Origin of the sequence: Streptomyces aurantiaciflavus (assembly GCF_049808595.1) — a bacterium.
Lineage (GTDB): Bacteria > Actinomycetota > Actinomycetes > Streptomycetales > Streptomycetaceae > Streptomyces.
Map to the genome: position 1 here is coordinate 1 of NZ_JBNCAQ010000027.1, position 55,967 is coordinate 55,967.

Sequence of the window (55,967 nt, forward strand, 5' to 3'; positions counted from 1 at the left end):
GCGGAGGCCAACCAGTGGCCGGAGGACGTCGTCGACTACTTCGGCGACTACGCCTCCGGCGGCGACGAATGCCACATGGCCTTCCACTTCCCGGTCATGCCCCGCATCTTCATGGCCGTCCGCCGGGAATCCCGCTATCCCGTCTCGGAAATCCTCGCCAAAACGCCCGCGATTCCGTCCGGTTGCCAGTGGGGCATCTTCCTTCGCAACCACGACGAGCTCACGCTCGAAATGGTCACCGACGAAGAACGCGACTACATGTACGCGGAATACGCGAAGGACCCGCGGATGCGCGCCAACATCGGCATCCGCCGCCGGCTCGCGCCCCTCCTCGACAACGACCGCAACCAGATCGAGCTGTTCACCGCACTCCTGCTGTCCCTCCCCGGCTCGCCGATCCTCTACTACGGCGACGAGATCGGCATGGGCGACAACATCTGGCTCGGCGACCGCGACGCCGTCCGCACCCCCATGCAGTGGACACCGGACCGCAACGCAGGTTTTTCCTCCTGCGACCCCGGCCGGCTCTACCTGCCGACCATCATGGACCCCGTCTACGGCTACCAGGTCACCAACGTCGAGGCGTCCATGGCCTCGCCCTCCTCGCTGCTGCACTGGACGCGGCGCATGATCGAGATCCGCAAGCAGAACCCCGCTTTCGGACTCGGCTCCTACACCGAGCTGTCCTCGTCCAACCCGGCCGTGCTCGCCTTCCTGCGCGAGGCCCCCTCGTCGCAGGACGGAGAGGACGATCTCGTCCTGTGCGTGCACAACTTCTCGCGCTTCGCCCAGCCCACCGAACTGGACCTGCGCCGCTTCGACGGCCGCCACCCGGTCGAGTTGTTCGGCGGGGTCCGCTTCCCCGCGATCGGCGAACTGCCGTACCTGCTCACCCTCGCAGGACACGGCTTCTACTGGTTCCGGCTCGCCCGAGCCGCATCCCGCGTCGGCCGGCGCCTGTGAGCGTGCGCCGAGGAAAGGACGCGTCACCATGCCGAAGACCGCATCTCTGAGCCCCGGCAGTGCCGTAGGCGTCCGCTCCGGCGGGACGCTCCGGGCGCTGCTGCGCGAGTGGCTGCCGCGGCAGCGCTGGTTCGCGGGCAAGGACCGGCCCCTCAACGACCTGCGTCTGCTGTCGATGACGGAGCTGTATCCGGGTTGTCTGCATCTGCTGGTGCACACCGGCCAGTCGGGCGTGCCCTCGCCGGGCGGCACTCCCCCGCCCGGTGACTGCTACCAACTGCTCCTCGGTCTCCAGGAGCATCTGTCGCCGCGTCTGGGCCGGGCCCTGATCGGCAGGGTGGAGGAGGGACCGCTGGCCGGTCTGGCGGTCCACGACGCGCTGCAGGACCCCCGGTCGGCGCACCTGCTGCTGGAGCGCATGCGGCATCCGGGCCCGCTCGGCCCGCTGTGCTTCGAGTCCGACCCGTCCGCGCGTGTGCCGGCCGGGCTGGCGCCACGTCTGCTGGAGGCCGAGCAGTCGAACACGTCGGTGGTGTACGGCGACGCCTTCATCCTGAAGGTGTTCCGGCGCATCCAGCCCGGGGTGAACCCCGATCTGGAGGTTCCGGTCGCGCTGGCCGGGCAGGGGTGCGGGCGGGTGCCGGCCCCGGTGGCCTGGTTCCGGACGACGCATCCCCAGGACGCGACGCTGGGTGTGCTGCAGCCGTTCCTGCCCGATGCCTCCGACGGCTGGGCGCTGGCGTTGGAGGCCCTCGCCCACGGCGACGACTTCATGCCGGAGGCCCACGCGCTGGGCGGTGCCACGGCGGAGGTGCACCTCGCGCTGGCCGCGGCCTTCCCGGTCGGTCCGCGCGGTGACACCGCGCGGACGGCGAAGGCGATGACCGACCGGCTGGAGGCCGCCGCGCAGGTGACAACGCGCGGACGGCGAAGGCGATGACCGACCGGCTGGAGGCCGCCGCGCACCATGTGGCGGGACTGCGCCCGTACGTCTCGGGCCTCACCACCGCCTTCGGCGCGCTCGCCACCTGCGATTCGGGCCCGCCGGCCCAGCGCATCCACGGCGACCTGCACCTCGGGCAGGTGCTGCGGGCCGGACGCGAGTGGTTCGTCATCGACTTCGAGGGCGAGCCGTCCCGGCCGCTGGCCGAGCGGCGCAGCACGCACTCCCCGGTCCGGGACATCGCCGGCATGCTGCGTTCCTTCGACTACGCCGCACGGCAGCGCCGGCCCTGGCGGCCGGAGTGGGCGCGCCGTTGCCGCGAGGCGTTCTGCGCCGGCTACGCGGCCCGGGCCGGCTGGGACCCCCGCAAGAAGCACGCCCTGCTGCGTGCCTACGAAACCGACCGTGCGGTGTACGAGGTGTTGTACGAGGCCCGGCACCGCCCCAACTGGCTACCCGTACCCATGGCGGCGATCGAGCGACTCGCCGTCCGAGGAGGCTGACCCATGGTTCTGCGCGACATTTCCCTGCCCGGGTCGGCCGGACCTCGCTCGCCCGTGGCAGCCGCGCTCGATCCCTCCGACCGCGGGCGCCTGCTGGCGGGCGCGCACCACGACCCGCACGCCCTGCTGGGCGCGCACCCGGTGCCGGGCGGGATCGTCTTCCGGGCGCTGCGCCCGTTCGCCCGCTCGGTGGCCGTCGTGGTGGACGGCGAACGCGTCCCGCTCGAGTCGGAGGGCGACGGCCTCTTCTCGGCCGTGCTGCCGCTCGACGCGGTTCCCGCGTACACGCTGCTGGTGGCGTACGACGACGATGAGCGGGAAGTGCACGACCCGTATCGTTTCCTGCCCGCTCTGGGCGATCTGGATCTGCATCTGATCCGGGAGGGACGGCACGAGCAGTTGTGGAAGGCGCTCGGTGCGCAGCCGATGACCCACCAGGGCGTGACCGGCACCCGCTTCGCGGTGTGGGCGCCGAACGCCCGAGGGGTGCGCCTCGCCGCGGACTTCACGTACTGGGACGGGACCGCCTTCCCGATGCGCTCCCTCGGCGCGTCGGGGGTGTGGGAGCTGTTCCTGCCCGGGATCGGCGAGGGCACGCGGTACAAGTTCGAGATCACCTCCCGCCACGGCCACCGCTTCCTCAAGGCCGACCCGATGGCGCGGCGCACGGAGGCCCCGCCGAACACCGCGTCGGTCGTGCACGCCTCGCACCACGAGTGGGGCGACGCGGAGTGGATGGCGCACCGGGGTGACGTGCCCGTCCACGAGGCGCCGTTCTCCGTGTACGAGGTCCATCTCCCGTCCTGGCGTCCGGGGCTGACGTATCGCCGGCTCGCCGAGGAGCTCCCGGCGTACGTCAAGGACCTGGGCTTCACGCATGTCGAGCTCATGCCGATCGCCGAGCACCCCTTCGGGGGTTCGTGGGGTTACCAGGTCACCGGGTTCTACGCGCCGACCGCCCGGCTCGGCACGCCCGACGACTTCAAGTACCTGGTGGACTCGCTGCACCGGGCCGGGATCGGCGTGATCATGGACTGGGTGCCCGCGCACTTCCCGAAGGACGACTGGGCGCTGGCGCGGTTCGACGGGGATCCGCTGTACGAACCCGGGAACTCCCAGCGGGCCGAGCACCCGGACTGGGGGACGTTCGAGTTCGACTTCGGCCGTACCGAGGTGCGCAACTTCCTGGTCGCCAACGCCACGTACTGGTGCGAGGAGTTCCACATCGACGGCCTGCGGGTCGACGCGGTCGCCTCGATGCTGTACCTCGACTACTCGCGGGAATCCGGGCAGTGGACGCCGAACGTGTACGGCGGCCGGGAGGACCTGGACGCGATGGCGTTCCTCCAGGAGATGAACGCGACGGTCTACCGGAGGAATCCGGGTGTGGTGACGATCGCGGAGGAGTCGACGGCCTGGGGCGGGGTGACCCGGCCGACCGACAGCGGCGGTCTGGGGTTCGGGCTGAAGTGGAACATGGGCTGGATGCACGACTCGCTGGAGTACATCGGCAAGGAGCCGGTGCATCGCAAGTACCACCACCACGAGATGACCTTCTCGATGATCTACGCCTACAGCGAGAACTACGTCCTGCCCATCTCCCACGACGAGGTCGTCCACGGCAAGCAGGCGCTGGTGTCGAAGATGCCGGGCGACTGGTGGCAGCGGCGTGCCAACCATCGCGCCTATCTCGGGTTCATGTGGGCCCACCCCGGCAAGCAACTCCTGTTCATGGGCCAGGAGTTCGCGCAGGGGGCCGAGTGGTCGGAGGCCCACGGCCCCGAGTGGTGGCTGCTCGACCCCGGCTATGGCGCCGAGGCCGACCACCGGGGCGTACAGGACCTGGTCCGCGACCTCAACAGCCTGTACCGCGCGACGCCGGCCCTGTGGCAGCGGGACACCGACCCCGGCGGCTTCCGCTGGGTGCTGTGCGACGCGGCCGACGACAACGTGCTGGCCTTCCTGAGGTACGACGCAGTCGGCACGCCCCTCCTGGCGGTCAGCAACTTCTCCCCCGTCGTCCGCCACGACTACCGCCTCGGCGTCCCCGAGGAGGTCCCCGTCTGGTGCGAGGCCCTCAACACCGACGCCGCCCGCTACGGCGGCGGCGACGTCGTCCATCTCGACGCGATCAAGCCGGAGAACGGGGAGATCACCCTCACGCTGCCGCCGCTCGCCACGGTCTGGTTGACGCCGTCGTCAGTGTGAAGAAGGCCCGACGGGGCAGTCGGGTGCGTACCACCTGCCAGAGAAAGGCTGCATGCCGTGCGCACCGTCGGAGTGGAGGAGGAACTCCTCCTGGTCGACCCGGAGACGGGAGAACCGCGAGCCCTGTCCGCCGCGGTTCTCGCCCGCGCCACGCGGGAGACGGCCGAACCGGACGTCTTCGAGAAGGAACTGCACAACCAGATGCTGGAGTTCGCCACGCATCCGCAGTCGGGCATGGACGAGCTCGCCGAGGAGATCGTCCGCATACGCGGGGAGGCGGCCCGGCACGCCGGGGAGATCGGCTGCACGGTGGCGGCCCTGGCCACCTCCCCGCTGCCGGTGCGCCCCTCCATCAGCATGAACCGGCGCTACCAGTGGATGGCGGAGCACTACGGCATCGCCACCCGCGAGCAACTGGTGTGCGGCTGCCATGTGCATGTGTCCGTCGAGTCCGACGAGGAGGGCGTCGCGGTCGTCGACCGGGTGCGGCCGTGGCTGTCGGTGCTGTCCGCGCTGAGCGCCAACTCGCCGTTCTGGCAGGGGAAGGAGACGGGGTACGACAGCTATCGCAGCCGGGTGTGGCAGCGCTGGCCCTCGGCCGGTCCGACCGAGCTGTTCGGGTCGGCGGAGCGTTACCACCAGCGGGTCGCGGACATGGTGGCCACGGGCACGATCCTCGACGAGGGCATGGTCTACTTCGACGCCCGGCTGTCCGCGCGCTATCCGACCGTGGAGATCCGGGTCGCGGACGTCTGTCTGCACGCGGAGACCGCCGTGCTCGTCGCCACGCTGGTGCGCGGACTCGTCGAGACCGCCGCGCGGGAGTGGAAGGCGGGCGAGGAGCCGGTGGACCACAGTGTGAGCCTGCTCAGGCTGGCCGACTGGCAGGCCGCCCGCTCGGGGCTGACCGGGGACCTGCTGCACCCGGCGACCATGCGGCCCGCGCCCGCCGAGACGGTGGTACGGGCGCTGCTGGACCACGTCGAGGACGCGCTGGCGGACAGCGGGGACCTGGAGCGGGCCCGCACGTCCTGCGCCGAGCTGCTGCGCAACGGCAACGGGGCGCGGATCCAGCGTGAGGTGTGGGAGCGTACGGGCAGCCTGCGCTCCGTCGTGACCGCCTGCGTCGAGCACACCCAGAGCTGATTCCCCCGTGGGCCCTCCTGCCGGGGCCCGTCCGCGGACCAGGGCCCGGACGATCTCTAGAGCAGGAGGACCAGGGCGTACGCCAGGAAGAAGGCCGCGATCAGCACGGCGAGGACGATGATCAGGGCGAGCGGGCCCTTGGCCCAGCCCTTGGTGGGATTGTGCGTCTCCCGGGGTCCGGCCTCGGGCATGCTGCTCTCCGCGGGCGGGGTCTCGCCCGGGGGAACACCGCCGCCCGGTTCCAGCCCGGTGCTGCGTTCCGGTTCGGGATCGGGGTTGATGTGGGTCATGCCCTCCGAGTCCCCCCGACCCGCCGAGATCATCAACGCGGATTACTTATCCGTTCGTGGCCACAACCGGTCTCACCTGGGCTACATTCGACCACCGTCGATAACAGTCCTCATCGGCGGAGTCACACCCCGTACATGTCAGGAGCAGCGCATGCGCCACGTCGCCCTCGCTCCCCCAGCCACTTCGCCCCTGACCGGTGGGCTCGCCGACAGCGTCTTCGAGGCGGCCGCCCGTACCCCTGCTCTCCCTGTGCTCGCCCGCCGTTCCGCGGGCTCCGACGGGTGGGAGGAGGTGACGGCCGCCGAGCTGCGCGACGAGGTGGTCGATCTGGCCAAGGGCCTGATCGCGTCGGGGATCTCGCCGGGGCACCGGGTGGCGATCATGGCCCGGACCCGTTACGAGTGGTCGGTCCTCAGCTACGCGCTCTGGGCGGTCGGCGCCGAGGTGGTACCGGTCTATCCGACGTCCTCGCGCGAGCAGGTCGAGTGGATCCTGCGGGACTCGGGCTGTGTGGGAGTCGTCGTCGAGGACGAGCAGAGCGTCATGACGGTGGGCTCGGTGTGCGCCGGCCTGACCGCGCTGCGCCATGTGTGGCAGTTGGACGCCGGCGCGCTCGAGGACCTCGCCCGGCACGGTGAGCCGATCCCGGTGACCACGGTGGACTCGCTGCGCCGCATCGTGCTGCCGGACTCCACCGCGGTGATCGCCTACACCTCCGGCACCTCGGGCCGCCCCCTGGGCTGTGCGCTGAGCCACCGAAGCCTGGCCGCTCCCTGCGACACCCTGCTGGCCGGCTGGGGGCACACGGCGGCGCCCCCGGGACAGCAGCCGTCCGTCCTCGCCTTCCTGCCGTTCTCCCATGTGTACGGTCTGATGATCCAGGGCCTGTGCATCCGCGGCGGCATCCTCATGGGCCATGAGCCCGAGCTGAGCGCGACCGCGCTCACGGAGGCCCTGCGCACCTTCCGGCCGACGTATCTGTACGCGGTGCCGTCGGTGTTCGAGAAGATCTACAAGAACTTCCTGCGGGCGGCGCAGGAGGCGGGCCGGGGCGCGGTGTTCGAGCGGGCGGCGGAGACGGCCCGTGACTTCGCGGCGGCCGTCGAACGGCAGCGGCTCGGCCGGGGCTCGGGGCCCGGTTTCGACCTGCGGCTCCAGCACGCCCTGTTCGAGCGCACGGTCTACCGCAGACTGCGCGCGGCGCTGGGCGGCCGGGTGCACCGCGCCACCTCGGGCGGCTCACCGCTCCACCGCGACCTGTCCCTCTTCTACGAGGGCATCGGCATCTACGTCCACGACGGCTACGGTCTGACGGAGACCAGCGGCGGGATCACCATGCAGCCGCTGGGCCGGGAGAAGTCGGGCACCGTCGGCCAGGCGCTGCCGGGCACGGAGATCCGGGTGGCGGACGACGGGGAGATCCTGGTGCGCGGCCCGTCGGTGTTCCAGGGCTACGTCAACGACGACGCCGCCACGCGGGCCGCGTTGCGGGGCGGCTGGCTGGCCACCGGGGACCTGGGGTCTCTGGACTCCGACGGCTTTCTCACGATCACCGGCCGCAAGAAGGACGTCATCATCACCAGCAGCGGCAAGAGCGTGGCGCCGATGGCCCTGGAGCAGCGGCTGCGCATGCATCCGCTGGTCCACCAGGCGGTGGTCGTGGGCGACAACCGGCCCTGTGTGGGCGCGCTGATCACCCTGGACCCGGACTTCCTGGCGCACTGGCGCGGAGGGCTGGCCATCCAGGGCGACACGCCGAGCCGGGAGGCGCGGGAGGAGAACGCGCTGCGGGACGAGATCGGGCGGGCGGTGGCCGCGGCCAACAGCTCCGTGTCCCGCTCGGAGTCCATCCGCTGCTTCCGGATCCTGCCCGAGCCGTTCGACCAGTCCAACGGGCTGCTGACCCCGTCGATGAAGCTGCGCCGCGACTCGATCGTCCGGCACTACGCGGCGGAGATCGACGCCATGTACCAGGCGCGGGCGCGTCTGCCCCGGCAGAGCGCCCATGAGGAGGTGCTGAGCTGGGACGACGCGGACGATGTGTTCCGTTGAGCGATACCGCCCGATCACTTTGCGCGACCGGGTGGCCGCCCGGCGTATCGCGTCCCTCCTGGCGTGTGCCGGACGCGTAGGCTGCGCGGCCCCGGGAACCCTGAAGAGTGGCGACGCGAGAGTAGCCGCACGAGAAAGGACGACGGCCCCGGCCGCGAGGGGGCCGCACTGACGACATGGCAACCGAGCCCCGTGGTAACGACTCACTGGCCTCCTGGGCGATCCCGAGCCGCACCGCCCGTTTCGCGGGCGAACCGCAGGACGTGACGGGTGCGCGCCTGGCCGCGGAGGAGTTCCTTCGCGACCTCTCACGGGCGTCCCCGCCCTCGGAGCCGGAGTACTGGCACGACATCGTGCTGATCGTCACGGAACTGGCCTCCAACGCGGTCCAGTACGCGCCGGGCCCGTTCACGCTGCACCTGCGCCCCACGTTCGACGGGGTGCACGTCACGCTGCACGACACCAATCCCACCCCGCCGGCTCCCCGTCCGTTCCGTCCCAACAGCGGGGGCGGCGGCATAGGCTGGCATCTGGTCCACACGTTGTGCAGTCAGGTCAGCGTCGTGCCGGACGCGGACGGCAAGGACGTGCACGTCTTCCTTCCGTGGTGAGCGTCATCCGTACGGGCCGTCGGCACTGCGCGCGGGTACGGCGGTCCGGACGGGTACGAACGCGCTGATCGTCTTGCCGCCCGACGCCCGTGTATCGATGGAGATGTCCCGGGCCAGCCGGATGATCAGCGGCCAGCCGTAGCCGTGGTGGCCCCCGGGAGGGGCGCCGGAGCCGTAGGCCGCGGAGGGGACGACGTCGCTGTGGTCGTGCACGGTCAGGCGGATCCCGTCGTGCAGCGGCACGGCCTCGAATCCGGCCAGGCCGCCGCCGTGCCGGATGGCGTTGGTGACCATCTCCGAGACGACCAGCAGGAGGTCGATGACGTCCTCCTCGCGCGCCGGTTGGAGCGAAGGGTTCCAGCGGGCGTCCACCATCGCGCGCGCGTACGCCCGTGCGGACGCGGCGGTCGTCACCGGGGCGACCGCCGGTCCCGAGGGCGCGAGTTCCTCTCCTCTCACGACTGGATCCGGCTGGTCAGGCCGTCGTGGTTCCGCGCGGGGTCAGCCGGTGGTAGTGCTCGCCGACGGCCGCGAGATACGCGGGGTCCCTGGTCTCGCTGTCGGTCCGGAAGCGGGGAGCCTCCTTGACCTCGTCCCCGGTGCAGGCCAGGGATATCCTGCGGCCCGCCTCGTCGACGGCCGTGACGACGCCGACCGGGACGACGGCGCTCCTGCCGAACAGCCAGACGCCCGTGTCGACGACCAGGTGCCGCATCCCGTGGTGACCTGCCTCACGTTCGACGTGCCCCAGGGTGCCGTCGGCCGCCACCACGCTGTACCCCGTCAGGTCCTGCCCGTCGACGTGCCCGCTGTCCGGCGCGTAGGACCAGATTCTGTCGATGGTCACGCTGCTCCCTTCTCACGTTCCACAGCACCAGATACCCTCCCGCCGCGGCCGCATTCGGGACGGGCGGGGCCGTTCCGGCCCGTTGCCCGAAGCGGCACGAGTTGTCCGAAACGGCATGAGGGAACGGGCTGCACTCCTCGGGTCGTGGTGCATGGGCGTCGGGTTCGTGGGTATCCGCTGGGCGCGGTGCGAGGGGGAGCGACACGGGGCGGGCCGGCCGGACGCCCGCCGTCGTCCGTGCTCGCGTCGCACCGCAGTCGCCCGCCGGGGTAGGAAGCCCGGACCGTCAGTCTTCGGAGGTACTCGTGTCCATCGCCCAGAACCCGCTGTCCGTGGAGGTCACCCTGCCCCGCGAGGACGTGGCCCTGGTCACGGTCGAGGGCCATCTGGATCTCGACACCGCGACCGAGTTCCAGGCCCATCTGGCGAACCAGCTCCATCACGGCCGGCAGCACTTCGTCCTGGACCTCTCGGCGGTGCCCTTCATGGACTCGTCCGGGATGAACATCATCCTGCGGGTGTACCAGGAGGCCCGGGACCTGCCGGGCAGCGTGCACGTCGTCAATCCGACACCCGCGGTGCGCCGGATCCTGGACCTCACCGGGGTCAGCCTCACGGTTCCGGTGTCCGAGAAGGTGGACGACGCCCTGACGCTGATCGACCGTCAGGAGGCGGCGCCGCAGGACCGGACCCGCTGACGGCCTGCGCCGCGCACGACGCGAATCCGCAGGTGTGCGGCCGACGACCGCCGGATAGTTGCCGTTTGACAACTGTACGCGCGAGGCAACAGAGTGAGCGGGGCGGTCGGACCGGAGGGACGGGTTCACCGAAGACGCGTTGCCCCTCCGGGCACTTGTCGCGGCGGTCGCCGCACGAGCGGGTTGCCGGGCCGGAGCGGGGTGTCGTTCGAGTGCACCGTAATCAGGGTGGTCGCCCGGCAAGGGTCACCCCGCCCTCCCGTCATCCGCGTCGGGAGCGCGGTGGCAGGACGCAGACGAGGAGTGAAGCAGTGCCGGAGCACGAAGCGGCCGCATCGTACGGAACACCGACGGACGAGGTCGGGGCCTTCCTGAGCCGCCGCCGCGAGCAGATCGCCCAACGCTGGGCCGACGAACCCCTCTTCCGCACCGTGTTCACCGTCTCCCGCGACGAGGCGGTGGAAGCGGGCCGGAGCGTGGTCGACGCTCTCGCCCAAGTCGCCGGCTCCGGCCGGGTGGAGGACTCCGACAGCGCCGGATTCACCGTGGTACGTGAGCAGTTGGCGCGCATGACCGCCGCCCGCTCCCGTTCCGGAATGAGCACCGCGCAGGTGTCCGGCGAGGTGGACGCTCTGCGGACGCCCGTCGTGAAGCTGCTCGTCGCCGACCTGCCGGACGCGCCGCCGGAGCATCTCCTGGAGTGCGCCACGACGTTGACCGTGCTCATGGGCACGCTGCGGCTGGTGGTCATGGAGACCGCGCTGACGGAGGTTCAGGCCCTCATCGACCGGCAGCAGATGCAACTTCTGGAGGTCGCCACGCCCGTCATCCGGCTCTGGGACGGCATCGTCGCCGTTCCGCTCATCGGCACGCTCGACAGCGCCCGCAGCCAGGTGGTGATGGAGACGCTGCTGCAGGCGGTCGTCGACCAGCAGGCCCGGTACGCGATCCTGGACATCACCGGTGTGCCGACGGTCGACTCGCTGGTCGCGCAGCACCTGATGAAGACGGTCGCCGCCGTGCGGCTGATGGGCGCGGAGTGTGTGGTCTCGGGCATCCGGCCCGCGATCGCCCAGACCATCGTGCACCTCGGCCTGGACCTGGGCACCGTGATCACCCGGTCCGGCCTCGCCGACGCCCTGGCGTACGCCCTGCACGGGCTGGGCGCCGGCATCGTGCAGGCGACGCCCGGCGGTGCGGATCAGCGGTGAACGACGACTACTCCCGCACCGGCGCGGCACCCGTGCCGGTCCTCAGGCTGGGCGACGTCCTGCTGGTCACGCTGCAGGGGGATCTGCACGACGGCACGGCGGAGCAGCTCCAGCAGGACATCGTGGAGGCCATCGCCCGCAGCCGGGTGACCGGCGTCGTCATCGACATCTCGGGGGTGGAGATCGTCGACTCCTTCCTCGGGCGCGTCCTGGCCGAGATCGCGGCCAACGCCCGGCTGCTCGCCGCGCAGACCGTCGTGTCCGGCATGCGGCCGGCGGTCGCGATCACACTGGTGGAGCTGGGGCTGTCGCTGCCGGGGCTGCGGACCGCGCTGAACACCGAGGCGGCCCTGGAACTCCTCGGACGGCCGGACGCGGCGGACCCGCGCCGGGAGCCGCGGTGAGCGGGACGGCCGCGGGCGTCGAGGCCCGCCTGCCGATCCGCTCCGACATGGACCTGGTGTGGGTACGGCAGCATGTGCGGCAGTCCGCCGCCGCGCTCGGCTTCAGCCTGGTCGAGCAGACGAAGCTGGTCACCGCGGCCAGCGAACTGGCCCGCAACACGCTGGTGTACGGCGGGGGCGGGGAGGTGGAGACCGTGCGCGTCGCCGACGGGCGCGCCCAGGGGCTGCGGCTGACGTTCACGGACGACGGGCCGGGCATCGCCGACCTGGAGCAGGCGCTGAGCGACGGCTACACCTCCGGCGACGGGCTGGGGATGGGCCTGGGCGGGGCGCGGCGGCTGGTGCACGAGTTCGCCATCGACAGCACGCCCGGAGCGGGCACGACGGTCACGGTGACCTCATGGGCGACCCGGCCTCCCCGGCCGCGCGAGGAGTCCTGATGCCGCGCGTGTGGGACGTCCCGGTGCACGACCCGACGCGGGTGCGCGACGCGCGGGTGGCCGCGGAGGAGGCTGCGGCGCTCGTGGGCCTCGACGACTCGCGTACGGCGGCCGCGGCGCTGGTGGCGACGGAGCTGGCCACCAACCTCCTCAAGCACGCCCGCGGTGGCCAGGTCCTCGTGGACACGGTGGCGCCGCCCAGCGGGCGGGGCGGACTGGTCGTACAGATCGCCGCCGTCGACCACGGGCCGGGCATGGCCGACGTCGCGGCGGCGCTCGGCGACGGGTTCTCGACGACGGGCTCGCTGGGGGCCGGGCTGGGGACCTGCCGGCGGGTGGCCGACGACTTCGATCTGCACAGCGTCCTGGGGCGGGGCACGGTCGCGCTGGCCCGTGTCGGCGCCGCCGCGGGGACGTCCGCCGCGGAGCGGGTGCCCGCGCGGGCCGGCGGGGTGAACATCCCCTTCGCCGGCGCCGACTGCTCCGGGGACGCCTGGACCTGGGTGTACGCCGACGACCGGCTGACGCTGATGCTGGCGGACGGGCTGGGCCATGGTCCGGAGGCGGCCCGGGCCTCGACCGCGGCGGTCGAGGAGCTGCACCGCTCGGCCCGCCTCGCGCCCGCCGAGACGCTGCGCCGCCTCCACGACGCGCTGCGCGGCACCCGGGGCGCGGCCGTGGGGCTGGCCCAGCTCGACGTGTGGGCCGGGCGGCTGCGGTTCGCCGGGATCGGGAACGTGGGGGCGCGGCTGCGGGAGGGCGGCTCCTGGCGTCATCTGCTCTCGCGGCCCGGCATCGTCGGCGTGCACCGCCCGGCGACGCTGCCCGAGACAGAGGTGCCCTGGGGAGCGGACCGGCTGCTGATCCTGCACAGCGACGGTCTGCCGAGCCGGTGGGTGCCGCCCTCCGACGCCCGCCTGTTGGCGGCCGACCCGGCCGTCACCGCCGCGGTGACCGTGCGCGACGCCAGCAGCTCCGCGCGCCCGGTGCGTGACGACACCGCCGTGGCCGTCCTGTCCCCGACCCCGCCGGACCGCCCATGATGCGTACCTGGCAGATCAGCACCGTCACCGACGCGGCGCGTGCCCGGATCGCGACCGCGCGGCTCGCCGCCGCGTTCGGCGTCACGCCGGTGGAGCGGGCGCGGCTGGCGGCCGCGCTCAGCGGTCGGCTGCGCCAGTGTCTGACCAAGGGCGGCACCTGGCAGCTCGCCCTGGAGACCACCGGAGGCCGCCTGCACGTCGAGGTCGCCCCCTCCCCCGCCGCCGGTGAGCCGCCGTGGCACGTCACCGTGGACTGCCCCGAGCCGGCGGCCGCCGCCGTCTCCACCGGGGTGACCGACGATCCCGGGGCCCTGGCGGAGGCCCTGCTGGGCGCCGACGAGGACACCGCGGTCGTGCTGGACAGGCTCGCCGAGCAGGAGGAGCTGGTCGCCTTCCACCGGGAGGAGCTGCACCAGACCAACCAGGGCGTCCTGGTGCTGCACGCCGAGCTGGACGCGGCCGGGCGGGCCCAGCGCGAGGCGTTCGCGGCGGAGCGCGCGGCCCGGCAGGAGGCGGAGAGCGCCCGGCGCCGGCTGACGTTCCTGGCCGACGCCAGTGCGGTGCTGACGGCCTCCCTCAACCACGAGGAGATCGTGCGCCGGCTGCCCGAGCTGCTGGTGCCCGAGTACGCCCGCACGGTCGACGTCTGGCTCTTCGACGCCGAGGACGACCGGCACCCGCCGACCACGCAGCCGGCGGCCGCCGTGGTCGCCGCGCGCACCGGACGGCCCCAGTACGCGGGCGACCATCCCGGCGGCCTGCCGGGGGTGGACGACCAGCCGCCGTCGGCGCTGCATCCCACCCGGCCGCTGCTGTGCGTCCCGCTGCCGACGCGGCGCGCGCCGCTGGGTGTGCTGACGCTGACGCCGCCGGGCGAGCGCTGGGACCCGGACGACGCCGTCATGCTGATCGAGCTGACCCGGCGGGCCAGCATCGCGATCGACAACGCGCGGCGTTTCGAGCACAACCGGGACATCGCCAAGACGCTCCAGCGCGCCCTGCTGACCGACCTGCCGACGACTCCGGGGCTGCGGCTGGCGGCCCGCTATCTGCCGGCGACGTACGGGCTGAACATCGGCGGCGACTGGTACGACGCCTTCCGCCAGCCCGACGGCAGCCTGATCACCGTCATCGGCGACGTGACCGGGCACGGGCTGCACGCGGCGGTGATGATGAGCCAGCTGCGGACCGCGCTGCGGGCGTACGCGGTGGACGGCGGCAGTCCGGGCGTGCTGCTGACGCGGCTGCACACCTTCCTGCACCACCTCCAGCCCGATCTGTACGCGACGGCCGTCATCGCCCGCTTCCAGCCCGGTGAGCCGGTGCTGACGTGGGCGGCCGCCGGGCATCCGCCGCCCGTGCTGCGCGAGCCCGACGGGCGGGTGCGGACGCTGGACGCCAAGCCGGGGGCGATGCTGGGCATCCCGCTGCGGCAGGAGATCGTCGACCACACGGTCCCGCTGGTGCCGGGTTCGACGCTGGCGCTGTACACGGACGGGCTGGTCGAGCGACGCGCCCAGGGCATAGACCCGGGCATCGAGCGGCTCGCGGCGGCGCTCGGCGGGTTCCGCACCGAGGAGCTGGACACGGACCTGGACGGCTCGGCGGAGCGCATCCTGGACCCGATGCTGAGCGACTCCGAGCGAGACGACGACGTGTGTCTGCTGCTGTGTCACATCGACAGCCACCCGGTGCCGGGGCCCTGAGGGACGGTCAGTCGTCCGACCGCGCGATGTGCGCCGCCTGCTCGTAGGCGCACAGACCGTGCTCCAGGGCGGTGCGCTGCGCCGTGGACATGCCCTCGAACACGGCCGCCAGCCGTCGTACGCGCCGCTCGGTGACGTCGGCGAGGACGCGCCGGCCGTAGGGGGTCAGGACGAGTTGCACCTCGCGCCGGTTGCGCGGCGGCACGGTCCGCTCCAGCAGTCCGGCCGCCTCCAGCCGGTCGCACAGCCGGCTCGCGGTGGGCAGGCCGACGCCGAGGTGCTCGGCCAGGGCGGTCAGATTGAGCTCCGGGCGGCGCCGGACCGTCCTCAGGGCGAGCAACTGCCGGGCGGGCAGCCGTGGCGTGGTCTCCTCGGCCGCCGCGAGCCAGCCGGCCACCAGGCTCTCCACCGCGTCGGCGACCCGCCGGGCCATCGCCTCCCGGCTCTCCCGCCGGCCGTCGTCGGAGCCCTCCGCTCGCCCCACGTCACGACCCTCCGGCCACCGCACTCGTCATGTTCGTCGGCCTACCCGGAGGTCCGGGGCGTACACGAGCCGTTCGCCGGGTACGACGGGGACCTCAGGAGAAACGTTCGTCTGCATGCGCCGTCCGGCTGGCGGAACCACTTCGGTCGCGGTGGGATCGGTGGGACGGACCAGGTGCGAAGGAGCCCTCGGGCGGGCACGCGCATGACGTCGAGGCAGACCGCCTGGAGCCGCAGAAAGGGATGGACATCGTGACACGACCCAGGATCCTGGTGGTGGGCGCGGGTTTCGCGGGAGTGGGGTGCGTTCGGCGTCTGGAACGCAAACTCGCCCCCGACGAGGCCGACGTCACCCTGGTGACACCGTTCAGCTACCAGCTCTATCTGCCGCTGCTGCCACAGGTCGCCTCCGGCGTTCTGACGCCCCAGTCGATCGCTCTGTCGTTGCGCCGCAGCAAGAAGTACCGCACCCGGATCATCCCCGGCGGCGCGATCGGCGTGGACCTCAGGTCGAAGGTCTGCGTGATCCGCACCATCACCGACCAGATCGTCAACGAGCCGTACGACTACATCGTGCTGGCTCCCGGCAGCATCACACGGACCTTCGACATCCCGGGGCTGACCGAGCACGCCTTCGGGATGAAGACGCTCGCGGAGGCCGCCTACATCCGCGATCACGTCATCACCCAGCTCGACCTCGCCGACGCCAGCCAGGACCCCGCCGAGCGGGCCTCCCGGCTGCAGTTCGTGGTCGTCGGCGGCGGCTACGCGGGCACCGAGACCGCCGCCTGTCTGCAACTGCTCACGCACAACGCGGTCAAGCGCTACCCCCGGCTGGACCCGGGGCTGATCAAGTGGCACCTGATCGACATCGCGCCGAAGCTGATGCCGGAGCTCGGCGACAAGCTCGGGCGCAGCGCGCAGGAGGTGCTGCGCAGGCGCGGGATCGAGATCTCGCTGGGCGTCTCCATCGCCAAGGCCGGGCCGGAGGAGGTCACCTTCACGGACGGGCGGGTCATCCCGACCCACACGCTGATCTGGACCGCGGGCGTCGTCGCGAGCCCGCTGATGGCCACCCTCGGCGCGGAGACGGTCCGCGGGCGCCTGGCCGTCACCTCGGAGATGTGCCTGCCGGGCCACGACGGGGTGTTCGCGCTCGGGGACGCGGCCGCGGTGCCCGACGAGGCCAAGGGCGAGGAAGGGGCGGTCTGCCCGCCGACGGCGCAGCACGCGATGCGGCAGGGCAAGGCCGTCGCCGACAACGTGCTGGCCACGCTGCGGGGTCAGCCGATGAAGCCGTACGTGCACAAGGACCTCGGGCTGGTCGTCGATCTCGGCGGCACCGACGCCGTCTCCAAGCCGCTCGGCGTCGAGCTGCGGGGGCTGCCCGCGCAGGCCGTGGCGCGCGGCTACCACTGGTCGGCGCTGCGCACCAACGTGGCGAAGGCGCGGGTGCTGACGAACTGGACGCTGAACGCGCTGGCGGGCGACGATTTCGTCCGCACCGGCTTCCAGTCGCGCCGGCCCGCCAAGCTGAAGGACTTCGAGTACACCGACAGTTATCTGACCCCGGAGCAGGTGCGGGCACAGGTGGAGGGCGGCGCGGGCACGGATTCCGAAGCCGGGTGAGGCGGGGCGGAGACAGGCGGGAGAGGGTACGGCGGCGTGAAGGCGGCGGCACGGTCGTTCTGGGCGGGAATGCGGGACCGGGTCGCGGCGTCGGATCCGGGGCTGCTGCGGCTGACGGCCGGGCTGCGGACGGTGGGCGCGCTCGCCCTGACGCTGGCCGTCCTCTCCCTGCTGGGCGCGGCCGTGACGCACCTGGTCGCGGGGGCCATCGCGGCGATGGTCGCCACCTTCGCCATCCGGGAGAAACAGCGCGACCGGCAGGCGGTCACCCTCGCACTGGGTCTGCCGGTGGCGCTGGCCTCGCTGTCGCTGGCGGCGCTGCTCAGCTCCCGGCTGATCGCCGGTGACGTCGTCTTCGTCGTCCTCATCTTCTGCGCGGTCTACGGCCGCCGGTTCGGCGACCGGGGCACCGCGTTCGGCCTGATCGGTTTCCAGGTCTACTTCATGGCCCTGTTCGTGGGCGCGACCGCGGCGACGCTGCCCGGGTTCTGCGGGGCGGTCGCCGTCGCGTTCGGGTGCAGCGCGGTGGCGCGCTTCGTGCTGGTGCCGCAGACCCCGGCGGGGGTCTTCGAGCGGCTGCGGCAGGCGTTCCGGGCGCGGCTCGCGCGGTTGCTCGACGCCCAGCTCGTGCTGTTCGACGCCGGCCCGGACGAGGTGGAGAGGGCGCTGGCCCATGTGCGGGAGGGCACCGCCCGGCTGCACGAGACGGCCATGCTGATCCAGAGCCGGCTGGAGGAGGGCACCCCGGACGAGGCGACGGCGCGGCTGGTGCAGCGCCGGATCGCCGACGCGGAGATCGCCGCCGAGCGGCTGGGCCTGCTGCTGCTCACGGCGCGCAGCGCGCGGCGGGCGGACACGCTGACCCTGCACCTGCCCGGCGCACCGGTTCCGGAGGCCGGCCGGCTGCCGGTGCGGGAGGAGGCGACCGACGTCCTGCGCCGCGACCTGCGGGCGCTGCGTCTGCTCGTACGGCATCCCGTCGCCGACGGCACCGGGCTGGCGCAGGTCCGCAACCGGCTCCTCGGGTACCGCGAGGAGGAGAACCTGCCCGGTGCTTCACCGGCCGTGCAGGACGTCTTCCGGGGCGTCGGTGAGGCGGCCCGTGCGGTGCTGGGGCTGCGGGTCGCGCTCGACGGTCCGCAGGACGAGTCCGACGACAGCCCCGAGACGGCCCGCTCCCGCGAGGAGCTGGACGCGGAGGACGCGGCCATCGCGGGGAACGAGACGGAGGCTCAGGAGGCCACGGGCCTGCGCCGGCCCACGACCCGGGCGGCCGTGCAGGTCGCCGTCGGGTCGACGCTGGCGATCGCCGGCGGCGAGCTGCTCTCCACGCACCGCTGGTACTGGGCGGTGCTGACCTGCTGGATCGTGTTCATCAACACCGCGTCCACCGGCGAGATCATGGTCAAGGGCTACGGGCGGCTGCTGGGGACCGTGCTCGGGGTGGTCGCGGGCATCGGGCTCGCGGGACTGGTGGGCCACCACACCTGGACGGCGTTCGCGGTGGTGCTGCTGTGCGTGTTCGCCATGTTCTACACGGCGCCGCTGTCGCACACGCTGATGTCGTTCTTCGTCACCGCGGCGCTGGGGGTGTTGTACACGCTGCTGAACACCTACAGCCCGTCGGTGCTCGTGCTGCGGGTGGAGGAGACGGCCCTGGGGGTGGCCTGCGGGGTCGTGGCGGCGGCGCTGGTGCTGCCGGTGCAGACGGACCGGCGTACGAACGAGCTGCTGACGGCGGTCCTGGACCGGCTGACCGATGTCACCGAGGGAGCCGTGGACCAGCTCAGCGGTGGGCCCCCGGCCGATCTGCTGGACCGGGCGCGGGACCTGGACCAGGCGCTGGCCGATCTGCGGGCGGCCACGCAGCCGCTGACCCATCCGGTCACGCCACTGCGGACCCGGCGGGACACCGCCCGTTACGTGGTCGCGCTGCTGGAGACCTGCGCCTACCACGCGCGCTCGCTGGCGGCCACGGCCGAACTGCTGCCGACCCATCCGTCGATCGCGGCGGATCCGCGGCTGCGCGGGGCCGGGCAGCGCATCCTGCACAACATCGGCGCGATCGCCGGGCACGTCGCGGACGAGCGCAGCGCCGCCGAGGTGCGGACCGGGGCGAGCATCGCCTCGCTGCTGAAGCCCGGCACGCTCGGGGCGCCGCGCTACGACCGGGTCACCGACCGGGTGCTGCGGCATCTGCAACGCCTGGACGAGGCGGTGGTCGGTCTGGCCCGGCCGTTGCGGGTTCCGGTGGAGCAGCCGGGGAAGTGAGGCCGGCCCACGGGGTCAGAAGTCCGTGGGCAGACCGCTCGCGGCGGCGATGCCGCGCAGTTCCTCGGTGTCGCTCTGGCGCCGGCGGATACAGCCGGCGATCTCGGCGAGACGCGTCGGGTCGGAGGCGGTGACCGCGTCGGTGACGACCCGGACCGGGCCGGTTCCGTCGACGTGGATCTCCACCAGCTGGTTGTCCAGCCGACCCGTCACGGCCGTGGCGATGACCAGGGCGGCCTCGTCGCGGACCTCCTGGGGCAGGTCCTCGGTGTCCTGCGGATCCAGCGCGAAGTCGAGGCTCTCGGGTGGTTGTTCGTCGAGGGCGCGCAGGGCGGGCGCGACGACCTTGAGCAACATCTCGAAGTCCTCGCTGTCCATGCGGACGCGGAGGAGGTCGAGGTACATGTCCACGGGTCGTCCGTCCGGCGGGAACTCGGATTCGTTCATTTCCCCCGGGTTCCCCCGCAGGCGGATGTTCAGACCTTGCGCCAGCGGGCCATGGCGAACGAGAACAGCCCGAAGAGCACGAGCCCGGCCGCGACGCAGGCCAGCAGCCCCGGTCCGACGGGGGTGCCGGCGAAGGAACGGAGGGTGTCGTCGAGGCCCTTGGCCTTGTCCGGCTGGTAGTCGACCGCGGCCCGTACGGCGGAGGCGCCGGCGGCGGCGAACACCAGGCCGCGGGCCCCGCCGCCGCCCACGCCGGTGACGTCCACCAGACGGCGGACGCGGGGGGACATCTCCCCCAGCCGCATCTTGTCCCGGTAGGCGCGCATCACGGCGCGCCCGCCGATCCAGATGCCCACGACGACGACGGCGGCGCCCGCCGCGCCGACGACCCACTGGCCGGCGGGCACCTTCAGCAGGCGGGCCGTGACGTCCCGGGACTGCTCGTCGCTGGAGCCGCCCCCGCCGCCCGAGCCCGCGGCGAACGCGAGGACGGAGTAGGCCACGAAGGAGTAGAAGCCGCACCGGACGAGCGCCAGCAGCCGCTTCTTCGCCTTCCGGCCGTCGGGCCCCACCGAGCCGAAGACCACCTCCGACAGGCGCCACAGGGCCATGCCGACCAGGCCGATGCCGAGGGCCCACAGCAGGACGGAGCCGAAGGGCTTGGCGGAGAGTTCCGCCAGGGCGCCCTGGCGGTCGGCCTGCTGTCTCTTGTTCTCGCCGAAGGCGATCTGCAGGGCCAGCACCCCGACGAGCAGATAGATCACCCCCCGCGCGGTCAGCCCCGCCCTGGCGGCCCACCTGGTGCCCGACCCCCGCGCCGCCCGCTCGGCCTCGGCCTTGCCATTGCTCGCCAGGACACCAGCGTTCATCCTCGACCTCCCCGAAAAGTCCTGGAAATGCGGATGCCCCGGCTCGGCCTCGGCACACTCGGGCGAGCGGCGCTGCCTGACGTGGTGGTTCCCCCTGCACTGACGGACTCGGCGCCGTGAGGCGCCACCCCACCGGGCACGGGCCCGCGGGGCGCCGTGAGCCGAGCCGCATGCCCCCACCCCAGTGCACGCGGCCTCCGCGGAAGGGCGCGGTAGGTCCCCCCGGCCGGCTGCGCCGCGCATTCCCGAAACCGGCTCTCCCCCCGGCACACAGGCGCCACACACACGGGCGCCCCACCGCGGTGATCCTCCGCGATGGGGCGCCCGTGGGCCCGTTCAGGCGTACACGTGAGGTCCTTCATCGATGCACGGCCGCGTCCCCGCGTCGGCGTCCGCCGCTGCCGCCAGCCAGCGGTGGGCCACTTCGAGAGCGAGGGTGACGTCGCGCGTTCCGGTGGAGACGCACAGGGTGTAGGCGAGGTCCTGCGCCCGGGCGTTCGACTCGACGGATCCGGTCGCCGTCTCGGCCTCGTACTCGTCCATGAGGGCGCGCAGGACGGCGGGGTGCGGCATCAGCATCGGTGTGCTCCTTGTCCGTGACGAAGTCGGTGACGCGGGGGCGCCGACGGGCGCCGGTCGCGGGGTCAGCTCTGACCTCCCTGTCGGCCGAGGGCCTCTTCCCGCACCTGGGCGCAGCTGCGGCTGATGAGGCGGGAGACGTGCATCTGGGAGATGCCCAGGCGGTCGGCGATGCGGCTCTGGGTCATGTCCTCGAAGAAGCGCATGTAGAGGATGGCCCGCTCGCGTTCCGGCAGGCGCCGCAGGCTCTCCTTGGCGGACTCCCGGTCGACCACGATGTCGTACGAGGCGTCGGGGCCGCCGAGGGTGTCGGCGAGGCTGTAGCCGTCGTCGCCGGCGGGGAGCTCGGCGTCCAGCGACAGGGTGCTGAAGCTCTCCAAGGCCTCCAGTCCGGCGCCGACCTCTTCCTCGGTGAGTCCCGTGTGGGCGGCGATGTCGGCGACCGAGGGCTCCGGCGCACCCGGGTTCTGGGCGAGCTCACGGCGGGCGACGCGCACCTTGTTGCGGAGTTCCTGCACCCGGCGCGGCACGCGCAGCGCCCACATCCGGTCCCGGAAGTGCCGCTTGATCTCGCCGGTGATGGTGGGCACGGCATAGCTCTCGAAGGCGCCGCGGTCGGGGTCGAAGCGGTCGACGGCCTTCACCAGGCCGAGCGCCGCCACCTGGCGGAGGTCCTCGATCGCCTCGCCCCGGTCGCGGAACCGGCCGGCGATGCGGTGGGCCATGGGCAGCCAGGCGGTGACGATCTCGTCGCGCACGGCGTCCCGCTCGGGCCCCTCCTCCAGGGTGATCAGGCGGGCGAAGAGACGTGCGGTGTCGGGAGCGTCGTCGTGGGTCCGGCGCGACTGCGCGGTCGTGGGGGCAGGCGTGGCAGGACGGCTTGTCGACATGTCGATGAGCATGCGGAATCGCTCCTGAACGGTCGTTTCAGGGATTGGCCACGGGAGAGCTGCTGTCGGCCGGGGCGTACGGAGCGCCCCGGAGCAGCGATGCCGCTCCCGCTGGCGCGCCTCCGGTCCGAAGCACGAACCTCCGTCTGCCCTTCACCCGGAGGAACAAACTCCGCCCGCCGGAAAGGGGTTGGGGCGTTCCGGGCAGGCCGTCGCGGTCGGCCGGAACGACGCCATGACAGCCGTCCGGTGGATCGGCCGGAACGGCGCCACGGCAGTTGTCCGGAACCATGCCACGGCACCCCTTCGGAGCGGGAGAACGGTGGCCGTCACGGGGCACGTCGGAACACCGGGCCCGTCAGAACACGGGGACGACGGCCGTGATCCGCTTGCCGCCGGACGGCAGGTCGGACACCCTGACGTCCCGGGCCAGCCGGCAGACGATCGGCCAGCCGCGTCCTCCGGTGCGGCGGCGTCCCTCCTCGTCGAGCGGGTCGCCGGCCACCGGCAGCCGGTCGCTGCGGTCGCTGACGGAGACCCGTACGTCCTGGTCGTCGACGTCGACGTCGAAGTCGGTGACGCCGCCGCCGTGGAGGATGGCGTTGGTCGTGAGTTCCGAGGCCACGAGCAGGGCGTCGGAGAGGGCCTCCTCGTCGTAGGGGCAGCCCATGGCGCCGCAGCGCCCGGCGACGGCGCGCCGGATGGCGGTGCGGACGTCGGACGGCCGGCAGGGCCGCTGTCCTGCGCACCGCACCGGGCGGTCCGGTGCGTCGGCGCGGTCGGTGGAGTGGTTGACACGCATCCTTTCGCTCCCCTGATGCTTTCCCGACTGGTCTGTGGGCCGCTGGGTCGACCGACGGCTTGCCACATGACCGACCGCCCCCTGGGCCCTATGAAGAAACTGAGAACCGCTGTGAGAAACAAGCACGCTGCACAAGCGCTCGAAGCGCTGCGCGCGCCCCGCCGAGGACGACGGACGGATCCGCCGTCGCTTCGCCCGGCTCGGTGGCCGCGCCCGGCCCTCTCCCCGCCGGACGGCGCGACCCCCTCTGTTTCGGCTGGCCCCCGATCGCCCTGCCAAACCTGTCGATCGGGCATCGCCCGGGGGTCATCGAACCGCCCGGCGTGGGTACGCGGAGGACATGGCGGATGTCGTGGACTCGGACGAACTGCTGCGCCGCATCCAGCGCGCCAGGTCCTGCGCGCGTGAGGAGCTGCGGACCTGGCGAGGCCGGGGCGAGGAACTGGGAAGGACCGACCCGGACGCGGCGCGCGACGCGCATGTGCGGGCTCTGGCCTACGAGGCGGTACTCGACGTCCTGGACGAGGTCCTGACGCCGGGCCATCACCCGGCAGAGCCCTGACCAGGTCTTCTGCGCTCGACTCGATTGGCGGGCGGGCTCGGCGGGAACCCGGGTGCTCATGACAGCCGACCACACTCGCGCACCCGTACTGGAAGCCCTCGTCGACTATCACCGCCAGGGGCGGTTGGCGTTCTCGCCGCCCGGGCACAAGCAGGCCCGTGGTGCCGATCCCGAGGTGCGGGAGGTGCTGGGGGACGCGGTCTTCCTCGGTGACGTGCTGGCGTCGGGCGGGCTCGACGACCGGCTGACGCGCGGCCGGGTTCTGGAGCGGGCCGAGGAACTGATGGCGGACGCGGTCCACGCCGACCACACGTTCTTCTCGACGTGCGGGAGCTCCCTGTCGGTCAAGGCCGCGATGCTGTCCGTGGCCGGCCCGCACGAGAAGCTGCTGATCGGGCGGGACGCGCACAAGTCGGTGGTGTCGGGTCTGATCCTCTCCGGGATCGAGCCCGTCTGGGTCGAGCCGCAGTGGGACGCCGACCGGCACCTGGCGCATCCGCCGTCCGCCGAGAAGTTCGAGAAGGCGTTCGAGGTCCACCCCGACGCGAAGGGAGCCCTGGTCACCAGTCCGACGCCGTACGGGGCGAGCGCGGATCTGCGGGCGATCGCCGAGGTCTGCCACCGCCGCTCCGTGCCGCTGATCGTGGACGAGGCGTGGGGGGCGCATCTGCCCTTCCACCCGGATCTGCCGTCCTGGGCGATGGACGCGGGCGCCGACATCTGCGTGACCAGCATCCACAAGATGGGCAGCGGACTGGAACAGGGCTCCGTCTTCCATCTGCAGGGCGACCTCGTCCCGGCGGAGCTGCTGAAGATGCGCGCGGACCTGTTGGGCACCACCAGCCCCTCGGTGCTGCTGTACGCCGGGCTCGACGGCTGGCGGCGGCAGATGCGTCTGCGCGGCGAGGAGCTCATGGGCACGGCTCTCGACCTCGCGGCCGAGGTGCGGGCCGCCGTCGAGCAGATCGACGGGCTGCACGTCAACGACCGCGACGACTTCTGCGGCCCGGGCCGGGCGGACGACCTCGACCCGCTGCCCGTCGTCATCGACCTCGCCGGGCTCGGCATCTCGGGCTTCCAGGCCGCGGACTGGCTGCGCGAGCACCGGGCCATGGACATGCACCTGTCGGACCATCGCCGGGTCGGCGCGCAGATCACCCACGGCGACGACCGTGAGACGACCGGCGAGCTGCTCGCCGCCCTCCAGGACCTCACGGACGCGGCGCCGGACCTGCGGCCCGCCCCTCGGATGGAGGTGCCTGCGCCGTCCGAACTGCGGCTGGCGCAGGGGCTGTTGCCCCGGGACGCGTTCTTCGGGCCGGCCGAGCACGTGCCGGTGTCCGAGGCGGCCGGCCGGGTCGCCGCCGAGATGATCACGCCGTATCCGCCCGGGATTCCCGCCGTTCTGCCCGGTGAGCGGCTGACCGAGCCCGTGCTGCGCTATCTGCGCACCGGTCTGGAGGCGGGCATGAACCTGCCCGATGCGACCGACCCGGAGTTCAGGACGATCAGGGTCGTCACGAGGGACGCGGAGTGAGGCGGTGGGGGGCCGGAACCGGCTGCGGAGTGAAACCGGTCACGTGACCCGCTTCTGGTTGCGCAAAATCGCCGCGAATGGTTTACGGTTCACTCATACGTGGTGACGGGGTCGAACGCACTCCCGCCTCACCACCCTTGACGGCCCTGGCTGGCTTCCCCCGTCCAGCCAGGGCTTTTCTCTGCCCATCGCCGGAAGTTCCGTCCGCCGAGGTGCCCGGGGCGTGCGCAGCGGCTGAAATGGGTGGAAGCGAAACCCGGAATCCCCCTCCGGGTGCACCCCGGACCCATCGCCGGCGAGGAGCCCCGCGCCATGACCAAAGCGACGAAACTGCTGACCGCCCTCCCCCCACCCCAGCGCCAGCGTCTGATGTCCCTCGCACGGGAGGTGTCCTTCCCGGAGGACACCCGGATCTTCGAGGCGGGCGGCAGGGCCGACCGCTTCTGGGTCATCCGCTCCGGCGCCGTCTCGCTCACCCAGCAGGTCACGTCCATACAGCGGGTCACGGTCGCCGGCCTCGGCGCCGGTGACCTGCTCGGCTGGTCCTGGCTGTTCCCGCCCTACCAGTGGGACTTCGGCGCGGAGGCCTTCAGCCCGGTGCGGGCCTACGAGTTCGAGGCGCAGCCGGTGCTCAAGCTCAGCGAGGAGGATCCGGCGCTCGGGCTGTCGCTGGTGCGGATCGTGGCCGAAATCCTCGCTCACCGCCTGGAGATGACCCGGGGCAAGCTCATGGAGCAGTACGGGATCCACCGGCGCGGCGTCATCTAGGGCCTCTTGCCAAAGTGGCGTCGCGCGGCAGGCGCCACTTTCGCAACAGGCCCTGGCCAGGACGTGTCCGGCGGATCAGGTCGCAGGGAACCGGCGGTGACTCGTCGTCTGCGGCGTGATCCGCCGGACAGGCCCCAGGTGCCCCGCGGATCCGCCGCGGACGCGGGTGCTTGCGAGGCCCCGGACGTTCCCGTGACCTGGTCCGGCGCGTCCCGACCGGGCGGGCCCCTGGCCTCAGACGCGGTAGCGGCGCAGGGCCGGCACCGCCGCCGCCAGGCCCAGCATCACGGCGACCACCAGCAGGCCGCCGCCCGCGACGGCCGCCCGTGGGCCGAAGGCGGCGCCCGCGGTGCCGTGCAGGACGTCGGCCAGGCGCGGGCCGCCCGCGACGACCACGGTGAAGACCCCCTGCATACGGCCGCGCATCTCGTCGGTGGCGGCGGAGAGCAGGATCGCGCCGCGGAAGACCATGGAGACCATGTCGGCCACCCCGGCCACGGCGAGGAAGACGACGGCGAGCCAGAGGCTGCCGCTCAGTCCGAAGCCGGCGATCGACGCGCCCCAGGCGACGACCGCGCCGATGACCATCCAGCCGTGCCGCCGGGCCCGGGAGAACGTGCCGGAGAACAGCCCGCCCAGCACCGCGCCGATGGGGATCGCCGCGAACAGCAGGCCGAGGGCGCGGCCCTCGCCGTAGGGCGCGTAGGTCTCAGCGGCGAGCTGCGGGAACAGGGCGCGGGGCATGCCGAAGACCATGGCGATGACATCGGCGAGGAAGGACAGCAGCAGCACCTTGTGCCGGGATATGTAGCGGAAGCCCTCCGCGATCTCCCGGACCCCGGCGCGCCGGGCGGTCGAGGCGGCGAGCGGCGGCAGCGCGGGCAGGCGGACGACGGCCCACAGCGTGACGCACAGGGCGAGGGCGTCGATGAGGTAGAGGTCGGACAGGCCGATGACGGGGATCAGGGCACCCGCCAGCAGGGGTCCGGCGACCAGGCCGGTCTGCATGACGGTGGAGCCGAGGGCGTTGGCGGCGGCCAGCTCCTGCGCCGGGACCAGGCGGGCGATGGAGGCGTTGCGGGCGGGCGAGTTGAGGCCGAAGAACGCCTGCTGCACCGCGAGCAGCACCATCAGCACCGGCACCGAGTCCAGCCCCGAGACGGCCTGGAGCCAGAACAGCACCGAGGTGACGGCGATGCCGGTGTTGGTGATCAGCAGCAGCCTGCGCCGGTCCATCGTGTCGGCGACCGCGCCGCCCCACAGGGCGAACAGCACCATCGGCAGCAGACCGGCGAGGCTGGCGTAGCCGACCCAGGCGGAGGAGCCGGTGATGTCGTAGATCTGCTTGGGGACGGCGACGGCGGTGAGCTGGCTGCCGACGGCCGTGACGATCGTCGAGGACCACAGGCGGCGGTAGGCGGGCCGGCGCAGCGGGCGGGTGTCCATCGCCCAACGGCGCCAGCCGCGTCGGGGGCGGTCCCGCGGGTCCGGGTCGGTCCCGGTCCCGGTCCCGGTCTCGGGTGGGGTGCTGCTCTCGCTCGTGTCCACAGGCTTCCTGATTGCTGGTTACAACCTTTTGTCGGTGGATCACTATCGCAGCATTTCCTGTGGTGTCGCGGCCCTCATGGACGGGCGATCTCAGCTTTCGGACACTCGGGTTCTTCTCAGGCTCCCGCGACGAGGGTGACGCCGAGGGCGATCATCGTGACGGCGACCAGTCCGTCCAGGACGCGCCAGGCGGCCGGCCGGGCCAGGAAGCGGCTGAGCAGCCGGGCGCCGAAGCCGAGCGCCGCGAACCAGCAGAGGCTGGCGAGCGCGGCGCCGAGGCCGAAGGTCCAGCGCAGCGGTCCACGGTCGGCGGCGACGGTGCCGAGCAGGAAGACGGTGTCGAGGTAGACGTGCGGGTTCAGCCACGTCATGGCCAGACAGGTGAGCACCGCCCGCCGCCGTGAGCCCGTGGCATCGCCGTCCGTCGTCAGGGCCCCGCCCGGTGTGAGCACCCGGCGGGCGGCGAGGGCGCCGTAACAGAGCAGGAAGGCGCCGCCGATCCAGGCGACGGCGGTCAGCGCTCCCGGCCAGGCCACCACCAGCGCTCCCACCCCGGCCACGCCGAGCGCGATGAGCAGGGCGTCGGACAGGGCGCAGATCCCGACGACGGCGAGGACGGCGTCGCGGCGGATGCCCTGACGCAGGACGAAGGCGTTCTGGGCGCCGATGGCGACGATGAGCGAGAGGCCGGTGCCGAATCCGGCGGCAGCGGCGGCGAGAGCGGGCGTCATGGCGTCCACGCTAGAGAGCGGATCACTACAGATACAGCTAAAGATTCTTACGTATCATTAGCCCTCGTGATGACGGACCTCTCCCTGGACCTTCCGCTCGACCAGGTGCGCACGCTGCTCGCGGTGATCGACGAGGGCACCTTCGACGCGGCGGCCGCCGCCCTGCACGTGACGCCGTCGGCGGTGAGCCAGCGGGTGAAGGCGCTGGAGCAGCGCACCGGCCGGGTCCTGCTGCTGCGCACGAAGCCGGTGCGGCCCACGGAGTCCGGCGAGATCGTCGTCCGGTTCGCCCGGCAGCTGGCCCGGCTGGAGCGCGACACGCGGTCCGAGCTGGGCATGAGCGGCGCAGGAGAGCCGACACGCGTGACCGTCGCCGTGAACGCGGACTCCCTCGCCACCTGGTTCCTGCCGGCCCTGACCCGCGTACCGCAGGAGCCGCCGCTCTGTTTCGAGCTGCACCGCGAGGACGAGACACGCACGGCTCAGCTGCTGCGGGAGGGCCTGGTGATGGCCGCGGTGACCTCCTCGGCCGACCCGGTGACCGGGTGCTCCGTGCGGCAGCTCGGCCGGATGCGCTACCTCGCCGCGGCCGCCCCCGGCTTCACCGCCCGGCACCTGGAGGGCAGCCCGCTGCATGAAGCCCTGGCCCAGGCGCCCGTGGTGACCTTCGACCGGAGCGACGATCTCCAGGACGCGTTCGTGCGCCGGCTGCGGCGCGGCGCGGGCGGCGCGAGCGCCGTACGACACGCCGTGCCGACCTCGGAGGGTTTCCTCGACGCCGTGGTGGCCGGGCTCGGCTGGGGCATGGTGCCCGAGGTGGAGGCAGGTCCGCTGCTGGCGGCCGGACGCCTGACCTCCCTCGCGCCCGATCGGCCGCTGGACGTCCCGTTGTACTGGCAGCAGTGGAAGCTCGACTCACCGGCGCTGGCGGCACTGGCGGACGCGGTCGTCGAGACCGCCAGGGAGGCCCTGCGCAGCTGACGTCCCGGCACAGCCCGACTAGGCGGCCTCCAGCGCCGCGAGCCGGGCCGCCGCGCTGTCCAGCAGCATCTCCAGGGCCGTCGGATAGGCGCTGGTGACCATGCGGGTCGACAGCAGGGGGGCCGCCTCGGCGATCCGCGGGTGGGTGGTGGCGGGCAGACGGGCGTAGGTCGAGCGCCAGACGGCGTCGTCGGCCCGCTGCGAGGCGCGCGGCAGCGCCAGCGCCGCCGCGTCCAGGGCGGCGAAGGCCAGCGTCTGGTCGATGAAGGCGTGGTAGATCCGCACGGTGTCCGGCAGCGGGAAACCGGCCCTGCGCAGGACGTCCAGGACGGCCTCGTCGGCGGCCAGTTCGTTCGCCCGGCCGGTGACGCGGCTCGCGGTGAGCTGGGCGGCCTGCGGGTGGGCGACGTACGCCTCGTGGATGCGCAGCCCGACGGCGTGCAGGTCCGCCCGCCACTGCCCCGTCGGCTCCCAGCCGCGCAGGGCCTGCCCGATCAGCGCGTCGCCGATGGCGAGGGTGAGGTCGTCCATGCCCCGGAAGTACCGGTAGAGGGTGCTGGGGTCGCAGTCGAGGGCCAGGCCGAGACGGCGGGCGGTGAGCCCTGCGCTGCCGTGCTCACGCAGCAGGCGCAGCGCGGCCTCGACGATGAGCCGCTCGGACAGGACGGTGCCGCTCCTGGTGGGCCGCCGACGACGCCGCTTCTCCTCGGGCACGACCTGTTTCGGCACGACATCTCCCATTATGTCCCGGTTCTTATGCCAACGCCATTGACCTTAAGCGGGCGGACGGCGTTGGATCCAGGGCAGCGCGCTGACCGACAGACCTCTTCATCGACTTATCGACCTGTGTCGACCTGTGTCGACCTTTCGACAGTCGACCTACCGGCAGGGAGTTCCCGTCATGCGTGTACTGCTCGTGGGGGCCGGCGGTGTGGGCACCGCCATCACCCGGATCGCGGCCCGGCGTCCGTTCTTCGAGGCGATGGTCGTCGCCGACTACGACCCGGACCGCGCCGCCGCCGCGGTCGCGGCCCTCGACGGCGACGAGCGGTTCCTCGCCGAGCGCGTCGACGCGAGCGACGAGGCGGCGGTGACCCGCCTGCTCGCCGACCACCGCTGCGACGTCCTGCTCAACGCCACCGACCCGCGCTTCGTGCTGCCCCTCTTCCAGGCGGCCCGCACGGCCGGCGCCACCTACGTCGACATGGCGATGTCGCTCTCGCGCCCCCACCCGGAGCGCCCGTACGAGGAGTGCGGGATCAAGCTCGGCGACGCGCAGTTCACGCAGGCCGCCGACTGGGAGAACGCGGGCGCGCTGGCCGTCGTCGGCATGGGGGTGGAGCCCGGCCTGTCGGACGTCTTCGCGCGGTACGCGGCCGACGAACTCTTCGACGAGATCGAGGAGATCGGCGTCCGCGACGGCGCGAACCTCACCGTCGAAGGCCATGACTTCGCGCCCTCCTTCAACATCTGGACCACGATCGAGGAGTGCCTGAACCCGCCGGTGATCTACGAGGCCGACCGCGGCTGGTTCACCACCGAGCCGTTCAGCGAGCCGGAGGTGTTCGACTTCCCTGAGGGCATCGGCCCCGTCGAGTGCGTGAACGTGGAGCACGAGGAGGTGCTGCTCGTGCCCCGCTGGGTCGACGCACGCCGGGTCACCTTCAAGTACGGCCTGGGCCGGGAGTTCGTCGAGACGCTGAAGACGCTGCACCGGCTGGAACTGGACCGCACCGCCCCCGTGACGGTGCCGAGCGCGGCGGGCCCGGTGCCGGTCTCGCCCCGGGACGTCGTCGCCGCCTGTCTGCCCGACCCGGCGTCGCTGGGCGAGCGTATGCACGGCAAGACGTGCGCCGGGACGTGGGTGCGGGGCGTGAAGGACGGCGCGCCCCGCGAGGTGTACCTGTACCACGTGGTCGACAACCAGTGGTCGATGGCCGAGTACGGCAGCCAGGCCGTGGTGTGGCAGACGGCCGTCAACCCGGTCGTCGCCCTCGAACTGCTCGCCAACGGCGCGTGGTCCGGCGTGGGCGTGCTGGGCCCGGAGGCGTTCCCGGCCCGCCCCTTCCTCGACCTGCTGACGGCGTACGGCTCGCCGTGGGGCATGCGGGAGCAGTGAACGACCCCGCCGGTGCTGTGAACGTCTTCCGGGCCCGGCGTTGTTTCACTCCCGCCCCGCCGGTGACCCGATCGGGAGCAACCGACCTATCCGGAAAAGCACATACGACTTCGATCGCAGGTGACTTCGATGGACGACTGGCGACAGCATGCCGCGTGCCGCCACGAGGACCCGGACCTCTTCTTCCCGATCGGCACCTCGGGGCCGGCACTGCTGCAGACGGAACAGGCGAAGGCGGTCTGCCGACGCTGCCCGGTGCGGGAACCGTGCCTGGAGTGGGCGATGGAGACGGATCAGACCCTCGGGGTCTGGGGCGGGACGAGCGAGACGGAACGACGCGCCCTCAAGCGGCGCATCAAGGCGCGACGCAGTTCCTGACCCCGGCCGGGTCCGCGCCGGTGGGCGCCTGGGGGGCCGGCCCTCACCGGCCCCTCCGGCGCAGCGGCCCCCACTCGGCCTCCTGCCGCGCCACCTCGGCGCGCGCCTCCTCGATCGCGTCGGGGTCGATCCAGCACAGCGGCCGCACATCGGCCACGAGTGGCTCGTTGTCGGGGCCCCGGCCCGTCTCCCGGCCCGTCAGGATCCAGGGGCGGACACCGGGGCCCTTGTCGTGCGGCAGGTGCGCGTAGTCGTAGAGCCTGCGGGCCACCCACAGGGTGCGGGAGCGGTCCTCCCACCAGTCCTCGACGTCGAGGGGGTTGGCGGACAGGCCGGGCATCGGGACGCCGGTGAGTTCGTCCGTGCTGGAGACCGACCCGAGGTCGGCCTCCGGGCCGCGCGACCAACGGACGAACAGGCCCGCTCGCCGTTCGACCAGGTCGGCCAGTTCGGCCAGGGCGTGTACGACCGGCAGGTCGTCCGAGCACATGGCGTGACCTCCCTCTTCGTCGTCCGGCCAACGGGGTACCCGCGCCGCCCGAACGGAATCAGCCCCTCCCTGCTCACCCGTCCTGCGGGGGTGTGGCGGCGGGCAGCCGCAGGGTGAAGACGCTGCCGGCGCCCGGGGTGCTCGTCGCCTCGGCGGTGCCGCCGTGGGCGGTCGTCAGATGGCGGACGATCGGCAGGCCGAGGCCGCTGCCTCCGGTGCGCCGGCTGCGGGACTTCTCGGCGCGCCAGAACCGCTCGAAGACGTGCGGCAGATCCTCGGCCGCGATACCGGTACCGGTGTCGGCGACCTCCAGGACGACCTGCTCGCCGTCGCTCCGCGCGGTGAGGGTGACCGTGCCCTCGGGCGGGGTGTGGCGCACGGCGTTGGTGACGAGGTTGCCGAGCGCCTGCCGCAGCCGCACCGGGTCGGCGTCCAGCCACGGCGTGCCGTCGCTCGCGGTGCGCAGGGTGACGCCGGCGGTGTCCGCGGCGACCCGGTGGGCGGCGGCGACCTGGGCGAGCAGCTCGTCGGCGGCCACGGGCTCACGATGCAGCCGCAGCGTGCCGGCGTCGGCGGCCGCGAGGTCGCGCAGGTCGTCGATGACGCGCTGGAGGACGAGGGCCTCCTCGTGCAGAGCGGCGAGCAGCTCCGGATCGGGCTCGACGAGTCCGTCGCGGGTGACCTCCAGCCAGCCGCGGATGTTGGTGAGCGGGCTGCGCAGTTCGTGGGCGACATCGCTGACCAGGGCCTTGCGCTGGACTTCCAGTCGTTCGCGGCGCTCGGCGAGGTCGTTGAAGGCCTCCGCCAGGATGCCGGTCTCGTCCCGGGTCGTGACGGGTACGCGTGCATGCCGGTCGGGGGGCTGCTGGGCGGCCTCGGTGAGAGCGCGCAGGGGCCGTACGAGACGGGTGGCGACGACGGCGGTCACGGCGACGGTGACGGCGAGCACCAGCCCGGCCGCTCCGACGACCTTCGTCTTGTTGGCCGGGGACAGGTTCCAGCGGGGTGCCGCGCCGTTGTCCCCGCCGCCGAGGAACAGTTCGGCGACGGGGGCGACGTAGGGGTCGAGCTGGGCGCGACGGGCGTCGTCGTAGCAGTTCTGGGCCGCGCGTATCGTCTTGCCCTCGCCCTTCATGAAAAATCCTGGCATGCGTCCTGTGCCCTGGAGGTCCACGCCGGTGTAGCCGTTGCCGAGGGACGCGGGGACGTCGGGGTCCAGCCCCGCCCGGGTCAGGCAGCCGCGCGCGAGTTGCTTCAGGCCGCCCAGCGCCTTCTCCTCCGTGGCCGTCAGGGTGTTGAGCAGTCCGTCGGCGCAGGGCTCGGGCACGTAGTCGGCGTCGAGGCCGCCGTCGGTGGAGCGCAGGACCGTACGGCCGCTCGGTGTCAGGTCGAGGGTAGTGTCGACGCCGTGGCGGGAGAAGCAGCTCTGCCGTTTGCGGGCCAGGGCGGCCACCCTCGTGCGTTCCTCCGCCGTGAGCCGGTAGGGGCCCACGACGCGCGGGTCCGTGCCGCTGAGCTGGGCGCCGCGCTCGCTGAAGGTGTCGGTGCGCAGCGGGTCGACGGTGGCGGCGGCGCGGGGCGGCAGGGAGGTGCCGCGTGGCGCGGAGTCGGCGAGGAGGGTGCGGTCGGCGGTGGTCAGGGCGATGCGCCGGCCGGTCCGCGCGGACAGCTCGCGGACGGTGGTCCGGACGCCCCTCCAGTCGGGGTGGGTGGCCGCGTATCCGCTGAGCCGGGCCAGGATGTCCATGTCGTCGGCGAGGGCCTGACCCTGCTCCTCCCGCAGCGCGCGGGTGGTGGTGGTCACCGCCAGCCAGGCCGTCGCGGCCACCGAGCACACGGCGATCAGTACGGACGCGATCAGCAGCCGGACCAGCAGGCGCTTGCGCAGGGGTATGCGGACCGGCTTCACGCGCGTGAGCCGCTGAGCTTGTAGCCGACGCCGAAGACGGTCAGCAGCCGCACGGGTCTGCGCGGGTCGGCCTCGATCTTCCGACGCAGGTTCATGATGTGCACGTCGATGGCCCGTTCGGTGGAGGAGCGGTCGAAGCCGCGGGTGCACTGCAGCAACTGCCGTCGGGAGAAGACCCGTTCGGGCTCGCCGACCAGGGCGAGCAGGATCTGGAACTCGGCGGGTGTGCACTCCACGGGCTCCCCGTCGCACCGCACCTCGTGCCGCTCGGGATCGACGGCGAGCCCCGCGGCCCGTACGACGGGATCCTCCCGCCGGCCGCCCGCGGCGCGCCCGCTGCGCCGCAAAACCGTGCGGATCCGGGCCATCAGCTCACGCGGGCTGTACGGCTTGGTCATGTAGTCGTCGGCGCCCAGCTCCAGGCCGAGCAGCACGTCCTCCTCGGCCGCGCGGGCGGTCAGCATCAGCACCGGGATGTCGTCGCCCTGGCGCAGCACCCGGCACACCCCGAAACCGTCGATGACCGGCAGCATGAGGTCCAGCACGACGAGGTCGGGCCTCTCCCGCCGCACCGCGTCCAGCGCGGCGGAGCCGTCGTGGACGACGAGGGCGGTGTGGCCCTCGGCGAGCAGCGAGCGGCGGATGAGTTCCGCCTGCATCGCGTCGTCCTCGGCGACCAGTACATGTGCGCACACGCGGCGGTTTCCCCTTCGGTCGGCGGACGCGGTCCGGCTGCTTCGGTCCGCCGGATGCGGCCGGCGGATTCGGCCGGCGGATTCGGCCGGCGGATTCGTTCAGCGGGCCAGGGAGGCATGGTCGCCCATGACGACAACCGGGTGGAGGGCGGGGTCGAGGGCGAGGAGCAGTTCCTTCATGTGCCGCTCCGCGATGCTCACGCAGCCGTGGGTGGGCCCGCCGTGATCCACGTGGATCCAGATGCCCCCACCGCGCTTCGCTCCCAGCGGACGGGTCCAGTCCAGCGGCGAAGTGCCCGGCTCGCGGTTGTAGTTGATGGCGACCACGTAGTCGAAGGACCCGGCGAGCGGCTCGCCCTCGAACCCGGTGCCGGGCGAGTCGAAACCTCCGGACGACTGGTCGTACGGCAGCCGGGTGCCGGGGTCGCGCAGTCGTCCGCCGGCGTCGGTGAGGCCGTAGACGCCGATGGGTGAGCGCAGGTCGCCGGCCATGTGGTGGTCGGTCCAGCCGCGCAGGGCGTTGTGGGCGGGCCAGACGGTTCCCGCCTGCCAGCCGGTCCCGGTGCGCCGGTACAGGACGACCTGGGAGAGCGGGGAGTCGCGGCCCCGGCCCGTCACCACGACCACCTGGCGCGCCGTGGCCGGTACGGCGGCCGCCGTCCTCGGCCCGAGGCCGGGTATCTGCTTCAGGTCCGACTGCGCGGACATCGCGGGTGCGGGCAGGCCGGGTGCCGACGGGGTGGCGGTGGACGCGGGGCCGGGCGGGGTGGTGGCTCTCTGGCCGGACGAGGCCGCCGCGCCGCCGCCGCATCCGGTGAGCAGGAGGGACGCGGCGAGCAGCGCGGCACGGGCGCGGTGCGTGATCATGTGTCGACCATGGCCGAAAGGTGTGAGGAACTGGTCAGGTTCTACGGTTGGTTGGGCTTGCCCCGAGCGTACAGCCAGGTCTGGAACACTCCGCTGAGCTCCTTCCCCGACAGTCGCTCCGCCAGGCTTTCGAACCGGGCGGTGGTCGCGTTGCCGTGGCGGTGCTCCAGGGCCCAGGCGCGCAGGATGCGGAAGAAGACGCCGTCGCCGACGGCGGTGCGCAGGGCCTGCAGGGTCATGGCGCCGCGGGCGTAGACGGGGGTGTCGAAGATGTGCGCGCCGCTGCCGGGGTCGCCGGGCGGGAACGCCCACACGGGGTCGCTCGCCGGGAGGGCGTACAGCGCGTCGAAGGCCTGCCGGGCGGTGTCGCCGCCGTGCTGCTCGGCGTAGAGCCACTCCGCGTAGACGGCGAAGCCCTCGTTGAGCCAGATGTCCTTCCAGGAGGTGAGGGAGACGGAGTCGCCGAACCACTGGTGGGCGCTCTCGTGGACGAGGGTGCTCAGGTCGGGTGCGCGGTCGTACACGGGCCGGGTCTGGGTCTCGAGCGCGTAGCCGACCTGCGGGGCGTGGTCGACGATCGACCCGGCGGCGCGGAAGGGGTAGCGGCCGAACAGCCGGCTCTCCCACTCCAGGACGGACGGGAGCTGCTTGAGGACGGGTGCGGCGGCGGTCGCCTCGCGGGGGTCGACGGCGTTGTAGACCTTGATGCCGTCGCGGGTCGTGGACTGCTCGACCTGGAACTTGCCGATGGTGGCCGTGGCGAGGTAGGCGGCCATGGGTTCCGTCTGGCGCCAGCGGAAGGTGGTCCTGCCGTGCGCGGTGCTCCGCCCGAGGAGGACGCCGTTCGCGACCGCCGTGCGTCCTTCGGGGACGGTGATGGTGAAGTCGTAGGAGGACTTGTCGGTGGGGTGGTTGTTGGCGGGGAACCAGGTCATGGCGCCCTGCGGCTCGGCGGCGACGAACGCGCCGTCGTCGGTGGGGATCCAGCCGTCCAGGGAGCCGTCGGGGTCGGTGACCGGGCCGGGGGTGCCGGAGTAGGTGACGGTGATCCGGAACCGCTCGCCCTTGCGCAGGGCGCGGCGCGGGGTGACGACGAGTTCCTGGCCCTCGCGCCGGTGCGCGGCCCGGGCACGGTCGACGGTCAGGCCGGTGACCTTCAGCCCGTGCAGGTCGAGATCGAACCGGTTGAGGCGCTGGGTGGCTCGGGCGGTGAGCACGGCCTGGCCGTCGAGGTGACGGGTGCTCGGGTCGTAACGGAGGGTCAGGTCGTAGTGGTCGACGTGGTAGCCGCCGTTGCCGGCGAGCGGGAAGTAGGGGTCGCCGACGCCGGAGGCACCCACCGGGCCGGCCGCGAGAGCGGGGTCGGCGCCGGTGAGCAGCGCCGCCACGGCGACGGGGACGGTCGCGAGGAGGGCGGGGCGTCTGTGGGGATGTGTCACGTGCGCTCCTTGGGGGGTGGCGTGTGAGCAAACGTGCCCAGGCTAGGCGCTCGCCGGGGCGGATTGACCCTCCATCAGGTCAAGTTCCGCCGCGTCGCCCACCGTACGGAGCCGTCGTCGGCAGTACGCTCCCGGCACCACCCGCCGCCTTCAGGAAGGCCCGCCCGTGAGCGTCCGCGTGCGCCGCGTCTACGAACCGCCCGAGCCCGACGACGGTGTCCGCGTCCTGGTCGACCGGCTGTGGCCGCGCGGCCTCGCCAAGGACGCGGCGCGGGTCGACGAGTGGCCCAAGGACCTGACCCCGTCGACCGAGCTGCGCCGCTGGTACCACGCGGGCGAGGGCTCGTACGAGGAGTTCGCCCGCCGGTACGAGGCGGAGCTGGCAGCCCCGGAGGCGGCCGAACTCCTCGATCACGTCCGTGAGTTGGCGGACCGGGGGCAGGTGACCCTGCTGACGGCCGCGAAGGAGCCGGAGCGCAGTCACGCCGCCGTCCTGGTCGGCCTGCTGGGCTGAGACCCGGCCCGCCCGGGGTCACCCCGCCTGCTGGGCGGCCGCCCGTCCCGCCGCGCGCCCGGAGAACAGGCAGCCGCCGAGGAAGGTGCCCTCGAGAGCGTTGTAGCCGTGGACGCCGCCACCGCCGAACCCGGCGACCTCGCCCGCCGCGTACAGACCCTCGATCGGCCGGCCGTCGGCGCCGAGGGCGCGCGAGTCGAGGTCGGTCTGGATGCCGCCGAGGGTCTTGCGGGTGAGGACGTGCAGCTTGACGGCGATCAGCGGGCCGGCCTCGGGGTCGAGGATGCGGTGCGGGGTGGCGACGCGGCCGAGGCGGTCGCCGATGTAGCGGCGGGCGTTGCGCATGCCCTGCACCTGGGCGTCCTTGGCGTAGGGGTTGGCGATCTGGAGGTCACGGGCCCGGATCTGGCGGCGCAGGTCCCCCGCGTCGAGGAGCGGCTTGTCGGTCAGGGCGTTCATCTTCTCGACGAGCCGGTCGAGGGTGTCGGCGACGACGAAGTCCGCGCCGTGGTCGAGGAAGGCCTGCACCGGCGCGGGGGCGCCCTTGCCGAGGAGGCGGTCGCGCAGGACGGCCTTGCGGTCCTTGGCGGTGATGTCGGGGTTCTGCTCGGAACCGGAGAGCGCGAACTCCTTCTCGACGATCTTCCGGGTGAGGACGAACCAGGAGTGGTCGTGTGCGGCGATGTCCTCGGTGGTGCGCAGGTGCCTGAGCGTGCTGAGGGTGTCGTAGCCCGGAAGGCAGGGGCCGGGCAGGCGGCGGCCCAGGGCGTCGAACCACATCGAGGAGGGGCCGGGCAGGATGCGGATGCCGTGGCCGGGCCAGATGGAGTCCCAGTTCTGGATGCCCTCGGTGTAGTGCCACATGCGGTCGCGGTTGACCAGCCGGACGCCGGCGCCGGCGCTGATGTCGAGCATCCGGCCGTCGACGTAGGCCGGGACACCGGTGACCATCTCCGCGGGCGGGGTGCCGAGGCGCTCGGGCCAGTACCGGCGGACCATCTCGTGGTTGGCGCCGATACCGCCGCTGGTGACGACGACGGCCTGGGCGGTCAGTTCGAAGTCGCCGACGCGGTCGCGGTTGGAGGCGACGCCGCGCGGGGAGTCGTCGGGCGCGAGGACCGTGCCGCGCACTCCTCGGGCCGCGCCTTCCTCGATGACCAGTTCGTCGACCCGGTGGCGGTGGTAGAAGGTCAGCAGCCCGTCCCGGGCGGCCTGCTTGGCGTAGCGGGCGAAGGGTTCGACGACGCCGGTACCCGTGCCCCAGGCGACGTGGAAGCGGGGAACGGAGTTGCCGTGCCCGTCGGCGCGCAGGTCGCCGCGCTCGGCCCAGCCGACGGTCGGCACGAAGGAGATCCCGTGCCCGGTGAGCCAGGTGCGCTTCTCCCCCGCCGCCCACTCCACGTAGGCGCGCGCCCAGCGCACCGCCCAGGAGTCCTCGTCGTCGGTGCGGTCGAACTGCGCGCTGCCCTGCCAGTCGCTCCAGGCGAGGTCGAGGGAGTCCTTGACGCCCAGGCGCCGCTGCTCGGGCGAGTCGACGAGGAACAGCCCGCCGAAGGACCAGAACGCCTGGCCGCCGAGGTTGGCGGCGTTCTCCTGGTCGACCAGGGCGACCCGCCTGCCCCTGCTGGTGAGTTCGTGCGCCGCGACCAGGCCGGCGAGGCCCGCTCCGACGACGATGACGTCCGCGTCCATGGCGACTGTTGCCCTTTCTCCTGAAGGTGTTTCAGCTGTGCGTCCGGGGGTCGCTGCCGTCGGTCAGCAGCGCGGTGAGCAGTTGCTTGAGCCAGGCGCGGGCGCCGTTCACGTCCTTGTCCAGCAGCAGTTGGGTGGTGACCCCGTCGTACGCGGCGACCACCGCGCGGGCGGCGGCGTCGGCGTCGGCGAGCACGGCGGGCAGGGGGGTGTGGCCGCGGGCGCGGGCGAGCCGGTCGGCGATCGCCGCGCGCAGGCGGGAGCGGTGCTCCAGCAGGGACTGCGCCACGGCCGGGTCGCGGGCGGCGTGCACGAGGAAGTCCGTCTTCACCAGCAGCCAGTCCAGGTCGAGGAGCAGCACCTCGGTGACCCGGTCCACGGAGGCGGGCACGTCGAGGTCCGGCCCGTCGCCGGCGAGCGCGTCGGCGACCTGTCGGGCGATCAGGTCCGCGCGCTGCCGGTAGAGCGCGAAGAACAGCTCGTCCAGGCTGTCGAAGTTGGAGTAGAAGGCGCCCCGGCTGTAGCCGGCGGCCTCGCAGACCTCCTCGATGGAGACCCGCCCGAAGCCCTTCGCGGCGAACACCTGGAAGGCGGCGTCGAGCAGGTTGGCCCGCGTGCGCACACGGCGCCTGGTGACGCGCCTGGCCGTCTGCTCCGTCGCCATACCGGACCTCCGTTCGATACGTGAATGTATCCGATACACCGATGTATCGAAAGTCTCTTCGCCCGAACCCGGCGCGAGCGATCTCTTGGGAACACACATTCGATTCGGGAGTTACGCTGGAGCCATGACCAGGAACCTGCAGGGCTCCCTCTTCGACCAGACCGACGAGCTGCGCCTCGGTCCCCTCGACGGGCTCCGCCGGACCGAGCTGGGCTCGGGCGCCTGGATCGACGTGCTGCCGGGGTGGCTCTCCGGCTCGGCCCTGCTGTTCGAACAGCTGGCGGCCGAGGTGCCATGGCGGGCGGAGCGTCGCAGGATGTACGACCACACGGTCGACGTCCCCCGGCTGCTCGCGTTCTACGGGCCGGGCGAGAAGCTGCCCCACCCGCTGCTGGACGAGGCCCGCGACACCCTGAGCGCGCACTACGCCGACGAACTGGGCGAGCCCTTCGTCACCGCCGGCCTGTGCTTCTACCGCGACGGACGGGACAGTGTGGCCTGGCACGGCGACCGGATCGGCCGGGGCGCCCACGAGGACACCATGGTCGCCATCCTCTCGGTGGGCGCGCCCCGCGATCTGCTCCTGCGTCCGGCCCACGGCGGCGGCAGCAGCGTGCGGCGCCCGCTGGGGCACGGCGACCTGATCGTGATGGGCGGCTCCTGCCAGCGGACCTGGGAGCACTGCATCCCCAAGTCGACGCGTGCCGCCGGTCCGCGCATCAGCATCCAGTTCCGCCCGCGGGGCGTGCAGTAGAGGCGGACGAAAGAGGGTCTGCATTCCGCGTTTACCCACCCCGCGGGGGTACGTACGGTGCGCCCATGACGAACCCACCGGAGCAGGCCTCGTCCGTGCCCGGGACCGCACCCCGGCGCACCGAACTCGACGTGCTGCGCGCCCTGGTCGTGGTGGGCCTGGTCTTCTTCCACGCCGCGCTGGTGTTCTCCCCCGACGACGACTTCTACGTCAAGAACGCCGACACGACCGAGGCCGTGACCGTCGTCGCCGGTCTCGGCGTGGTCTGGGCGATGCCGATGCTGTTCCTGGTCGCGGGGCTCGGCGCACGGCACTCGGTCCGCCGGCGCGGTCCCGGCGGCTTCGCCCGCGAGCGTCTGCTGCGCCTGGGCGTCCCGCTGGTCTTCGCCACGGTCGTCCTCTGCCCGCTCCCGCAGTGGCTGCGGCAGCGCGCCGCGGACCCCGGCCACGACGAGTCCTACCGGCGCTTCTGGACCCGCTTCCTCCACGTCCACCCGGACCTCGCGGACTTCCCCTTCGTCCTCGACGGGGAGCACTTCGAGACCGGCCATCTGTGGTTCGTGGTGCTGCTGCTCGTCTTCTGCCTGCTGGTCGCGGCCGTGGCCGGCCCGGTGGCGAGGGCCGGCGAACGCGCCGCCTCCGCCCTCGCGGACCGCCCGGCCCTCCTGCTGCTGCCCGCGCTCCCGCTCGCCCTGCTGAATGTCGTACTCGGCATGGAGGAGGGCTTCGCCGGCTGGAACCGCTGGACGTACCTGCTGTTCTTCCTCTACGGCTACGCCCTCGCCGACGACGAGCGCAGCCGCGCCTGCATGCGCCGCCTGGCCGTGCCGGTCGGCGTCGCCGGTCTGGTCCTCTTCGTGGCGACCGCGCCCGGGTTCTCGGCGGCGGACGACCCGTTCACCGACCGGACGCCCCTCGCGCTGCTCACCCGCGCCCTGTTCAGCGCGGCGGGCTGGTGCTGGGTCGTGGCGATCCTGGGCCTGCTGGACAGGCGTCGCGCCCGGCGGCGTCCGGCGCCGGTCACCCGCGGGCGCCGCGGCCGTGTCCTCGGGTATCTCGTCGTGGCCGCGCTGCCGTTGTACGTGCTCCACCAGCCGGTCGTCGTCGCGTTCGCCTACGGCGTGGTCGGCTGGAGCGCGCCGATCGCCGTCAAGTACGCGGCGATCGTGACCGCCTCACTGGCGGTGACGCTCCTGGTGTACGAGCTCCTGGTGCGCCGGACGCCGGTGACGAGGTTCCTGTTCGGCATGCGTACCGCCCCGCCGTCGGCGCCCCCGTCCTGATCTGCTTTGCTGTCCCCCGTCGGGCACGGACCTCACCCCCACGGGACAACAATGCGGGCAGACGTACGGCAGGTGGCGGACGGCACCTATCTGGTGCACGGCAGCAACACCAACTGGGTGATCCTCACCGAGGGGGACGCCGTCACCCTCATCGACACCGGGTACCCGGGAGACCGGCAGCTGGTGCTGGACTCCCTCGCGGCGGTGGGCAGTTCACCCGAGGCGGTCGCGGCGGTGCTGATCACCCACGCCCACAACGACCATCTGGGCTCCGCCGAGCACCTGCGCGCGACGTACGGCACGCCGGTCTATCTCCACCCGGCCGAAGTCCCCCACGCGCGGCGGGAGTTCCTCCAGCAGGTCACCGTCGGCCAGGTGCTGGCGAACCTCTGGCGTCCGGGCGTCCTGCCGTGGATGGTGCACGTGCTGCGGTCCGGCGGCACCGAGCAGCACCCGGTCACCGCGCCGGAGCCCTTCCCGGCCGCCACCGGCCCGCTGGACCTGCCCGGCCGACCCGTGCCCGTGCACACCCCCGGCCACACGGACGGCCACGCCGTCTTCCATCTCCCGCAGGCCGGGATCGTCGTCTCCGGCGACGCGCTGGTCAGCGGCCACCCGACCTCCCGGGTGCGGGGGCCGCAGCTGTTGCCCGACATGTTCCACCACGAGCGCGCCCGCGCGGTGGCGTCCCTGGAGACGATCGAGGAGCTGGAGGCGGACGTCCTGCTGCCCGGCCACGGGCCGGTGCACCACGGCTCCGTGCGGGAGGCGGCGCAACAGGCACGGGAACGGGCCGTCTAAGGTCAGGCCATGGCTTTGCAGATCAGCGCCACCAACCCGGAGCACCCGGCCCTCCTGCTGGAGCTGCCCTGGCACGTCCCCCTGGAGCAGTGGCCCGAGGAGGTCCTCGTGCCGCTGCCCCGGGGCATCTCCCGGCACGTGGTGCGCTACGCCCAGGCCGGCGACGAGGTCATCGCCGTCAAGGAGCTCGCCGAGCGCCCGGCGCTGCGCGAGTACGAGCTGCTGCGCGACCTCGACCGGATCGGCATCCCGGCCGTCGACCCGCTGGCCGTGGTCACCGGGCGCATCGACAGCGCGGGCGAGCCGCTGGAGTCCGTGCTGGTCACCCGGCATCTGGGCGGCTCGATGCCGTACCGGTCGATGTTCGAGACGACCATGCGGCCGGCCACCATGCACCGGCTGATGGACGCCCTCGCCGTGCTCCTGGTACGGCTGCACCTGGCCGGTTTCGCCTGGGGCGACTGCTCGCTGTCCAACACGCTGTTCCGGCGCGACGCGGGCGCCTACGCCGCCTATCTCGTCGACGCCGAGACCGGCGACCTGCACGCGCAGCTGAGCAACGGGCAGCGCGACTACGACCTCGAACTCGCCCGGGTGAACATCAGCGGCGAGCTGCTCGACCTGGAGGCGTCGGGAGCGCTGCACCCCTCGGTGGACCCCATCGAGTTCGGCATGGAGATCTGCGCCCGCTACCAGAGCCTGTGGCAGGAGCTGACCCGCACCTCCGTCTACCCCGCGGGCAAGTACCACTACATCGAGCGCCGGATCCGCCGACTCAACGACCTGGGTTTCGACGTGGCCGAGATGCAGATCGAGCACTCCTCCAACGGCGACACGGTCACCTTCGTGCCGAAGGTCGTCGACGCCGGCCACCACCAGCGGCAGCTGCTGCGCCTGACCGGCCTGGACACCGAGGAGAACCAGGCCAGACGGCTGCTGAACGACCTGGAGAGCTGGATGGCGACCCAGGACGACTACGCGCCGGGCGACCCGCTCGCCGCCCGCCCGGAGGTCCTCGCCCATCGCTGGGTGCGCGACGTGTTCCGGCCGACCGTGCGGGCGGTGCCCGTCGAGCTGCGCGGCTCCATGGACCCGGCGGAGATCTACCACGAGCTCCTCGAACACCGCTGGTACCTGTCGGAGCGGGCGCAGCACGACATCGGGCTGGACACGGCCGTCGAGGACTACATCGAGAAGATCCTGCCCAAGGCGCGCGAGACGCTGGAGCCGACCCTGCCGGAGTGAGTCACTCCTGCGGGACGACGGCGACCGGGCAGTCGGCGTGGTGCAGCACGCCGTGCGCCACCGAGCCGATCCGGGCGCCGACCGCGGTGCGGTGGGCCCGGCGGCCGACGACCATCAGCTGGGCCCGCCCGGACACCGACAGCAGCACCTGCCCGGCGCTGCCGATCTCCACGTGCTCGACGACCGGCACGTCCGGGAAACGCTCCCGCCACGGCTCGAGGGCCGCGGCCAGCGCCTGCCGCTCGTGCGGCTCCAGGCCACCGGCGTCGTCGAGGAGCTTGAGCGAGGCGGGGCTGTAGGAGAACACCGGCGGCAGCGTCCAGGCGCGGACGGCGCGGACGGTGGCGCCGCGGGCGGCCGCCGTCTCGAACGCGAACCGCAGTGCGGGGGCGCTGTCCTCGGGGGCGCCGTGCTGGCCGACGACGATCTCGTGTCCGGCCACCTCGGTGCTGGGCTTGTCGGCGGCGCGGACCAGGACGACCGGGCGCGCGGCCTCGGCGATCACCTGCTGTCCGACGGAGCCCAGCAGGAACCCGACGATCGCGCCGTGCCCGCGGGAGCCGAGGACCAGGAACTCGGCGTCCGCGGCGGCGGCGACCAGCGTCTCCACGGCCGGGCCCTGCAGGACGTCGGTGGTCACCGTCAGCCCGGGGTGCTGCTCGGCGACGGTCGCGACGGCCTCCTCGACCGCCTCCCGGGCCCACCGCTCCTGCGCGTCCCGGTCCGCCACGTCGGCCGGCGCGGCCGACTGGAACTCCCAGGCGTGCACCACCCGCAGCGCGAGGTCCCGCCGGACGGCCTCCCGGGCCGCCCAGGCGAGCGCCGCGAGGCTCTCGTCCGTCCCGTCGACCCCTGCCGTGATCGGGCCCGTCATTCCCGCTGCCTCCCTGAATAGCGTCGATCGTCGGACCCAGTCTTCACTACGCTGCCCGGTATGACCTTGGAATGGGAACAGGTGATCGTCGATGCGGCCGATCCGGTCGCGCTGGGCCGCTGGTGGGCCGAGGCCCTCGGCTGGGTGACGGTGAACGACGCGCCCGGCGAGTACGAGATCCGTCCGGCGCCGGACCGGATCCCGGGCCTGCTCTTCGTGCCGGTGCCTGAGTCCAAGACGGTCAAGAACCGGCTCCACCTGGGCTTCCGCCCGGACGACCAGCGCGCCGAGGTCGACCGGCTGCTGGCCCTCGGCGCCCGGCACGCCGACGCGGGGCAGGGCGAGCAGACGTGGGTGACGCCGGCCGATCCCGAGGGCAACGAGTTCTGTGTGCTGAGCTCGCGCAAGGGCTGACGCCCGGCCGCCCATGTGCCTGTGCGTGCCCCGGCATGTGCCCTGAGCGCACTGCCCCCCGCTTCCCGGCGCGAACCGGGCCGATCGAACATACGATGGGCGGAGCCGGCGCGGGCTTCGCCGTGCCGCGAGTCCGACCGCTCGGGGTGGAAAACGTATGGCACAGGCCGCCGAAACAGCGCGGACCGTCATCCTGACCGTGGACGACGACCCGGGGGTCTCCCGGGCCGTCGCCCGCGACCTGCGGCGCCGCTACGGCGCCTCGTACCGGATCGTGCGCGCCGAGTCCGGCGAGTCCGCGCTGGAGGCGTTGCGCGAGCTCAAGCTGCGCGGCGACCTGGTGGCCGTGATCCTCGCCGACTACCGCATGCCGCAGATGAACGGCATCGAGTTCCTCGAACAGGCCCTGGACGTGTACCCGGGCGCGCGGCGGGTGCTGCTCACCGCGTACGCCGACACCAACGCGGCCATCGACGCGATCAACGTCGTCGACCTCGACCACTACCTGCTCAAGCCGTGGGACCCGCCCGAGGAGAAGCTCTACCCCGTCCTGGACGACCTCCTCGCGGCCTGGCACGCCAGCGACTACCGGCCGGTCCCCAGCACGAAGGTGGTCGGGCACCGCTGGTCGGCGCGCTCCTCGGAGGTGCGGGAGTTCCTCGCCCGCAACCAGGTGCCGTACCGCTGGTACTCCGCCGACGAGCCCGAGGGGCGCCGGCTGCTGGCGGCGGCCGGGGCGGACGCGCAGCGGCTGCCGCTGGTGATCACCCCGGAGGGGACACCGCTGGTCGAACCGGACGCGCCCGAACTGGCCGCCCGCGTCGGACTGGCGACGACACCGACGGCCGACTTCTACGACCTGGTGGTGATCGGCGGCGGCCCGGCCGGACTCGGCGCGGCCGTGTACGGCGCCTCCGAGGGGCTGCGCACGGTGCTGGTGGAGCGGTCGGCGACCGGCGGGCAGGCCGGGCAGAGCTCCCGGATCGAGAACTACCTCGGCTTCCCGGACGGCGTGTCCGGCGCGCAGCTCACCGACCGGGCCCGGCGGCAGGCCACCAAGTTCGGCGCCGAGATCCTCTCCGCGCGCGAGGTCACGGGACTGGAGATCAGCGGCGCCGCGCGCGTCGTACGGTTCTCCGACGGCTCGGTGATCGCCGCGCACAGCGTGATCCTGGCGACCGGGGTGTCGTACCGCCAGCTCCAGGCGCCCGGCACCGGCGAACTGACCGGCTGCGGGGTGTTCTACGGGTCGGCGCTGACCGAGGCGCCCTCCTGCCAGGGCCACGACGTGTACATCGTCGGCGGCGCCAACTCCGCGGGGCAGGCGGCGATGTACCTGGCGCGGGGCGCGAAGTCGGTGACGCTGCTGGTGCGCGGGCCGGACCTGTCGGCGTCGATGTCGCACTACCTGATCCAGCAGATCAACGAGGCGCCCAACATCTTCGTGCGCCCCACGACGGTCGTCGAGGCCGCGCACGGCGACGGCCATCTGGAGCAGCTGACGCTGCGCGACACACAGACCGGGGACACCGAACTCGTCGACGCGCAGTGGCTGTTCGTCTTCATCGGCGCGGCGCCGCTGACCGACTGGCTCGACGGAACGGTGCTGCGGGACGACAGGGGGTTTATCCTCGCCGGTCCCGACCTCACCCCCGACGGGCGGTCGCCCGCGGGCTGGGAGCTGGACCGGCCGCCGTACCACCTCGAGACCAACATCCCCGGCGTGTTCGTGGCGGGCGACGCGCGCGCGGAGTCCGCCAAGCGGGTCGCGTCCGCCGTCGGAGAGGGAGCCATGGCCGTGATGCTCGTCCACCGGTATCTGGAGCAGTCGTGAGCGGGCAGCTGATGCCGTGCAGCCCGGGCGAGATCGGCTCGCTGTTCCTGTTCGAGAAGCTCTCCCCCGAGCAGCTCGGGCGGTTGTGCAGCGACGGGCGGGTGGAGCGGTTCGAGGCCGGGCCCGTGTACACCGAGGGTGATCCGGCGACCTGCTTCTACGTGATGCTCGAGGGCACGGTCGTGCTGTACCGCCGGGTCGGCGGCGACGACGTCGAGGTGAGCCGCACCTCGCAGCGCGGGGTGTACGCGGGGGCCATGCAGGCGTACCTCGGGGACCGGGTGCCGCAGGTCTACACGAACTCGATGCGGGTGACGGAACCGACGCGCTTCTTCGTGCTGCCCGCGCAGTCGTTCTCGGACATCATGCAGGAGTGGTTCCCGATGGCGGCCCATCTGCTGGAGGGGCTCTTCTTCGGTGCCAAGAACGCCCAGCGGGCCATCGGGCAGCGGGAACGGCTGCTCGCCCTGGGCTCGCTGTCGGCGGGGCTCACCCATGAGCTCAACAACCCCGCGGCGGCGGCCGTGCGGGCCACCGCGACCCTGCGGGAGCGGGTGGCGAAGATGCGGCACAAGCTCGCCGTCATAGCCCAGGGCCCCTACTCGCCCGAGGCCCTGGCCGAGCTCATCGAGATCCAGGAGCGCACGGCCGAACGTGTCGCCAAGGCACCGGCGTTGAGCCCGCTGGAGGCCTCGGACCGGGAGGACGAGCTCACCGACTGGCTCGACGACCACGACATCCCGGAGGGCTGGCGGATCGCGCCGACCTTCGTGCAGGCCGGGCTCGACGTGGACTGGCTGGAGCAGGTCGCGGCGGCCGTGGACGAGGACATCCTGCCGGGGGCGATCGGGTGGCTCAACTACACGGTCGAGACCGAGCTGTTGATGGACGAGATCGGCGACTCCACCAACCGGATATCGCACCTCGTCGACGCGGCGAAGCAGTACTCGCAGCTCGACCGCGCCCCCTACCGGGTCGTCGACGTGCACGAACTCATCGACAGCACCCTGCTGATGCTGTCCGGGAAGATCGGGCAGCGCATCAAGGTCGTCAAGGACTACGACCGCACGCTCCCGCCGGTCCCGGCCTACCCGGCGGAGCTCAACCAGGTGTGGACGAACCTCGTCGACAACGCGGTCTTCGCCATCAACAGCGCCGGCGAGGAGGGCACGTTGACGGTCCGGACGGCGCGGGAGGGCGACCGGCTGCTGGTGGAGTTCCGCGACAGCGGCCCCGGCATCCCCGCTGACGTCCGCAGCCGTATCTTCGACCCCTTCTTCACCACCAAGCCGGTGGGCGAGGGCACCGGGCTGGGCCTGGACATCTCCTGGCGGATCGTGGTCAACAAGCACCACGGCAGCCTCCAGGTCGAGTCGGTGCCCGGCGACACCCGCTTCCAGGTCCTCCTGCCGCTGACCGCCCCCGAATCCGAGACCGCACCCGAATCCGAGACCGCACCGCAGCCCGAGACCGCCGAGGAGCCCGTATGACCGCCGCCAACGGAATCGACCCGAACGTCCCGCCCAGCGGCACCGGCTGCGTCGACTGCGAGGCGGCCGGCGGCTGGTGGTTCCACCTGCGCCGCTGCGCGGCCTGCGGCCACATCGGCTGCTGCGACTCCTCCCCCGCCCAGCACGCCACCGCCCACTGGAAGGCCACCGGGCATCCCCTGGTGCGCAGCTTCGAGCCGGGCGAGGAGTGGTTCTGGGACTACGACAACGACGAGCTGTACGAGTCCGGGCCCGAGCTGGCGCCGCCGGTCAGCCATCCGGCGGACCAGCCCGCGCCGGGTCCGGCGGGACGCGTGCCGGCGGACTGGACGCGGTCGCTGCACAACTGAGGGACCCACCTTTCGGCGGGGTGCGCCCGGGCTCCCCTCGCGGGCGCACCCCCGGTCCTCCCCGCGTCAGCGCCCGCCGGCCGGCGTGTTCGCGGCGGTCACGTTGACGGCGGCCCAGGCCCGGTCGACCGTCCGGTACTCCGTGCCGGCGGCTCCGTAGAGGTCCTTCGCCGCCTTCAGCGTCGCCACGCGCGCGTCGTGGAAGTCGGTCGAGGAGACCATGTAGCGGGTCAGGGCCCGGTAGAAGATCGCGGTGGCCTTGGCGCGGCCGATGCCCTTGACCGGAGCGCCGTCGTAGGTCGCCGAGTCGTAGGCGACCCCGCGGATCGTCTTGCGGCCGCTGCCCTCGGCGAGCAGGTAGTACGCGTGCGAGGAGACGCCGGAGCCGGCGTGCACCTCGGCGTCGTACGTGGCCGGTGACCAGTAGTCGATGGCGCCTTCGAGCTTGTCGAGGGAGGGCTTGTCCAGGCGGCGCAGGAACTTCTGGTCGAGGCCGAGCTTCTCGCCGATCAGGTAGTTCGGCGGGTTCTTGGGGTTGTCGGTGGCGAACTCGACGCCGGCTCCGAAGATGTCGGCGAGCGACTCGTTGAGGGAGCCGGGCTCGCCGTACTGGTTGCCCCGCGTGTCCACGTACGTCGGCTCCAGGCGGGCGGTCGCGTCGACGACGCCGTGGGTGAGCTCGTGGCCGGTGACGTCGAGGACGACGAGCGGCTTCTTGATCGTCCGGCCGTCGCCGTCGCCGTACAGCATGCAGCCGCAGGCCGGGTCCCAGAAGGCGTTGGCGATCCTGGTGCCGAAGTGGACCATGGCGCGGGCGCCCTTGCCGTTGTTCGCGACGCCCTTGCGGCCGAAGGACTTCTTGTAGAAGTCGAGGGTCTTGGTGATGCCGTACTGGGCGTCGACGGCGGCGCTGGCGCGGCTGGAGACGGCGCCGTTGCCCCACTGGTTGGTGGTGCTGGTGAACGCCTTGCCGCGGGCGAAGTTCTCCAGCTCCTGGTTCTTCGCGTCGCGTGTCTCGGTGCCCCAGTGGGTGGGGTCCTTGAGCAGGTAGGCGGCGCGCGCGGTGCGGGTCGTGGTGAGCGGGACCTTGCCGGCGAAGAGGGAGGTGCCGGTTCCGGTGGCCGTGGACGGGTAGCGGGCGGCTGCGCCGGCCGAGGAGGCCGCGGTCAGGCCGGCGGACCGCGGGGCGGTGCCGGTGGCCGGGTCGAGCGTCTCGCCGCGCTCGCGCAGGGCGTCGGTCAGGTGCGGTGAGAGGAACTCGTCGCTGTCGGGCACGTTGCTGCGGACCGTGCCGGTGAGGGCGTCGACGACGACCGTGCGGGAGCCGCCGGCCTCGGTGGTGTCGCTGCCGGTCACGCGGACCCGGTAGGCGAGGGCGCTCGCGCCGCCGCGGGCGTCCACGACGAGTTCGGCGCTCTCCGCCTCGCCCTTCGCGACGGCGGCGGCCTTCTCCTCGGCCTGGTGGGCCGTCAGCTTCGCCCGGGTGACCGCCGGGGTGACGGTGTGGTCGGCGGCCCGGGTGACACCCGCGTAGCCGAGCCGCTCGGTGAGGTGGACGACGAGGTCACCGCCGAGGACGGGCATTCCCTGGTGGGTCCGGACGAAGCGGACGTGCCGTCCGCCCTCCGGGTCGATCATCACGTCCTGGGCCTGCAGGCCGTCGCCCCGGGCGACGCCGGTCGCCGAGGCGTGGGCGAAGGCGGCGGCGCGGGCCGCCCGTACCACGGAGACCGCCTGGGAGGCGGTCGTGGCGGTGGCGGGGGCCTCCCCCGCGGGCCGGGCCGCGAGGGCGGTGCCCGTCAGGCCCGTGGCGGCCGTGGTCACGGCGACGGCGACCGCCAGGCTGCGTATGTGTGCTCTCCGCACTGGTGAGGATTCCTTCTGCGTTCAGGCGGTCGGGGCCTGCCCAACCGCCTTGGGACATGGCGCCGTTGGCGCCAAGGGGGCTGGTCGGCCCCCCGGAGCGCCACCCTTACGGACGAGGCATGTCCATGTAAAGCGGAAATCATCGCTTTTGACCGCTTCCGCCGCGATACTTTGGCCGACCTCTCCGCACAGTGATCAGCGAGTGGCCATCTGTGCGTCGGCTGGGGAGATGTGACGGAACGGAAGAAGGTTGCCTCGCGTGAATGTGACTGATCTCGCATCAGCAAACGACCGGCGGAGACAGCGAAGGACGAGCTCACGGGCGGTGCGCGGGAGTGCGGCGCTCGGGGTGGCGCTGCTGTCCCTGCTGACGGTTCCGGCCCATGCCGCGACCCCGGAACCGCGCCCCGCCACGGCCGCCGCCGCACCGGCGAAGGCCGACCTCGCCGGCCTGCGGAGCGGTCTGCGCACGGCACTGCGCCAGGGCGCGCCCGGCGCGATGGCGCGCCTCGACGACCAGGGCACGGTCCACCAGCTGGCCGTGGGAGTCGCCGACCGGCGGACGGGCCGGGCCATCGGCACCGCCGACCGCTTCCGCATCGGCAGCGTCACCAAGACCTTCTCGGCCGTGGTCCTGCTGCAACTCGCCGACGAGGGCAGGCTCAGCCTGGACGCGCCGGTCGACCGGTACCTGCCGGGGCTCCTGCCCGACGACCGGATCACCGTCCGGCATCTGCTCAGCCACCGCAGCGGCCTGTACGACTACACCAACGACCTGTTCGCGAGCAGCGTCGCCGGCTTCGAGGCCGTCCGCACCAAGGTGTTCACCTACCGTCAGCTGGTGGACCGCTCACTGCGCCACGCGCGCACCACCGCCCCCGGCGGCGCCTACTCCTACTCCAACACCAACTTCGTCGTCGCGGGCATGCTCATCGAGAAGCTCACCGGCCATCCGGTGGGCACCGAGTACCAGAACCGGATCATCGAGCCGCTGAAGCTGCGCGACACCTTCTACGTCCACCCGGCCACCCAGATCCCCGGCCGTCACACCCGCGGCTATCTCACCCCCGACGCCCCCGCCACGGCCCTGGTCGACGCGACGAGCCAGACCGTGTCCTGGGCCCAGAGCGCGGGCGCGCTCATCTCCAGCACCCGGGACATCAACACCTTCCTCTCCTCACTGCAGCGGGGCCGGCTGACATCCCCCGCGGGGCTGAAGCAGATGCGCCGGTGGGTCCCGGCGGGCACCAAGCAGGCGTACGGGCTGGGGCTGCGGCGGCGCGACCTCTCCTGCGGGGTGTCCGTGTACGGGCACACGGGTGCCGTACAGGGCTACTACACGTACGCGTTCACGTCGGACGACGGGCGGCGCACTCTGACCGCGCTCGCGAACGCCTCCAACAACGCGCGCGTGCACAACGCGATGCTCCGCACGCTGGAGTCCGCGTTCTGCGGGACGGCGGCGGGGGCCCGCAGGGGTGTGGTGCTGCCCTACGAGCGGGCGGAGGACATCGCCGCCGCGGGCCCCCGTACCTGACCTCACGACCGACGGACGGACGGACCAGTGGACAAGCCGGCGGACGGACCGGCGGGGGCCGACAGCGGCCGGGAACCCGCCCGCTCTGCCGGCCGTTCTCCGGACAGGCACCGGGCCCCCTGGGGCCCGGACGACGACAGCAGGGCGGCAGGATGAGCGAGTTGGTCCCCGGGGGCAACGTGCCCCTCCCGGGCGGCGCCCTGGCCGTCCGGGTGCCCGGCCCCTTCGACGTCAGCGCGCTGGTCACGGACGACAGCGGCAAGGTCCGGGGCGACGGCGACTTCGTGTTCTACAACCAGCCGACGGCCCCCGGAGCCCGGCTCCGGGGCGACACGCTCACGCTGGACCCTGCCGGTCTGCGGGCCGGCGCCACCCGCGTCACGGTGGTGGTCAGCGCCGCCGAGCCGGGCACCCCGCTGGCCCGCCTGCCCGCCCCCACCCTCCATGTCACCGACCCGCGCGGCCGCCCGCTCGCCCGGTTCGCGCCCCCACCGGCACGGCAGGAGACGGTCCTGCTGCTCGCGGAGGTCTACCGGCGGGGCGGAGGATGGAAGCTGCGGGCGCTCGGACAGGGGTACGCGGACGGACTGGCGGGGCTGGCACGGGACTTCGGGGTGGACGTCGTGGAGGACGAGCCCGCGCCGATGCCCCGGCCCGCTCCCGCACAGCCGTCCGTCACACGCCCCGCCCCCACCCTCCGGGTACAGCCCTCCGTTCCCACTCCCTCCCCCACCCTCCTCGCACAGCCCTCCGGCCCGACCGCCGCCCCCGATGCGGACGGCTTCCTCGCGCTGGTCAACCCCGCGCGTGCCTCGGCCGGTTCCCCTCCCGTCTCCCTCGACGCCCGCCTGGTCTCCGCGGCCCGGTCGCATGCGGCCGCCATGGCCGCGGCCGGGCGGCTCGGCGGCGAGGGAGCGGACGGCGTCTCGGTCCACCAGCGGGTCACGGCCGCCGGATACCAGTACCTCGCCGTGGGCGAGCACCTGGTCTCCGGGCCGCGCACGTCCGCCGATCTCGTCGCCTACTGCCTGCGCGCCGACCGGCCCCGGCGCACCCTCCAGGACCCGGTGTTCACCCACGTCGGCCTCGCGCAGGCCAGGCAGGGACACACCGGCGACACGTACTGGACCGCCCTGTGGGCGAGCCCGCTCACACCGGGCGGGCTCGCCCGGACGGAGGCGGAGGTCGTCGACCTCACCAACCGCGAGCGGGCGCGGGCCGGACTGCGCCCGCTCGCCGTCGACCCGCTGCTCGCCACGGCCGCGCGGGGGCACAGCGCGGACATGGTGGCGCGCTGTTTCTACTCCCACACCTCGCCCGAAGGCGGCCAGCCGTGGGACCGGGCCGCGGCGGCGGGGTCCGGTCGGCGGACGATCGGCGAGAACATCGCCTGCGGGCAGCGCTCCCCCGCGGAGGTGGTGGAGGGCTGGATGAACAGCCCCGGTCACCGCGCGAACATCCTCAGACCCGCCTTCACCCACATCGGCGTCGGCTTCGCGGGCGGCGGCCCGGCGGGCACGTACTGGACGCAGCTCTTCGGCGCCTGACGCCCCGGCGGCCCCCCTGAGGTGGTCCGCGCCTCGTCGGCAACCCGCGGGGCCGCGACCGGTGGTCCGCGGCGGCCGTGCGACGACGACGGACATGTCGTCCCGGGCCGAGCAATTCGGGCCGCGGTGCGAAAGGAAAATCTTCGAGACGGCCTCCGGCGGGAAATGGACCGCCCCCGACGGAGGGATCGCCCGAAGCCACCTCAGGGCCGTTTACCGCTGGTTACACCGCCGGACGGCTCCCGGTAATTTGTTTTCCTCGCACATATGCCCGGCGTTCTTGAATGAAAGACAGGAATCGCGACGGAGTTGCCGTTCCCTTGAACGGATCCCCTCTCGGCGGTCGTACCCATGGGAAAGGTGAGCAGCCGGGGGTTCAGCGAGGGATGACCATGGTCAAGGCGAACGTCTCCACGCACGAGTTGGTCGCCGGGCGGTACCGGCTCCTCGATGTCGTCCATCAGGAGACGAACCGGGTCAGCTGGTACGGGGAGGACGTCGAGGACGCGCGGCCGTGTCTGGTCACCCGCATCGGGCTGCCCGTCGGCCAGAGCGCGGAGGAGGCGGCGCAGGCCGCGCAGGCCGCCGACCGCGTGGTGCGCATGTCCGAGACGATGACGCAGGTGTGCCCCGGCCGGGTCGCCACGGTGCTCGACGCCATGGCCGAGGAGGGTTTCCTGTGGACCGTCACGGAGTGGATCGACGGGCTGCCGCTCGGTCAGCTCCTCGATCAGAAGGGCGGATTCAGGCCTCCCCGGGCGGCGGCGATCGGGCTGGAGCTGCTCGACGTGCTGGAGGCGGCGCACGGCGAGGGCATCACGCACGGGGAGCTGAGTCCCGGCCAGGTGTTCGTGCGGGCCCGCGGCCCGGTCGTCGTCACCGGCTTCGGACTCGCGGGCGCGACGCTCGCTCCGCGCCTGGCGGCCCCCGCGTACGCCTCCCCCGAGCAGGCCCGCAACGAGCGGATCGGGCCGGCGGCCGACCTGTGGGCGCTGGGCGCGATCCTCTACACGATGGTCGAGGGGCGGCCCCCGTACCGGGACCGGGACCGGCCGGAGACGACGCTGAAGGGCGTGGACCGGCTGCCGTTGCGGACGCCGCTGCGGGCCGGTCCGCTGGGCCCGACGGTGCAGGGACTGTTGCGCAAGGACTCGCGGGAGCGGCTCACCCGGCCGGTGGTGCGGCAGGCACTCGCCCGCGTCCTGGACGAGGACCCGCACGCGATGAGCACGCCCCCGCTGCGGCGGGCGTTCGCGATCACCCGGCTGGTCGGTCCGCCGTGGAGCGGCCGGGCGATGGCGGCCGGGACGGCGCTGGCCGTCGTCACGGTGGCGGTCGCCGCGCTCGCCACGACCGGCCAACTGCCCGGCACCGAGGAGACGGCGTCCGGCGGCGCGCAGGCCCGTCCCTCCGCCTCCCCGACCCCGGCCCCGACCGGCGACGACGTCGGCGACAGAGTCACGGACTCGCCGGACCCGACGCCCACCGCCACCGTCACCCCGTCGTCCCCCGCCGCGCCGCCGAGCCCCCCGGCCACCTCGCCCTCCCCCTCCCCCTCGCCCTCCACCGACGCCCTGCCGGCCGGTTTCCGCGTCTACCGCGCGCCGGAGGGCTTCTCCGTCGCCCTGCCCGACGGCTGGAAGCGGCTGGACACCTCGCGCAGTTCCGACCTCGCCTACCGCGTCACCTTCGGTGCGTCCGGCGACCCGCGCACGCTCGCGGTCACCTACAGCGAACGGGTCGGTCCCGACCCGGTGGCCGTCTGGCGCGAGACCGTCGAACCGGGCCTGCGCCAGGAGTACGGCTTCCGGCGCATCGGTGACATCGAGGCGACGACGTACCAGGGGTACAAGGCGGCCGACATGGAGTGGCTCGTCGACGTCGACGGCACGCGGGTGCGCACGTTCGGCCGCGGCTTCCTCCTCGGCGGACACCGGGGCTTCTCGCTGCGCTGGTCGACACCCGCCGCGGACTGGGAGAAGGCCGCGAACCAGCAGGCCCTGACCACGTTCCTGAAGACCTTCCGGCCCGGCTCAGACTGA

The 55,967-nt window shown here is 72.8% G+C and carries 53 protein-coding genes and 1 pseudogene (1 of these 54 running past the window's edge); 32 read left to right on the forward strand and 22 right to left on the reverse strand.

The annotated features are described in order from the left end of the window. The 4 genes and pseudogenes from ACPT94_RS28560 to ACPT94_RS28575 form a co-directional block, all read left to right on the forward strand. The coding region (locus ACPT94_RS28560; RefSeq protein ID WP_425247163.1) for an alpha-glucosidase C-terminal domain-containing protein at positions 1 to 963 on the forward strand (963 nt) is incomplete at its 5' end. Between the two features lie 28 nt (positions 964 to 991). Further along, positions 992 to 2,409, forward strand: a pseudogene (locus ACPT94_RS28565) (maltokinase N-terminal cap-like domain-containing protein). Positions 2,410 to 2,412: 3 nt separating this feature from the next. Further along, entirely contained in the window at positions 2,413 to 4,617 is a 2,205-nt protein-coding gene (gene glgB, locus ACPT94_RS28570) for a 1,4-alpha-glucan branching enzyme (protein WP_425247164.1), read from the forward strand. Between the two features lie 57 nt (positions 4,618 to 4,674). Continuing rightward, complete coding sequence (locus ACPT94_RS28575) at positions 4,675 to 5,763, forward strand: glutamate--cysteine ligase 2 (protein ID WP_360339073.1); 1,089 nt, start codon at positions 4,675 to 4,677, stop codon at positions 5,761 to 5,763. A gap of 56 nt (positions 5,764 to 5,819) precedes the next feature. Here ACPT94_RS28575 and ACPT94_RS28580 read toward each other — a convergent pair whose 3' ends face one another. Then, a complete protein-coding gene (locus tag ACPT94_RS28580; RefSeq protein WP_425247165.1) occupies positions 5,820 to 6,053 on the reverse strand; it encodes a DUF6480 family protein in 234 nt (77 codons plus the stop codon). A 151-nt stretch (positions 6,054 to 6,204) separates the two neighbouring features. Between ACPT94_RS28580 and ACPT94_RS28585 the strand changes: the two genes are divergently transcribed. Further along, the gene (locus ACPT94_RS28585; protein ID WP_425247166.1) at positions 6,205 to 8,106 is read left to right on the forward strand and encodes an AMP-dependent synthetase/ligase; all 1,902 of its coding nucleotides are present in this window, start codon (positions 6,205 to 6,207) and stop codon (positions 8,104 to 8,106) included. Between the two features lie 176 nt (positions 8,107 to 8,282). Next, positions 8,283 to 8,717: an ATP-binding protein gene (locus ACPT94_RS28590; RefSeq protein WP_360339082.1), complete on the forward strand. Its 435-nt coding sequence runs from the start codon at positions 8,283 to 8,285 to the stop codon at positions 8,715 to 8,717. 3 nt (positions 8,718 to 8,720) lie between these two features. Here ACPT94_RS28590 and ACPT94_RS28595 read toward each other — a convergent pair whose 3' ends face one another. After that, positions 8,721 to 9,176 (reverse strand): ATP-binding protein, encoded by a 456-nt coding sequence (locus ACPT94_RS28595; protein WP_425247167.1) that lies wholly within the window; start codon positions 9,174 to 9,176, stop codon positions 8,721 to 8,723. A gap of 16 nt (positions 9,177 to 9,192) precedes the next feature. Further along, entirely contained in the window at positions 9,193 to 9,564 is a 372-nt protein-coding gene (locus ACPT94_RS28600; protein ID WP_360339088.1) for a PRC-barrel domain containing protein, read from the reverse strand. 305 nt (positions 9,565 to 9,869) lie between these two features. Between ACPT94_RS28600 and ACPT94_RS28605 the strand changes: the two genes are divergently transcribed. From ACPT94_RS28605 to ACPT94_RS28630, 6 genes are all read left to right on the forward strand, one after another. Continuing rightward, positions 9,870 to 10,262, forward strand: a complete 393-nt coding sequence (locus ACPT94_RS28605; RefSeq protein WP_360339091.1) for an STAS domain-containing protein — start codon at positions 9,870 to 9,872, stop codon at positions 10,260 to 10,262. A gap of 311 nt (positions 10,263 to 10,573) precedes the next feature. Then, entirely contained in the window at positions 10,574 to 11,473 is a 900-nt protein-coding gene (locus ACPT94_RS28610) for an STAS domain-containing protein (RefSeq protein WP_425247168.1), read from the forward strand. Continuing rightward, positions 11,470 to 11,877, forward strand: a complete 408-nt coding sequence (locus ACPT94_RS28615; protein WP_425247169.1) for an STAS domain-containing protein — start codon at positions 11,470 to 11,472, stop codon at positions 11,875 to 11,877. The genes ACPT94_RS28610 and ACPT94_RS28615 overlap by 4 nt, the downstream gene beginning before the upstream one ends. A 47-nt stretch (positions 11,878 to 11,924) precedes the next feature. Further along, entirely contained in the window at positions 11,925 to 12,317 is a 393-nt protein-coding gene (locus tag ACPT94_RS28620; RefSeq protein WP_360339478.1) for an anti-sigma regulatory factor, read from the forward strand. Next, a complete protein-coding gene (locus ACPT94_RS28625; RefSeq protein WP_425247204.1) occupies positions 12,317 to 13,360 on the forward strand; it encodes an anti-sigma regulatory factor in 1,044 nt (347 codons plus the stop codon). The genes ACPT94_RS28620 and ACPT94_RS28625 overlap by 1 nt, the downstream gene beginning before the upstream one ends. Further along, entirely contained in the window at positions 13,357 to 15,066 is a 1,710-nt protein-coding gene (locus tag ACPT94_RS28630; RefSeq protein ID WP_425247170.1) for a PP2C family protein-serine/threonine phosphatase, read from the forward strand. Before ACPT94_RS28625 ends, ACPT94_RS28630 begins: the two co-directional genes overlap by 4 nt. Before the next feature lie 7 nt (positions 15,067 to 15,073). Here the strand turns inward: ACPT94_RS28630 and ACPT94_RS28635 are convergent, their stop codons facing one another. Beyond that, positions 15,074 to 15,550, reverse strand: a complete 477-nt coding sequence (locus tag ACPT94_RS28635) for a MarR family transcriptional regulator (protein WP_425247171.1) — start codon at positions 15,548 to 15,550, stop codon at positions 15,074 to 15,076. A 242-nt stretch (positions 15,551 to 15,792) separates the two neighbouring features. Between ACPT94_RS28635 and ACPT94_RS28640 the strand changes: the two genes are divergently transcribed. Both ACPT94_RS28640 and ACPT94_RS28645 read left to right on the forward strand, forming a co-directional pair. After that, positions 15,793 to 17,178 carry an NAD(P)/FAD-dependent oxidoreductase gene (locus tag ACPT94_RS28640; RefSeq protein ID WP_360339109.1) on the forward strand — a complete coding sequence of 462 codons (1,386 nt, stop codon included), beginning with the start codon at positions 15,793 to 15,795 and terminating at the stop codon, positions 17,176 to 17,178. Positions 17,179 to 17,247: 69 nt separating this feature from the next. Then, on the forward strand, positions 17,248 to 19,449 hold the full coding sequence (locus ACPT94_RS28645; protein WP_425247205.1) for an FUSC family protein: 2,202 nt from the start codon (positions 17,248 to 17,250) through the stop codon (positions 19,447 to 19,449). Between the two features lie 15 nt (positions 19,450 to 19,464). Here ACPT94_RS28645 and ACPT94_RS28650 read toward each other — a convergent pair whose 3' ends face one another. From ACPT94_RS28650 to ACPT94_RS28670, 5 genes are all read right to left on the reverse strand, one after another. Beyond that, positions 19,465 to 19,896: a hypothetical protein gene (locus ACPT94_RS28650; RefSeq protein ID WP_360339112.1), complete on the reverse strand. Its 432-nt coding sequence runs from the start codon at positions 19,894 to 19,896 to the stop codon at positions 19,465 to 19,467. Between the two features lie 29 nt (positions 19,897 to 19,925). Next, positions 19,926 to 20,765 (reverse strand): DUF1206 domain-containing protein, encoded by an 840-nt coding sequence (locus ACPT94_RS28655; RefSeq protein ID WP_425247172.1) that lies wholly within the window; start codon positions 20,763 to 20,765, stop codon positions 19,926 to 19,928. 336 nt (positions 20,766 to 21,101) lie between these two features. Further along, positions 21,102 to 21,344 (reverse strand): DUF5133 domain-containing protein, encoded by a 243-nt coding sequence (locus tag ACPT94_RS28660; RefSeq protein ID WP_360339118.1) that lies wholly within the window; start codon positions 21,342 to 21,344, stop codon positions 21,102 to 21,104. 65 nt (positions 21,345 to 21,409) lie between these two features. Beyond that, positions 21,410 to 22,246 (reverse strand): SigB/SigF/SigG family RNA polymerase sigma factor, encoded by an 837-nt coding sequence (locus ACPT94_RS28665; RefSeq protein ID WP_360339121.1) that lies wholly within the window; start codon positions 22,244 to 22,246, stop codon positions 21,410 to 21,412. A gap of 346 nt (positions 22,247 to 22,592) precedes the next feature. Continuing rightward, a complete protein-coding gene (locus ACPT94_RS28670) occupies positions 22,593 to 23,036 on the reverse strand; it encodes an ATP-binding protein (RefSeq protein WP_360339124.1) in 444 nt (147 codons plus the stop codon). A 340-nt stretch (positions 23,037 to 23,376) separates the two neighbouring features. On the opposite strand from ACPT94_RS28670, the gene ACPT94_RS28675 reads away from it, so the two are divergent. The 3 genes from ACPT94_RS28675 to ACPT94_RS28685 all read left to right on the forward strand — a co-directional run bounded on the left by ACPT94_RS28675 (position 23,377) and on the right by ACPT94_RS28685 (position 25,903). Then, positions 23,377 to 23,598 carry a hypothetical protein gene (locus tag ACPT94_RS28675; RefSeq protein WP_360339127.1) on the forward strand — a complete coding sequence of 74 codons (222 nt, stop codon included), beginning with the start codon at positions 23,377 to 23,379 and terminating at the stop codon, positions 23,596 to 23,598. Positions 23,599 to 23,656: 58 nt separating this feature from the next. After that, complete coding sequence (locus tag ACPT94_RS28680; protein WP_425247173.1) at positions 23,657 to 25,135, forward strand: aminotransferase class I/II-fold pyridoxal phosphate-dependent enzyme; 1,479 nt, start codon at positions 23,657 to 23,659, stop codon at positions 25,133 to 25,135. 312 nt (positions 25,136 to 25,447) lie between these two features. Beyond that, a complete protein-coding gene (locus ACPT94_RS28685) occupies positions 25,448 to 25,903 on the forward strand; it encodes a cyclic nucleotide-binding domain-containing protein (protein ID WP_360339135.1) in 456 nt (151 codons plus the stop codon). 234 nt (positions 25,904 to 26,137) lie between these two features. On the opposite strand, the gene ACPT94_RS28690 is transcribed toward ACPT94_RS28685, so the two are convergent. Further along, positions 26,138 to 27,451, reverse strand: a complete 1,314-nt coding sequence (locus ACPT94_RS28690; protein ID WP_360339140.1) for an MFS transporter — start codon at positions 27,449 to 27,451, stop codon at positions 26,138 to 26,140. Between the two features lie 116 nt (positions 27,452 to 27,567). Next, complete coding sequence (locus ACPT94_RS28695) at positions 27,568 to 28,182, reverse strand: LysE/ArgO family amino acid transporter (protein ID WP_425247174.1); 615 nt, start codon at positions 28,180 to 28,182, stop codon at positions 27,568 to 27,570. Positions 28,183 to 28,251: 69 nt separating this feature from the next. On the opposite strand from ACPT94_RS28695, the gene ACPT94_RS28700 reads away from it, so the two are divergent. Beyond that, entirely contained in the window at positions 28,252 to 29,163 is a 912-nt protein-coding gene (locus ACPT94_RS28700; protein ID WP_425247206.1) for a LysR family transcriptional regulator ArgP, read from the forward strand. 18 nt (positions 29,164 to 29,181) lie between these two features. On the opposite strand, the gene ACPT94_RS28705 is transcribed toward ACPT94_RS28700, so the two are convergent. Further along, complete coding sequence (locus ACPT94_RS28705) at positions 29,182 to 29,892, reverse strand: TetR/AcrR family transcriptional regulator (RefSeq protein ID WP_360339149.1); 711 nt, start codon at positions 29,890 to 29,892, stop codon at positions 29,182 to 29,184. 172 nt (positions 29,893 to 30,064) lie between these two features. Between ACPT94_RS28705 and ACPT94_RS28710 the strand changes: the two genes are divergently transcribed. Both ACPT94_RS28710 and ACPT94_RS28715 read left to right on the forward strand, forming a co-directional pair. Next, complete coding sequence (locus ACPT94_RS28710) at positions 30,065 to 31,282, forward strand: saccharopine dehydrogenase family protein (protein ID WP_360339152.1); 1,218 nt, start codon at positions 30,065 to 30,067, stop codon at positions 31,280 to 31,282. A 129-nt stretch (positions 31,283 to 31,411) separates the two neighbouring features. Beyond that, complete coding sequence (locus ACPT94_RS28715) at positions 31,412 to 31,660, forward strand: WhiB family transcriptional regulator (RefSeq protein WP_360339155.1); 249 nt, start codon at positions 31,412 to 31,414, stop codon at positions 31,658 to 31,660. Positions 31,661 to 31,703: 43 nt separating this feature from the next. On the opposite strand, the gene ACPT94_RS28720 is transcribed toward ACPT94_RS28715, so the two are convergent. The 5 genes from ACPT94_RS28720 to ACPT94_RS28740 form a co-directional block, all read right to left on the reverse strand. Then, positions 31,704 to 32,150, reverse strand: a complete 447-nt coding sequence (locus tag ACPT94_RS28720; RefSeq protein WP_360339158.1) for a DUF6098 family protein — start codon at positions 32,148 to 32,150, stop codon at positions 31,704 to 31,706. Positions 32,151 to 32,223: 73 nt separating this feature from the next. Further along, positions 32,224 to 34,059 carry a sensor histidine kinase gene (locus ACPT94_RS28725; protein ID WP_425247175.1) on the reverse strand — a complete coding sequence of 612 codons (1,836 nt, stop codon included), beginning with the start codon at positions 34,057 to 34,059 and terminating at the stop codon, positions 32,224 to 32,226. Beyond that, a complete protein-coding gene (locus ACPT94_RS28730; protein ID WP_360339164.1) occupies positions 34,056 to 34,754 on the reverse strand; it encodes a response regulator transcription factor in 699 nt (232 codons plus the stop codon). Before ACPT94_RS28730 ends, ACPT94_RS28725 begins: the two co-directional genes overlap by 4 nt. Before the next feature lie 99 nt (positions 34,755 to 34,853). After that, a complete protein-coding gene (locus ACPT94_RS28735) occupies positions 34,854 to 35,621 on the reverse strand; it encodes a L,D-transpeptidase family protein (RefSeq protein ID WP_425247176.1) in 768 nt (255 codons plus the stop codon). Between the two features lie 41 nt (positions 35,622 to 35,662). Beyond that, positions 35,663 to 37,060 carry a M1 family metallopeptidase gene (locus ACPT94_RS28740; RefSeq protein ID WP_425247177.1) on the reverse strand — a complete coding sequence of 466 codons (1,398 nt, stop codon included), beginning with the start codon at positions 37,058 to 37,060 and terminating at the stop codon, positions 35,663 to 35,665. A gap of 166 nt (positions 37,061 to 37,226) precedes the next feature. Between ACPT94_RS28740 and ACPT94_RS28745 the strand changes: the two genes are divergently transcribed. After that, positions 37,227 to 37,574, forward strand: a complete 348-nt coding sequence (locus ACPT94_RS28745) for a DUF488 domain-containing protein (protein ID WP_425247178.1) — start codon at positions 37,227 to 37,229, stop codon at positions 37,572 to 37,574. A gap of 18 nt (positions 37,575 to 37,592) precedes the next feature. Here the strand turns inward: ACPT94_RS28745 and ACPT94_RS28750 are convergent, their stop codons facing one another. Next, on the reverse strand, positions 37,593 to 39,266 hold the full coding sequence (locus ACPT94_RS28750) for an FAD-binding dehydrogenase (protein WP_425247179.1): 1,674 nt from the start codon (positions 39,264 to 39,266) through the stop codon (positions 37,593 to 37,595). Positions 39,267 to 39,297: 31 nt separating this feature from the next. Beyond that, positions 39,298 to 39,930: a TetR/AcrR family transcriptional regulator gene (locus ACPT94_RS28755; RefSeq protein WP_425247180.1), complete on the reverse strand. Its 633-nt coding sequence runs from the start codon at positions 39,928 to 39,930 to the stop codon at positions 39,298 to 39,300. Between the two features lie 124 nt (positions 39,931 to 40,054). On the opposite strand from ACPT94_RS28755, the gene ACPT94_RS28760 reads away from it, so the two are divergent. The 4 genes from ACPT94_RS28760 (at position 40,055) to ACPT94_RS28775 (ending at position 44,013) form a co-directional block, all read left to right on the forward strand. Continuing rightward, entirely contained in the window at positions 40,055 to 40,684 is a 630-nt protein-coding gene (locus ACPT94_RS28760; protein WP_425247181.1) for an alpha-ketoglutarate-dependent dioxygenase AlkB, read from the forward strand. Between the two features lie 65 nt (positions 40,685 to 40,749). After that, positions 40,750 to 41,967, forward strand: a complete 1,218-nt coding sequence (locus ACPT94_RS28765; RefSeq protein ID WP_425247182.1) for an acyltransferase family protein — start codon at positions 40,750 to 40,752, stop codon at positions 41,965 to 41,967. Between the two features lie 51 nt (positions 41,968 to 42,018). Beyond that, positions 42,019 to 42,768, forward strand: a complete 750-nt coding sequence (locus ACPT94_RS28770) for an MBL fold metallo-hydrolase (RefSeq protein ID WP_425247183.1) — start codon at positions 42,019 to 42,021, stop codon at positions 42,766 to 42,768. Positions 42,769 to 42,777: 9 nt separating this feature from the next. Then, complete coding sequence (locus tag ACPT94_RS28775) at positions 42,778 to 44,013, forward strand: DUF4032 domain-containing protein (protein WP_360339191.1); 1,236 nt, start codon at positions 42,778 to 42,780, stop codon at positions 44,011 to 44,013. Between the two features lies 1 nt (position 44,014). Here the strand turns inward: ACPT94_RS28775 and ACPT94_RS28780 are convergent, their stop codons facing one another. Then, positions 44,015 to 44,887: a universal stress protein gene (locus ACPT94_RS28780; RefSeq protein ID WP_425247184.1), complete on the reverse strand. Its 873-nt coding sequence runs from the start codon at positions 44,885 to 44,887 to the stop codon at positions 44,015 to 44,017. Positions 44,888 to 44,947: 60 nt separating this feature from the next. Between ACPT94_RS28780 and ACPT94_RS28785 the strand changes: the two genes are divergently transcribed. From ACPT94_RS28785 to ACPT94_RS28800, 4 genes are all read left to right on the forward strand, one after another. Further along, the gene (locus tag ACPT94_RS28785; RefSeq protein ID WP_425247185.1) at positions 44,948 to 45,301 is read left to right on the forward strand and encodes a VOC family protein; all 354 of its coding nucleotides are present in this window, start codon (positions 44,948 to 44,950) and stop codon (positions 45,299 to 45,301) included. A 157-nt stretch (positions 45,302 to 45,458) separates the two neighbouring features. Then, positions 45,459 to 47,135 (forward strand): NAD(P)/FAD-dependent oxidoreductase, encoded by a 1,677-nt coding sequence (locus tag ACPT94_RS28790; protein WP_425247186.1) that lies wholly within the window; start codon positions 45,459 to 45,461, stop codon positions 47,133 to 47,135. An 11-nt stretch (positions 47,136 to 47,146) separates the two neighbouring features. Further along, entirely contained in the window at positions 47,147 to 48,625 is a 1,479-nt protein-coding gene (locus tag ACPT94_RS28795) for an ATP-binding protein (protein ID WP_425247207.1), read from the forward strand. Then, entirely contained in the window at positions 48,622 to 48,975 is a 354-nt protein-coding gene (locus tag ACPT94_RS28800; RefSeq protein ID WP_360339205.1) for a UBP-type zinc finger domain-containing protein, read from the forward strand. Before ACPT94_RS28795 ends, ACPT94_RS28800 begins: the two co-directional genes overlap by 4 nt. Before the next feature lie 66 nt (positions 48,976 to 49,041). Here the strand turns inward: ACPT94_RS28800 and ACPT94_RS28805 are convergent, their stop codons facing one another. Beyond that, positions 49,042 to 50,841 carry a M4 family metallopeptidase gene (locus ACPT94_RS28805; RefSeq protein WP_360339208.1) on the reverse strand — a complete coding sequence of 600 codons (1,800 nt, stop codon included), beginning with the start codon at positions 50,839 to 50,841 and terminating at the stop codon, positions 49,042 to 49,044. Positions 50,842 to 51,166: 325 nt separating this feature from the next. On the opposite strand from ACPT94_RS28805, the gene ACPT94_RS28810 reads away from it, so the two are divergent. The 3 genes from ACPT94_RS28810 to ACPT94_RS28820 all read left to right on the forward strand — a co-directional run bounded on the left by ACPT94_RS28810 (position 51,167) and on the right by ACPT94_RS28820 (position 55,967). Continuing rightward, the gene (locus tag ACPT94_RS28810; RefSeq protein WP_425247187.1) at positions 51,167 to 52,378 is read left to right on the forward strand and encodes a serine hydrolase domain-containing protein; all 1,212 of its coding nucleotides are present in this window, start codon (positions 51,167 to 51,169) and stop codon (positions 52,376 to 52,378) included. A 152-nt stretch (positions 52,379 to 52,530) separates the two neighbouring features. Next, positions 52,531 to 53,925 (forward strand): CAP domain-containing protein, encoded by a 1,395-nt coding sequence (locus tag ACPT94_RS28815; RefSeq protein ID WP_425247188.1) that lies wholly within the window; start codon positions 52,531 to 52,533, stop codon positions 53,923 to 53,925. A 386-nt stretch (positions 53,926 to 54,311) separates the two neighbouring features. After that, positions 54,312 to 55,967, forward strand: a complete 1,656-nt coding sequence (locus tag ACPT94_RS28820; RefSeq protein WP_425247189.1) for a serine/threonine protein kinase — start codon at positions 54,312 to 54,314, stop codon at positions 55,965 to 55,967. Further along, on the reverse strand, positions 55,959 to 55,967 hold the 3' portion of the coding sequence (locus tag ACPT94_RS28825; RefSeq protein WP_425247190.1) for a serine hydrolase domain-containing protein. 1,434 nt of this gene lie beyond the right edge of the window; only the last 9 of its 1,443 coding nucleotides appear in the window; its start codon lies beyond the right edge, outside the window; its stop codon occupies positions 55,959 to 55,961. The two genes, ACPT94_RS28820 and ACPT94_RS28825, sit on opposite strands and share 9 nt — an antisense overlap.

Excerpts from the sequence above, each read along its gene's own strand:
- glgB (WP_425247164.1), top strand. The coding sequence starts at position 2,413 with ATGGTTCTGCGCGACATTTCCCTGCCCGGGTCGGCCGGACCTCGCTCG.
- ACPT94_RS28580 (WP_425247165.1), bottom strand. The coding sequence starts at position 6,053 with ATGACCCACATCAACCCCGATCCCGAACCGGAACGCAGCACCGGGCTG.
- ACPT94_RS28585 (WP_425247166.1), top strand. The coding sequence starts at position 6,205 with ATGCGCCACGTCGCCCTCGCTCCCCCAGCCACTTCGCCCCTGACCGGT.
- ACPT94_RS28590 (WP_360339082.1), top strand. The coding sequence starts at position 8,283 with ATGGCAACCGAGCCCCGTGGTAACGACTCACTGGCCTCCTGGGCGATC.
- ACPT94_RS28620 (WP_360339478.1), top strand. The coding sequence starts at position 11,925 with ATGGACCTGGTGTGGGTACGGCAGCATGTGCGGCAGTCCGCCGCCGCG.
- ACPT94_RS28625 (WP_425247204.1), top strand. The coding sequence starts at position 12,317 with ATGCCGCGCGTGTGGGACGTCCCGGTGCACGACCCGACGCGGGTGCGC.
- ACPT94_RS28630 (WP_425247170.1), top strand. The coding sequence starts at position 13,357 with ATGATGCGTACCTGGCAGATCAGCACCGTCACCGACGCGGCGCGTGCC.
- ACPT94_RS28640 (WP_360339109.1), top strand. The coding sequence starts at position 15,793 with ATGGACATCGTGACACGACCCAGGATCCTGGTGGTGGGCGCGGGTTTC.
- ACPT94_RS28645 (WP_425247205.1), top strand. The coding sequence starts at position 17,248 with ATGCGGGACCGGGTCGCGGCGTCGGATCCGGGGCTGCTGCGGCTGACG.
- ACPT94_RS28650 (WP_360339112.1), bottom strand. The coding sequence starts at position 19,896 with ATGAACGAATCCGAGTTCCCGCCGGACGGACGACCCGTGGACATGTAC.
- ACPT94_RS28655 (WP_425247172.1), bottom strand. The coding sequence starts at position 20,765 with ATGAACGCTGGTGTCCTGGCGAGCAATGGCAAGGCCGAGGCCGAGCGG.
- ACPT94_RS28660 (WP_360339118.1), bottom strand. The coding sequence starts at position 21,344 with ATGCTGATGCCGCACCCCGCCGTCCTGCGCGCCCTCATGGACGAGTAC.
- ACPT94_RS28665 (WP_360339121.1), bottom strand. The coding sequence starts at position 22,246 with ATGCTCATCGACATGTCGACAAGCCGTCCTGCCACGCCTGCCCCCACG.
- ACPT94_RS28670 (WP_360339124.1), bottom strand. The coding sequence starts at position 23,036 with ATGCGTGTCAACCACTCCACCGACCGCGCCGACGCACCGGACCGCCCG.
- ACPT94_RS28675 (WP_360339127.1), top strand. The coding sequence starts at position 23,377 with ATGGCGGATGTCGTGGACTCGGACGAACTGCTGCGCCGCATCCAGCGC.
- ACPT94_RS28680 (WP_425247173.1), top strand. The coding sequence starts at position 23,657 with ATGACAGCCGACCACACTCGCGCACCCGTACTGGAAGCCCTCGTCGAC.
- ACPT94_RS28685 (WP_360339135.1), top strand. The coding sequence starts at position 25,448 with ATGACCAAAGCGACGAAACTGCTGACCGCCCTCCCCCCACCCCAGCGC.
- ACPT94_RS28695 (WP_425247174.1), bottom strand. The coding sequence starts at position 28,182 with ATGACGCCCGCTCTCGCCGCCGCTGCCGCCGGATTCGGCACCGGCCTC.
- ACPT94_RS28700 (WP_425247206.1), top strand. The coding sequence starts at position 28,252 with ATGACGGACCTCTCCCTGGACCTTCCGCTCGACCAGGTGCGCACGCTG.
- ACPT94_RS28710 (WP_360339152.1), top strand. The coding sequence starts at position 30,065 with ATGCGTGTACTGCTCGTGGGGGCCGGCGGTGTGGGCACCGCCATCACC.
- ACPT94_RS28715 (WP_360339155.1), top strand. The coding sequence starts at position 31,412 with ATGGACGACTGGCGACAGCATGCCGCGTGCCGCCACGAGGACCCGGAC.
- ACPT94_RS28720 (WP_360339158.1), bottom strand. The coding sequence starts at position 32,150 with ATGTGCTCGGACGACCTGCCGGTCGTACACGCCCTGGCCGAACTGGCC.
- ACPT94_RS28735 (WP_425247176.1), bottom strand. The coding sequence starts at position 35,621 with ATGATCACGCACCGCGCCCGTGCCGCGCTGCTCGCCGCGTCCCTCCTG.
- ACPT94_RS28750 (WP_425247179.1), bottom strand. The coding sequence starts at position 39,266 with ATGGACGCGGACGTCATCGTCGTCGGAGCGGGCCTCGCCGGCCTGGTC.
- ACPT94_RS28755 (WP_425247180.1), bottom strand. The coding sequence starts at position 39,930 with ATGGCGACGGAGCAGACGGCCAGGCGCGTCACCAGGCGCCGTGTGCGC.
- ACPT94_RS28760 (WP_425247181.1), top strand. The coding sequence starts at position 40,055 with ATGACCAGGAACCTGCAGGGCTCCCTCTTCGACCAGACCGACGAGCTG.
- ACPT94_RS28765 (WP_425247182.1), top strand. The coding sequence starts at position 40,750 with ATGACGAACCCACCGGAGCAGGCCTCGTCCGTGCCCGGGACCGCACCC.
- ACPT94_RS28770 (WP_425247183.1), top strand. The coding sequence starts at position 42,019 with ATGCGGGCAGACGTACGGCAGGTGGCGGACGGCACCTATCTGGTGCAC.
- ACPT94_RS28775 (WP_360339191.1), top strand. The coding sequence starts at position 42,778 with ATGGCTTTGCAGATCAGCGCCACCAACCCGGAGCACCCGGCCCTCCTG.
- ACPT94_RS28780 (WP_425247184.1), bottom strand. The coding sequence starts at position 44,887 with ATGACGGGCCCGATCACGGCAGGGGTCGACGGGACGGACGAGAGCCTC.
- ACPT94_RS28785 (WP_425247185.1), top strand. The coding sequence starts at position 44,948 with ATGACCTTGGAATGGGAACAGGTGATCGTCGATGCGGCCGATCCGGTC.
- ACPT94_RS28790 (WP_425247186.1), top strand. The coding sequence starts at position 45,459 with ATGGCACAGGCCGCCGAAACAGCGCGGACCGTCATCCTGACCGTGGAC.
- ACPT94_RS28795 (WP_425247207.1), top strand. The coding sequence starts at position 47,147 with ATGCCGTGCAGCCCGGGCGAGATCGGCTCGCTGTTCCTGTTCGAGAAG.
- ACPT94_RS28800 (WP_360339205.1), top strand. The coding sequence starts at position 48,622 with ATGACCGCCGCCAACGGAATCGACCCGAACGTCCCGCCCAGCGGCACC.
- ACPT94_RS28815 (WP_425247188.1), top strand. The coding sequence starts at position 52,531 with ATGAGCGAGTTGGTCCCCGGGGGCAACGTGCCCCTCCCGGGCGGCGCC.
- ACPT94_RS28820 (WP_425247189.1), top strand. The coding sequence starts at position 54,312 with ATGACCATGGTCAAGGCGAACGTCTCCACGCACGAGTTGGTCGCCGGG.